The sequence below is a fragment of the Pseudomonas sp. NPDC047961 genome, from assembly GCF_050272435.1.
GTDB lineage: Bacteria > Pseudomonadota > Gammaproteobacteria > Pseudomonadales > Pseudomonadaceae > Stutzerimonas.
In genome coordinates, this window is the sequence record NZ_JBNNMD010000004.1 from 1 (window position 1) to 55,824 (window position 55,824).

Annotated in this window: 54 protein-coding genes (1 of these 54 only partly in view); 43 read left to right on the top strand and 11 right to left on the bottom strand. The window is 58.4% G+C overall.

Translation table 11 applies throughout. From position 1 onward, the window contains the following. The 8 genes from ACQKIK_RS14370 to ACQKIK_RS14405 form a co-directional block, all read left to right on the top strand. Positions 1-235 (top strand): hypothetical protein (locus tag ACQKIK_RS14370; RefSeq protein ID WP_499136441.1); only part of this gene is annotated, 235 nt, incomplete at its 5' end. Positions 236-304: 69 nt separating this feature from the next. Continuing rightward, positions 305-649 carry a hypothetical protein gene (locus tag ACQKIK_RS14375; RefSeq protein WP_499136442.1) on the top strand — a complete coding sequence of 115 codons (345 nt, stop codon included), beginning with the start codon at positions 305-307 and terminating at the stop codon, positions 647-649. Positions 650-655: 6 nt separating this feature from the next. Further along, the gene (locus ACQKIK_RS14380) at positions 656-1,186 is read left to right on the top strand and encodes a hypothetical protein (RefSeq protein ID WP_499136443.1); all 531 of its coding nucleotides are present in this window, start codon (positions 656-658) and stop codon (positions 1,184-1,186) included. Between the two features lie 2 nt (positions 1,187-1,188). Further along, entirely contained in the window at positions 1,189-1,392 is a 204-nt protein-coding gene (locus tag ACQKIK_RS14385; RefSeq protein WP_499136444.1) for a hypothetical protein, read from the top strand. Beyond that, on the top strand, positions 1,379-1,816 hold the full coding sequence (locus ACQKIK_RS14390) for a hypothetical protein (protein ID WP_499136446.1): 438 nt from the start codon (positions 1,379-1,381) through the stop codon (positions 1,814-1,816). Before ACQKIK_RS14385 ends, ACQKIK_RS14390 begins: the two co-directional genes overlap by 14 nt. 101 nt (positions 1,817-1,917) lie before the next feature. After that, entirely contained in the window at positions 1,918-2,205 is a 288-nt protein-coding gene (locus ACQKIK_RS14395) for a type II toxin-antitoxin system HigB family toxin (RefSeq protein WP_101152259.1), read from the top strand. Between the two features lie 2 nt (positions 2,206-2,207). Continuing rightward, on the top strand, positions 2,208-2,609 hold the full coding sequence (locus ACQKIK_RS14400; protein WP_101152257.1) for a helix-turn-helix domain-containing protein: 402 nt from the start codon (positions 2,208-2,210) through the stop codon (positions 2,607-2,609). Between the two features lie 125 nt (positions 2,610-2,734). Then, positions 2,735-3,820 carry a hypothetical protein gene (locus ACQKIK_RS14405; RefSeq protein WP_499136448.1) on the top strand — a complete coding sequence of 362 codons (1,086 nt, stop codon included), beginning with the start codon at positions 2,735-2,737 and terminating at the stop codon, positions 3,818-3,820. 1,174 nt (positions 3,821-4,994) lie between these two features. On the opposite strand, the gene gltA is transcribed toward ACQKIK_RS14405, so the two are convergent. Then, complete coding sequence (gene gltA / locus ACQKIK_RS14410) at positions 4,995-6,266, bottom strand: citrate synthase (RefSeq protein ID WP_045426299.1); 1,272 nt, start codon at positions 6,264-6,266, stop codon at positions 4,995-4,997. Between the two features lie 362 nt (positions 6,267-6,628). On the opposite strand from gltA, the gene sdhC reads away from it, so the two are divergent. From sdhC to sstT, 17 genes are all read left to right on the top strand, one after another. Continuing rightward, positions 6,629-7,003 (top strand): succinate dehydrogenase, cytochrome b556 subunit, encoded by a 375-nt coding sequence (gene sdhC, locus ACQKIK_RS14415; protein ID WP_045426302.1) that lies wholly within the window; start codon positions 6,629-6,631, stop codon positions 7,001-7,003. Beyond that, entirely contained in the window at positions 6,997-7,365 is a 369-nt protein-coding gene (sdhD, locus tag ACQKIK_RS14420) for a succinate dehydrogenase, hydrophobic membrane anchor protein (RefSeq protein WP_045426304.1), read from the top strand. Before sdhC ends, sdhD begins: the two co-directional genes overlap by 7 nt. Before the next feature lie 3 nt (positions 7,366-7,368). Next, complete coding sequence (gene sdhA, locus ACQKIK_RS14425; RefSeq protein WP_045426308.1) at positions 7,369-9,141, top strand: succinate dehydrogenase flavoprotein subunit; 1,773 nt, start codon at positions 7,369-7,371, stop codon at positions 9,139-9,141. A gap of 10 nt (positions 9,142-9,151) precedes the next feature. After that, a complete protein-coding gene (locus tag ACQKIK_RS14430; protein ID WP_045426311.1) occupies positions 9,152-9,856 on the top strand; it encodes a succinate dehydrogenase iron-sulfur subunit in 705 nt (234 codons plus the stop codon). A 292-nt stretch (positions 9,857-10,148) separates the two neighbouring features. Continuing rightward, positions 10,149-12,980, top strand: coding sequence for a 2-oxoglutarate dehydrogenase E1 component (locus tag ACQKIK_RS14435; RefSeq protein ID WP_499136449.1), 2,832 nt, complete (start codon positions 10,149-10,151; stop codon positions 12,978-12,980). Positions 12,981-13,048: 68 nt separating this feature from the next. After that, the gene (gene odhB, locus ACQKIK_RS14440) at positions 13,049-14,272 is read left to right on the top strand and encodes a 2-oxoglutarate dehydrogenase complex dihydrolipoyllysine-residue succinyltransferase (protein ID WP_499136451.1); all 1,224 of its coding nucleotides are present in this window, start codon (positions 13,049-13,051) and stop codon (positions 14,270-14,272) included. Positions 14,273-14,365: 93 nt separating this feature from the next. Beyond that, positions 14,366-15,802 (top strand): dihydrolipoyl dehydrogenase, encoded by a 1,437-nt coding sequence (lpdA, locus tag ACQKIK_RS14445; RefSeq protein ID WP_499136452.1) that lies wholly within the window; start codon positions 14,366-14,368, stop codon positions 15,800-15,802. A gap of 176 nt (positions 15,803-15,978) precedes the next feature. Then, the gene (gene sucC, locus ACQKIK_RS14450) at positions 15,979-17,145 is read left to right on the top strand and encodes an ADP-forming succinate--CoA ligase subunit beta (RefSeq protein WP_499136453.1); all 1,167 of its coding nucleotides are present in this window, start codon (positions 15,979-15,981) and stop codon (positions 17,143-17,145) included. Continuing rightward, positions 17,145-18,032, top strand: coding sequence for a succinate--CoA ligase subunit alpha (sucD, locus tag ACQKIK_RS14455; RefSeq protein WP_045426324.1), 888 nt, complete (start codon positions 17,145-17,147; stop codon positions 18,030-18,032). Before sucC ends, sucD begins: the two co-directional genes overlap by 1 nt. A 273-nt stretch (positions 18,033-18,305) precedes the next feature. After that, positions 18,306-19,616: a branched-chain amino acid transport system II carrier protein gene (gene brnQ, locus ACQKIK_RS14460; RefSeq protein WP_499136455.1), complete on the top strand. Its 1,311-nt coding sequence runs from the start codon at positions 18,306-18,308 to the stop codon at positions 19,614-19,616. A gap of 93 nt (positions 19,617-19,709) precedes the next feature. Continuing rightward, the gene (locus ACQKIK_RS14465; RefSeq protein WP_045426327.1) at positions 19,710-20,435 is read left to right on the top strand and encodes a DUF599 domain-containing protein; all 726 of its coding nucleotides are present in this window, start codon (positions 19,710-19,712) and stop codon (positions 20,433-20,435) included. A gap of 54 nt (positions 20,436-20,489) precedes the next feature. Next, the gene (locus ACQKIK_RS14470; RefSeq protein WP_045426329.1) at positions 20,490-20,948 is read left to right on the top strand and encodes a PaaI family thioesterase; all 459 of its coding nucleotides are present in this window, start codon (positions 20,490-20,492) and stop codon (positions 20,946-20,948) included. Then, positions 20,945-21,391: a PaaI family thioesterase gene (locus ACQKIK_RS14475; RefSeq protein ID WP_045426331.1), complete on the top strand. Its 447-nt coding sequence runs from the start codon at positions 20,945-20,947 to the stop codon at positions 21,389-21,391. The genes ACQKIK_RS14470 and ACQKIK_RS14475 overlap by 4 nt, the downstream gene beginning before the upstream one ends. 43 nt (positions 21,392-21,434) lie before the next feature. Next, complete coding sequence (locus ACQKIK_RS14480; protein ID WP_499136456.1) at positions 21,435-22,682, top strand: MFS transporter; 1,248 nt, start codon at positions 21,435-21,437, stop codon at positions 22,680-22,682. A 143-nt stretch (positions 22,683-22,825) separates the two neighbouring features. Then, on the top strand, positions 22,826-24,733 hold the full coding sequence (htpG, locus tag ACQKIK_RS14485; protein ID WP_499136457.1) for a molecular chaperone HtpG: 1,908 nt from the start codon (positions 22,826-22,828) through the stop codon (positions 24,731-24,733). Between the two features lie 168 nt (positions 24,734-24,901). Beyond that, on the top strand, positions 24,902-25,924 hold the full coding sequence (locus ACQKIK_RS14490) for an amidohydrolase family protein (RefSeq protein WP_045426340.1): 1,023 nt from the start codon (positions 24,902-24,904) through the stop codon (positions 25,922-25,924). 419 nt (positions 25,925-26,343) lie between these two features. Next, positions 26,344-27,582 (top strand): serine/threonine transporter SstT, encoded by a 1,239-nt coding sequence (sstT, locus tag ACQKIK_RS14495; RefSeq protein ID WP_045426343.1) that lies wholly within the window; start codon positions 26,344-26,346, stop codon positions 27,580-27,582. Between the two features lie 123 nt (positions 27,583-27,705). Here sstT and fabB read toward each other — a convergent pair whose 3' ends face one another. Beyond that, positions 27,706-28,923, bottom strand: coding sequence for a beta-ketoacyl-ACP synthase I (gene fabB / locus ACQKIK_RS14500; protein ID WP_045426346.1), 1,218 nt, complete (start codon positions 28,921-28,923; stop codon positions 27,706-27,708). A gap of 11 nt (positions 28,924-28,934) precedes the next feature. Beyond that, positions 28,935-29,450, bottom strand: coding sequence for a 3-hydroxyacyl-[acyl-carrier-protein] dehydratase FabA (fabA, locus tag ACQKIK_RS14505; protein WP_045426348.1), 516 nt, complete (start codon positions 29,448-29,450; stop codon positions 28,935-28,937). Between the two features lie 417 nt (positions 29,451-29,867). On the opposite strand from fabA, the gene ACQKIK_RS14510 reads away from it, so the two are divergent. The 8 genes from ACQKIK_RS14510 (at position 29,868) to ACQKIK_RS14545 (ending at position 36,162) form a co-directional block, all read left to right on the top strand. Then, on the top strand, positions 29,868-30,890 hold the full coding sequence (locus ACQKIK_RS14510; protein WP_499136458.1) for an NAD(P)H-dependent glycerol-3-phosphate dehydrogenase: 1,023 nt from the start codon (positions 29,868-29,870) through the stop codon (positions 30,888-30,890). A 19-nt stretch (positions 30,891-30,909) separates the two neighbouring features. Next, the gene (locus ACQKIK_RS14515) at positions 30,910-31,248 is read left to right on the top strand and encodes a DUF4389 domain-containing protein (RefSeq protein ID WP_499136459.1); all 339 of its coding nucleotides are present in this window, start codon (positions 30,910-30,912) and stop codon (positions 31,246-31,248) included. Continuing rightward, a complete protein-coding gene (sixA, locus tag ACQKIK_RS14520; RefSeq protein ID WP_499136461.1) occupies positions 31,245-31,703 on the top strand; it encodes a phosphohistidine phosphatase SixA in 459 nt (152 codons plus the stop codon). The genes ACQKIK_RS14515 and sixA overlap by 4 nt, the downstream gene beginning before the upstream one ends. Before the next feature lie 77 nt (positions 31,704-31,780). Then, positions 31,781-32,227: a hotdog fold thioesterase gene (locus ACQKIK_RS14525; RefSeq protein ID WP_499136462.1), complete on the top strand. Its 447-nt coding sequence runs from the start codon at positions 31,781-31,783 to the stop codon at positions 32,225-32,227. A 116-nt stretch (positions 32,228-32,343) separates the two neighbouring features. Beyond that, positions 32,344-33,150 (top strand): alpha/beta fold hydrolase, encoded by an 807-nt coding sequence (locus ACQKIK_RS14530; RefSeq protein ID WP_241528564.1) that lies wholly within the window; start codon positions 32,344-32,346, stop codon positions 33,148-33,150. Continuing rightward, on the top strand, positions 33,147-34,004 hold the full coding sequence (locus ACQKIK_RS14535; protein ID WP_045426362.1) for an alpha/beta hydrolase: 858 nt from the start codon (positions 33,147-33,149) through the stop codon (positions 34,002-34,004). The genes ACQKIK_RS14530 and ACQKIK_RS14535 overlap by 4 nt, the downstream gene beginning before the upstream one ends. A 178-nt stretch (positions 34,005-34,182) precedes the next feature. Then, positions 34,183-34,986 carry a DUF4892 domain-containing protein gene (locus tag ACQKIK_RS14540; protein WP_045426365.1) on the top strand — a complete coding sequence of 268 codons (804 nt, stop codon included), beginning with the start codon at positions 34,183-34,185 and terminating at the stop codon, positions 34,984-34,986. An 81-nt stretch (positions 34,987-35,067) separates the two neighbouring features. Beyond that, positions 35,068-36,162, top strand: a complete 1,095-nt coding sequence (locus ACQKIK_RS14545) for an AI-2E family transporter (RefSeq protein WP_045426368.1) — start codon at positions 35,068-35,070, stop codon at positions 36,160-36,162. Between the two features lie 29 nt (positions 36,163-36,191). Here ACQKIK_RS14545 and ACQKIK_RS14550 read toward each other — a convergent pair whose 3' ends face one another. Next, a complete protein-coding gene (locus ACQKIK_RS14550; RefSeq protein WP_045426371.1) occupies positions 36,192-37,178 on the bottom strand; it encodes a patatin-like phospholipase family protein in 987 nt (328 codons plus the stop codon). A 174-nt stretch (positions 37,179-37,352) separates the two neighbouring features. Between ACQKIK_RS14550 and selD the strand changes: the two genes are divergently transcribed. From selD to ACQKIK_RS14590, 8 genes are all read left to right on the top strand, one after another. Further along, positions 37,353-38,387, top strand: coding sequence for a selenide, water dikinase SelD (selD, locus tag ACQKIK_RS14555; RefSeq protein ID WP_046164023.1), 1,035 nt, complete (start codon positions 37,353-37,355; stop codon positions 38,385-38,387). After that, a complete protein-coding gene (mnmH, locus tag ACQKIK_RS14560; protein WP_064482504.1) occupies positions 38,387-39,493 on the top strand; it encodes a tRNA 2-selenouridine(34) synthase MnmH in 1,107 nt (368 codons plus the stop codon). The genes selD and mnmH overlap by 1 nt, the downstream gene beginning before the upstream one ends. Positions 39,494-39,520: 27 nt before the next feature. Continuing rightward, positions 39,521-39,799 carry a hypothetical protein gene (locus ACQKIK_RS14565; protein ID WP_045426380.1) on the top strand — a complete coding sequence of 93 codons (279 nt, stop codon included), beginning with the start codon at positions 39,521-39,523 and terminating at the stop codon, positions 39,797-39,799. An 89-nt stretch (positions 39,800-39,888) separates the two neighbouring features. Continuing rightward, positions 39,889-40,491, top strand: coding sequence for a flavin reductase family protein (locus ACQKIK_RS14570; RefSeq protein ID WP_064482503.1), 603 nt, complete (start codon positions 39,889-39,891; stop codon positions 40,489-40,491). Between the two features lie 149 nt (positions 40,492-40,640). Then, positions 40,641-41,558: an AAA family ATPase gene (locus tag ACQKIK_RS14575; protein WP_045426386.1), complete on the top strand. Its 918-nt coding sequence runs from the start codon at positions 40,641-40,643 to the stop codon at positions 41,556-41,558. A 32-nt stretch (positions 41,559-41,590) separates the two neighbouring features. After that, the gene (locus tag ACQKIK_RS14580; protein WP_045426389.1) at positions 41,591-42,553 is read left to right on the top strand and encodes a DUF58 domain-containing protein; all 963 of its coding nucleotides are present in this window, start codon (positions 41,591-41,593) and stop codon (positions 42,551-42,553) included. Beyond that, positions 42,550-44,571 (top strand): transglutaminase TgpA family protein, encoded by a 2,022-nt coding sequence (locus tag ACQKIK_RS14585; RefSeq protein ID WP_045426392.1) that lies wholly within the window; start codon positions 42,550-42,552, stop codon positions 44,569-44,571. The genes ACQKIK_RS14580 and ACQKIK_RS14585 overlap by 4 nt, the downstream gene beginning before the upstream one ends. A gap of 98 nt (positions 44,572-44,669) precedes the next feature. After that, positions 44,670-45,467, top strand: coding sequence for an acyl-CoA thioesterase (locus ACQKIK_RS14590; protein ID WP_046164028.1), 798 nt, complete (start codon positions 44,670-44,672; stop codon positions 45,465-45,467). Positions 45,468-45,532: 65 nt separating this feature from the next. On the opposite strand, the gene ACQKIK_RS14595 is transcribed toward ACQKIK_RS14590, so the two are convergent. Together ACQKIK_RS14595 and ACQKIK_RS14600 are read right to left on the bottom strand one after the other, a co-directional pair. Continuing rightward, positions 45,533-47,005, bottom strand: coding sequence for a methyl-accepting chemotaxis protein (locus tag ACQKIK_RS14595; RefSeq protein WP_499136463.1), 1,473 nt, complete (start codon positions 47,003-47,005; stop codon positions 45,533-45,535). A gap of 109 nt (positions 47,006-47,114) precedes the next feature. Further along, on the bottom strand, positions 47,115-47,927 hold the full coding sequence (locus ACQKIK_RS14600) for a TatD family hydrolase (RefSeq protein WP_045426400.1): 813 nt from the start codon (positions 47,925-47,927) through the stop codon (positions 47,115-47,117). Positions 47,928-48,101: 174 nt separating this feature from the next. Here ACQKIK_RS14600 and ACQKIK_RS14605 point away from each other — a divergent pair, with 174 nt between their 5' ends. After that, positions 48,102-49,514, top strand: a complete 1,413-nt coding sequence (locus ACQKIK_RS14605) for an MltF family protein (protein WP_499136465.1) — start codon at positions 48,102-48,104, stop codon at positions 49,512-49,514. Between the two features lie 4 nt (positions 49,515-49,518). Here ACQKIK_RS14605 and ACQKIK_RS14610 read toward each other — a convergent pair whose 3' ends face one another. The 5 genes from ACQKIK_RS14610 to ACQKIK_RS14630 form a co-directional block, all read right to left on the bottom strand. Then, the gene (locus ACQKIK_RS14610; RefSeq protein WP_499136467.1) at positions 49,519-50,541 is read right to left on the bottom strand and encodes a lipase secretion chaperone; all 1,023 of its coding nucleotides are present in this window, start codon (positions 50,539-50,541) and stop codon (positions 49,519-49,521) included. Positions 50,542-50,590: 49 nt separating this feature from the next. Then, the gene (locus ACQKIK_RS14615) at positions 50,591-51,532 is read right to left on the bottom strand and encodes a triacylglycerol lipase (protein ID WP_499136468.1); all 942 of its coding nucleotides are present in this window, start codon (positions 51,530-51,532) and stop codon (positions 50,591-50,593) included. A gap of 302 nt (positions 51,533-51,834) precedes the next feature. Then, positions 51,835-52,332, bottom strand: coding sequence for a transcription elongation factor GreB (gene greB, locus ACQKIK_RS14620; RefSeq protein WP_499136469.1), 498 nt, complete (start codon positions 52,330-52,332; stop codon positions 51,835-51,837). 64 nt (positions 52,333-52,396) lie between these two features. Further along, positions 52,397-54,898: an ABC transporter permease gene (locus tag ACQKIK_RS14625; protein ID WP_499136471.1), complete on the bottom strand. Its 2,502-nt coding sequence runs from the start codon at positions 54,896-54,898 to the stop codon at positions 52,397-52,399. Further along, complete coding sequence (locus tag ACQKIK_RS14630) at positions 54,895-55,581, bottom strand: ABC transporter ATP-binding protein (protein WP_045426413.1); 687 nt, start codon at positions 55,579-55,581, stop codon at positions 54,895-54,897. Before ACQKIK_RS14630 ends, ACQKIK_RS14625 begins: the two co-directional genes overlap by 4 nt. 10 nt (positions 55,582-55,591) lie before the next feature. Between ACQKIK_RS14630 and ACQKIK_RS14635 the strand changes: the two genes are divergently transcribed. Beyond that, a protein-coding gene (locus ACQKIK_RS14635; protein ID WP_045431732.1) for an arylesterase crosses the window boundary here: on the top strand, positions 55,592-55,824 show its 5' end (the start). The gene runs 373 nt beyond the window's last position; the window shows 233 of its 606 coding nt (coding positions 1-233); the start codon lies at positions 55,592-55,594; its stop codon lies off the right edge, out of view.

Consider the following 55,824-nt stretch of genomic DNA (forward strand, 5'->3'; position numbering starts at 1 on the left):
CTGCTCAAAAATTGAGCAGAAGCAGTTGAACACCTGGGTCAGTTTTCAGTCGGCAGAACAGCCTCTACTGGGTCAGTTTTCGGTCAGCGGCAACAGTGTTAGATGTATTCCTCTTCTGTTCATGTCTTTTTTCTTCATTTCTAGTGCGGTCTCTGGTTGTCGAGTCTTTTCGTCTCTTGTCTTGTTGATTCAGCTGTCGCCGATGCTTTTCAAATATTTATCGTTTTATAACTGAAATTAACTCGGCCGGTAGATTCCATTGCCCGCGGATTGCTGTAATGATTAATAAAAGTAAGGGGGAGTTATGGTTAAAGGGCAAGCAAGAATATCGCTTCATGTGCACAGGGATGCTCTAGTTAAGTTGCTCAAGGAGTATGTGACTCTAAGCGATATGGCTTTGGTTCTGAGAGGGGTTGGTGTGCAGGTATCTATTTCAAGTTTGTATAGATACATGCTTAGCGATTTATCTGAAGAGTATAAGGAATATCTTTGGCATACAGGGCGTGGGCTATTAAAGAGCAGGCAGGGCCAAATCCAGAGCAGAGGACAGGGAGCTTCAAGACTAAAGGCGACGGTTAGCAGGGAACCGGCTGATGGCAAAATATTTAACCAAAAAGATTTCAATAAATTTATGTTTAATAATAGGTGATTGTTTATGAAAATTATTGTAGCTGGTATAGGTGGTAATGTAGGGAAGTCAACATTGGCTGCGCATCTGCTTGTGCCTCGTATGAATAACGCCAAACTCCTAATTGTTGAGTCAATCAATCAAGACACCAAAGATCTGGTTGATGATTTTGAGACGGTACGTGGTGAGAAGTTTAGGAAAATATATTTAGAGCTGGTGGTGAATGATGATCTGGTTGTAGATGTGGGTGCGTCAAACGCTGAGGATTTTTTTGCAGGGCTAACGTCGTTGAATCAGGGATATGATGAGGTTGACTTTTTTCTTATACCTACCGTGCCTGGCTCGAAGGAGCAGGATGAGTCAATTTTAACTGCGCGTATGCTTGCAGCAATGGGAGTTGATAAAAGTAAGATTCAGATTGTATTTAATCGAGTGCGTCGGAGTGTTGAGGAAGAGTTCCCTGTCGTTTTGAATGCTGCTAAGGAGTTTGATTGTTTATTGCTAATCCGGATTGTATGGTTTTTGAGAATGATATCTATGCGGATTTGGCTGGCTTAAAAATGCCATTGAATGAGGCATGTGTTTTAGCTGAGAATAGTTTGCATAAACTAAAGGCTGATTTGAGAAAGGTGGCGAAATTCTCCGAGCAATATTTTCGCTATGCAAGGCTGCTTAATGTTGCTAAGAAGGCGGTAAATACATCGGGTCAGTTAGATGACGCTTTTAGCGCCTTGTTTGGCGAGGCCGAAGATGCACTCAATTAACGCCAGGCCTCTCACGAAACATGAAAATCTTTTAAGGCTTCTGTTTGAGCACGCAGATGAGATAATTGATAAGTTGGAGTTCTTGAATGAGTCGGCCCGGAAGCTGGATCGTATTGAGATTTTGATAAACGGATTCGATGGAACGCCTGGACTCATTGAGATTGTGGAGGCATTGACTTATGAGGTAAATCGAGTCGAGCGCAGGGCTGGTAGGCCATCAAATTCAGATGTGCAAAATATTATTATTCGATTGGCCAGAGTTGAGTCTATTTTAGATAAATCAACTGATGATGACCCGACCAGGCTGAGGAAGCAGCAAGATAATTCGATAGTATTGCGAAAGCTCACTGCATTTATTTGGCTGGTTTCTCTTCTAGGATTATTGAATCTGTCCCTCTTGGTATGGTGGAACATCGCTAGCTAAAGCTGATGATATTTTTATGATCGATGGATCAGATATCGCACCTTGCGATGCTATGGCGGGCGCGTTACCATGCCTCTATCGCAAGGTGCGATAGAGGGGCTATGCACGTCATTACACAGAAGCGTATCTGGGAGGCTCAGGCCAAATGGCCTCGCTCGGCGACTGCGCTTGAGGCTTGGTATCGTCTGGTGAAGGCAAGTGCGCCGCGAGATTTCGCTGAGATGAAGAGGCTCTTTCCGGCGACTGACAAGGTAGGGCCTCAGCATGTGTTCGACATCGGCGGCAACAAGCTGCGGCTGATTGCCATCGTTCATTACAGGGCACAGAAGGTGTTTATTCAGCATGTGCTGGATCATGCTGAATACGACAAAGGCAAGTGGAGGGAGTAATCATGTCCGCATTGATCAAGCAGGCTTGTGAGCACTGGCGTTACGTTGCACCGCTACTCACCAAGCCGACGAGCGAAGATGACTATGATGCTCTGGTTGAGGCGTTGGATGAGCTGCTGGCCGTGGTCGGCGATGATGAAGATCATCCGCTGGGCAGCCTGGCTTCTCAGCTGGGTGACATGATCGAAGCTTACGATGAGCTTCATAGGCCACTACCCAAAGTGGGCGGAGTGGAGGTACTTCGTTACCTCATGCAGGAGCATGGCCTGAGCCAAGGCGACTTGCCTGAGGTCGGTACTCAGTCAGTTATTTCTGAGGTTTTGGCAGGTAAACGCCAGCTAAATGTACGGCACATTCGTGCGCTCTCGGTTCGTTTTGGCGTCCCAGCGGATGTGTTTTTCTGAGAACGTTAGGCGTTCGCTAGGTTAGGGGCTATGAGGTGGTTGAGAAATTTTTTCTAGGTGCTCATATAAAGAGCTGCATAGCCTGACGCTGATACGTTGTTCAATTATCGAAGCATGGAGTGCTGATGTCAGACAACCATTTGACCCTCGCCAAACGATTCTGGGTCGATGACATGCCGGGTTCTTCTGTGTCTGGTTCTCGCCTGTCTAACCTTTTGGAGACCTTTGCCCGGGGTAATTCTTTGAGTGTCCTAGGGCAGCGTTTCCTGACTGAAAACGGGCTCAAGACCCTGGCGCAATTCGTTACCGGCGAGATTTCTGAATCACAGTTTCTCCAGCTTGCTCCAGTCGAACAGGTGTCCAGGGTTGCCGCTGCTTTAGTGCGACAGAAGGCAGCTGAACAACAGAAGCAGGTTGAACAGGAAGCTGCTGAGGCTCGCCACGCTGCCATGATGGCTCGCCTTCATGCCGAAAGGCTCCAGCGCGAAAGCGATCCGAAATTTATCGCTCGCCAAAAGAATCGCGAGCTACGAGAAAATTATGGTATTGACGGCTTCGTCGACGAGGTCGACTTCAAGCAAGTGATGACGATTTTGCGCAAGCTGGATAGCGCAAGGCGGCTTTCCGAGGAAGAAGCTGTTTGGCTGAAAAGCGAGGGCAGGGGATACGCTTCTGAGGAAATCCTGCGTGTCCATAATCGTCTTGAGGCCGACTACTACCTGGGTGAGTTTCGCAAGACGGGCGATGTCTGGCAGTTAGTGAATGCCAGTGGACACCTGCGCAAATGCGATGCCTCACGCGAAGCGCATGACCTCTTGGTAAAGATCCAGGATGGTGCTCTCAAGCAAACCAAGCTGAAGTCGGCAGTTCGCACTACGCATGGTGGGGTGCTGCGAGATCTAGGTCGCCACAACGAAGCACTTCAGTTGGCGGACGAAGCTTATCGACTTTTGCCGAATAGCTTTCGCCCGTGCACCCTTCTCGGGGCATTGAATATTGAGATGGGCAACATTGCTCTGGGTCACGAATGGTATACAAAGGCCGAGGAGCGGGGTGCGAAACCAGGCAGCATCGAGTCGGAGATTCGCTCACTTCTGGGGCGTATGCCTCCGGAGAAACGAGAGTCTGTGATGGGACAGCTGCTGAGTATTGACCCCGTCCAATACGCTTGGCTCCGCAAGAAGTCCGCCTTAAAAAGGCATCATCGTTGAGGTGTCGTGGCCAGTGGTGCGTATGCCGGGATTGCCCACGGGCATGGCTATAATCACCCTTTATGAGCTGCAAAACTCCTCTGGAAGCCGCAGTTTTGCGTTGTCAAAGACGCAGATTTTTGTCAATTTACACTAATCAAATTCGATAGACTGTACTGGTAAAACGTTTAAAATCAAATGGTTAGGCGTTTTCACTGTCTTTGGAAAGCTTGCATGGGGTGCAAGGGGTCGAGTGTTCGAATCACTCCGTCCCGACCAAAAGTCCCCAGAAAATCCAGTCACTTAACGGTGACTGGATTTTTTTATGTTTGAGGTTTTGCGATGCCTCAGAGTTTTCCCGCTTTCTGCTTGCCGCTGTGGTCTGCCGGGTTTGTGAGCGCTCGGGCTACAAATCTAGCAGCTCCTGCTGGGTGGCGATGCGTGGTAATGGTTTTGTCGCTTCGGTATGGCTCTCTGACGGCAAAATTGCGGTAGCTCGAGGCGCACCACTCTTCAGTGGTGTTGTGTCGTTTGCGGCTAGCGGCCTCATCATATCCCTCCTCGTTGTCCTGGTGCTGAGGAAGGCGCCCTGACTCCTTTAGTGTCAGCGAGTCGTGCTACTGCCCGGCTGTGCCTGGGAGCGCCCCAAGCTTCGCCGGCTTGGATTCATGCTTGTACTGGTGCAGCTTTTGGCAGCGTGCGGCCTTGGCTGGCTGTAGGACATAAAATGCAGCCGGTTCTGGGGCGCTAAGGTCTGGGGCGGCAAGCTGGACGTAGCGATGCGTCAGGAGGTGGCGCGGAGGGGAAAGCTGCTCGTCGATTTTTTGTGTCACTCACTCGTGCCCGCTATCGGACGCCTGCCTCGGCTCAGGCGTGCTATGTATTAATTCTCGCTCGGGACGCCAGTGCTGCAGCCGAGCTAAATCAGTGCATCCAGCGCGGCATGGATGATGAGGGTTGCGGCTACCAGCAGGGCGTTCTGAGGGAGTGAGTCAGCGAAAATGAGGTGCTGCCTCGGCAGCGTCACGGTCTCAATCGGCTGGTAAGCTAGGTGTGGAGTGATCGGCAATCACAATGGTGGGTGCGGACCGATTCGGTCCAGAAATAAAAAACGCCCAGTGCGCTGCACTGGGCGTTGAGGTAGCTAACCCTAAAAAGCTGTTGGTCTATTCAGGGTAAGGCGGTTCGCGCTGCCTTAGCGATTCAGGTCCCGTTGCGGGTGGCCGGTGTACAGCTGGCGTGGACGACCGATCTTCTGACCCATCGCAATCATTTCTTTCCAGTGCGAAATCCAGCCGACAGTACGTGCAAGCGCGAAGATCACGGTGAACATACTGGTTGGAATGCCGATCGCCTTGAGAATGATGCCGGAGTAGAAGTCAACGTTCGGGTAGAGGTTGCGTTCGGCGAAGTAGGGATCGTTCAGCGCGATCTCTTCAAGCTTCATTGCAAGTTCGAGCTGCGGGTCGTTGATGCCGAGTTCGCTGAGTACTTCGTCGCAGGTCTGCTTCATGACCTTGGCGCGTGGGTCGAAGTTTTTGTAGACGCGGTGGCCGAAGCCCATCAGTTTGAATGGGTCGTTCTTGTCCTTGGCCTTGGCAAGGAATTTTTCGATGTTCGAAACGTCGCCGATCTCGTCCAGCATGGTGAGTACGGCTTCGTTGGCGCCGCCATGTGCCGGGCCCCACAGCGCTGCAATACCAGCAGCAATGCAGGCGAACGGGTTGGCGCCGGTCGAGCCGGCCAGGCGTACGGTGGACGTCGAGGCGTTTTGCTCGTGGTCCGCATGCAGAATGAAGATGCGGTCCATGGCTTTTGCAAGAACCGGGCTGATCGGCTTCACTTCGCAAGGTGTGTTAAACATCATGTGAAGGAAGTTTTCAGCGTAATTCAGATCGTTACGCGGGTACATCATCGGCTGGCCCATGGAGTACTTGTAAACCATGGCGGCCAGTGTTGGCATCTTCGCGACCAGGCGAACCGCCGAAATTTCGCGGTGGTGCGGGTCGTTAATATCCAGAGAGTCGTGATAGAAGGCCGAGAGCGCGCCTACAACACCGCACATGATGGCCATCGGATGTGCATCACGACGGAAGCCGTTGAGGAAAGACTTGAGCTGTTCGTGAACCATCGTGTGGTTCTTGACGGTGCTGATGAACTTTGCTTTTTCCTCAGCAGTAGGCAGCTCGCCGTTCAGCAAGAGGTAGCAGGTTTCGAGGTAATCGGCTTTTTCGGCCAGCTGCTCGATCGGGTAGCCGCGATGAAGCAAAACTCCTTTGTCACCGTCGATATAGGTGATCTTGGATTCGCAAGAGGCGGTGGACATGAAGCCGGGGTCGAAGGTAAAGCGACCCGTGGAGGTCAAGCCTCGTACGTCGATTACGTCGGGCCCTACGGTGCCGGATAGAACGGGCAGTTCGATGGCGTCTGCGCCTTCGATGATCAACTGCGCTTTTTTGTCAGCCATGTATGGCCTCCTGTTTTATGCTTGGAATCATCATGGCCCCCCACGCAGGGCCCGCATCACTATAGTGAGATAAATCACAAAGTCAATTTGGGCGAGCGGCCAGTTGTAGAGGGGGTTAGGGGTGAATTCGCAACACAGAAAAAGCTATTTACGCGAATTACAAACCGAGGCGCCATCCGCCTTTAGTGGCACTTCACCACATTGTCATTAGCGACCTAACTGTTTATAATCGGCGACCGACCGGCAGGGGCCTTACAGGCAGTTTCCTGTGGGTTGTCACTCGTGGGTGGCGGGTACCGCTGCGTGCTCTTCCCAACAACTTTGCCCTGCGGTTTCGGGGCTCTCAAGTGTGAAAAAAAGCCGTGAAAAGCCAACGACCTGTAAACCTAGATCTTAGGACAATAAAACTCCCAATCACTGCTTACACCTCAATCCTTCACCGCATTTCTGGCGTGATCTTGTTTGTTGGTGTGGCCGTCCTGCTGCTTGCGCTTGATGTCTCTTTGTCTTCTGTCGAAGGCTTTGAAGAGGTGAAGGCGTATCTCGGTAGTCCGCTGGCGAAGCTGGTGGTCTGGGCTTTGCTCTCTGCGTTGCTGTATCACCTGGTGGCCGGTGTGCGCCATCTGGTCATGGATACCGGCCATGGCGAAACGCTGGAAGGCGGGAAGCTGGGCTCGAAAATCGTTTTGGCCGTATCGGCAGTGCTGATCGTTCTGGCGGGAGTTTGGATATGGTAACCAATGTCACCAACTTTTCCCGTTCGGGTCTGTATGACTGGATGGCCCAGCGCGTTTCAGCGGTGGTCCTGGCGGCTTATTTTCTCTTTCTGATCGGATACCTCATTGCGAATCCGGGATTGGATTACGCTCAGTGGCATGCGCTGTTCTCCGCTCAGTGGATGCGCATCTTCAGTCTCCTTGCACTCGTTGCCCTCAGTGTTCATGCATGGGTTGGTATGTGGACGATTTCCACCGACTACCTGACCAGCATGGCAATCGGTAAGTGGGCTACCGGCGTGCGTTTTCTCTTCCAGGCGGTGTGTGGCATAGCTATGTTCACCTTCTTCGTCTGGGGCGTGCAGATTCTTTGGGGTATCTGATCCATGGCTAGCATTCGTACTCTTTCTTATGACGCCATCATTATTGGTGGCGGTGGTGCGGGCATGCGCGCCGCACTGCAGTTGGCCCAAGGTGGTCACAAAACTGCTGTGGTAACCAAGGTTTTCCCGACCCGCTCGCATACCGTATCCGCACAAGGTGGCATCACCTGTGCGATCGCTTCGGCTGACCCGAACGATGATTGGCGCTGGCACATGTACGATACCGTTAAGGGCTCCGATTACATCGGCGACCAAGATGCTATCGAATATATGTGTTCCGTTGGTCCGGAGGCTGTTTTCGAGCTGGAACACATGGGCTTGCCGTTCTCCCGAACCGAGCAGGGTCGCATCTACCAGCGTCCGTTCGGTGGTCAGTCGAAGGACTATGGCAAAGGTGGGCAGGCTGCTCGCACTTGCGCGGCCGCTGACCGTACTGGTCATGCGCTGCTGCACACTCTGTATCAGGCCAACCTGAAGGCGGGCACGTCCTTCCTCAACGAATGGTATGGCGTGGATCTGGTGAAGAATCAGGATGGCGCCATCGTGGGCATCATCGCGATCTGCATCGAAAATGGCGAAACGGTCTATATCCGGTCCAAGGCTGTGGTCTTGGCTACCGGAGGTGCAGGGCGTATCTACGCATCGACCACTAACGCGCTGATTAACACCGGTGACGGTATTGGCATGGCGTTGCGCGCAGGTGTGCCGGTTCAGGATATTGAGATGTGGCAATTCCATCCGACCGGCATCGCTGGTGCCGGTGTGTTGGTAACCGAAGGTTGCCGTGGTGAAGGTGGATACCTGATCAATAAGCACGGCGAGCGCTTTATGGAGCGTTACGCGCCGAACGCGAAAGATCTGGCGGGTCGTGACGTAGTTGCTCGCTCCATGGTTAAAGAAATTCTGGCTGGCAACGGCTGTGGTCCAGATGGCGACCACGTGATGCTGAAGCTCGATCACCTGGGTGAGGAAGTACTGCATAGCCGTCTACCGGGCATCTGCGAGCTGTCGAAAACCTTTGCGCATGTCGATCCTGTCACTGCTCCGGTGCCTGTAGTTCCGACCTGTCATTACATGATGGGTGGCGTCGCCACTAACATCCACGGTCAAGCAATGACCCAGGATGCCAATGGAAATGACAAGATCATTGAAGGGCTATTCGCGGTAGGCGAAGTGGCGTGCGTATCGGTTCATGGCGCCAACCGTCTGGGTGGCAACTCTCTGCTTGACCTCGTTGTATTCGGTCGCGCCGCCGGTCTTCATCTAGAAAAAGCGCTGAAGGACGGTATCGAGCATCGCGGTGCGACTGAGGCCGATCTGGACGTTGCGCTGAGTCGTCTCGCCAGCTTGAACGAGCGGACCGAAGGCGAAGACGTCGCTTCGCTGCGTAAAGAGCTGCAAAGCTGCATGCAGAACTACTTCGGTGTATTCCGTACCGGCGAGTACATGCAGAAGGGCATTGCCCAGCTTGCTGATCTCCGCCAGCGCATCGCCAATGTGAAGATTTCTGACAAGAGCCAAGCCTTCAATACCGCCCGTATCGAAGCGCTGGAGCTACAGAATCTGCTGGAAGTGGCTGAAGCAACTGCCATCGCTGCAGAGAATCGCAAAGAATCGCGCGGCGCGCATGCCCGCGAGGATTTCGAAGAGCGTGATGACGAAAACTGGCTGTGCCATACCCTGTACTTCCCGGGTGAGAAGCGCGTAGCCAAGCGTGCCGTGAACTTCTCTCCGAAGACTGTTCCGACTTTCGAACCTAAGGTTCGGACTTACTGAGGTCGCTGATATGTTGCAAGTGAGCGTTTATCGCTATAACCCGGATAAAGACGCCAAGCCCTACATGCAGGACTTTCAGGTCAATACCGATGGTAAGGACCTGATGGTGCTGGACGTGCTCGCCCTCATCAAGGAACAGGACGAGGGCTTCTCTTATCGTCGTTCATGCCGTGAGGGGGTTTGTGGCTCTGACGGCATGAACCTGAACGGCAAGAATGGGCTGGCCTGCATCACACCACTCTCGTCTGTAGTCAAAGGCAACAAGCTTGTGGTTCGTCCGCTACCTGGTTTGCCAGTTATTCGTGACTTGGCGGTGGATATGGGCATCTTCTATAAGCAGTACGAGAAGGTTCGCCCTTATTTGATGAACGATACACCGGCTCCGGCTATCGAACGTCTGCAGAGTCCGGAAGATCGAGAGAAGCTCGACGGTCTGTACGAGTGCATCCTTTGCGCTTGTTGTTCGACGAGCTGCCCGTCCTTCTGGTGGAATCCAGATAAGTTCCTCGGGCCCGCTGCGCTGCTGCAGGCTTATCGCTTCCTGGCCGACAGCCGCGACACCGAAACCGAGAACCGTCTGTCTGCGCTAGACGATCCGTTCAGCGTGTTTCGCTGCCGGGGTATCATGAACTGCGTCAGCGTCTGTCCGAAAGGGTTGAATCCGACCAAGGCCATTGGCCATGTTCGAAACATGCTGCTGCAGAGCGCAACCTGATGCCCCCCGAGGTGTCTGCGGTTATTGATAGTAGTTGCAGATCCTTAATGCTTCACCGCGACACCTACGGCGCCAGAGTTCAAACTCGGCGCCGTAGTCTTAGTAGGAATCCCAGCTCACAAAGCCGGGGTTTCGCTCTGAAAATTTGATGACCAGCAGGGGCATCCGGGGTGGTTCTCGGAAACTATCTGCGCGGTCCGTAGTGGCTTTACCTGGGTCGCTGCTTCAGAACTTGGGAAGTCATGCTGCGGTCTCCACGCTGGTGGTGTCTCCTTATCGAAGGTGACCAGACATGCAAGAAAGCGTAATGCAGCGCATGTGGGACAGTGCCCACCTATCCGGTGGTAACGCTGCCTATGTGGAAGAGCTCTACGAGCTCTACCTGCACGATCCCAACGCTGTGCCCGAAGAGTGGCGCACCTATTTCCAGAAGCTGCCGGTCAGCGGTGGCGCTGCGGCCGATGTATCGCATTCGACAATCCGCGATCACTTCGTACTGTTGGCAAAGAACCAACGTCGTGCTCAGCCTGCTTCAGCCGCCAGCGTCAGTAGCGAGCATGAGAAGAAACAGGTCGAAGTCCTGCGTCTGATCCAAGCTTATCGGATGCGTGGCCATCAGACTGCCCAGCTCGACCCGCTTGGCTTGCAACAGCGCCCGGCTCCAGCTGATCTGGCGATCAATAACTATGGCTTGACCGACGCAGATCTGGATACGGTGTTCCGTACCGGCGACCTTGCCATGGGCAAAGATCAGGCCACTTTGCGCGAGATTCACCAGGCGCTGCAAGAGACTTATTGCCGCACTATCGGGGCTGAATTTACCCACATCGTCGATTCAGACCAGCGCACCTGGTTTATCCAGCGGCTCGAGAGCGTTCGTGGACGTCCGTCCTTTTCGCCTGAAATCAAGAGCCACCTGCTTGAGCGCCTTACAGCTGCTGAAGGTCTCGAAAAGTACTTGGGTACCAAGTATCCGGGTACCAAGCGTTTTGGTCTGGAAGGTGGTGAGAGCCTTATTCCGTTGCTGGACGAAATTATCCAGCGGTCAGGCTCCTACGGCACTAAGGAAATCGTCATTGGCATGGCCCACCGCGGCCGTCTCAACGTACTGGTCAATACCTTCGGTAAAAACCCACGCGACCTGTTCGACGAGTTTGAAGGCAAGAAGGTCGAAGGGCTCAGCTCCGGTGATGTTAAGTATCACCAGGGTTTCTCCTCCAACGTCATGACTCCGGGTGGCGAAATACACCTGGCGATGGCGTTTAACCCTTCGCACCTGGAAATTGTGTCGCCAGTGGTTGAAGGCTCAGTTCGCGCTCGTCAAGATCGTCGTTGCGATGCGGTGGGTGACAAGGTACTGCCAGTCACCATCCACGGTGACGCCGCCGTTGCGGGGCAGGGCGTCGTTATGGAAACCTTCCAGATGTCCCAAACTCGTGCATACCGCACGGGCGGCACCATCCGGATCGTGATTAATAACCAGGTTGGCTTCACCACCAACAAGCAGGAGGACGCGCGCTCCACCGAGTACGCGACCGACGTCGCAAAGATGATTCAGGCGCCGATCTTCCACGTGAACGCGGATGATCCTGAAGCGGTTCTGTTTGTCACCCAGCTTGCTGTTGACTACCGGATGCAGTTCAAGCGCGATATCGTCATCGACCTGATCTGCTATCGGCGTCGCGGTCACAACGAAGCGGACGAGCCCAGCGGCACTCAGCCGCTCATGTATCAGAAAATCGCCAAACAGCGCACCACGCGTGAGCTGTATGCCGATGCTCTAACGCAATCGAGCGTGCTCGACAATGATCAGGTCCAGGCCAAGGTCGACGAATACCGCGCCGCGCTTGATAACGGTCTTCACGTGGTCAAGAGCTTGGTCAAGGAGCCGAACAAGGAGCTGTTCGTCGATTGGCGGCCGTACTTGGGCCATACCTGGACTGCTCGATACGACACGCGTTTCGAGCTAAAAGCGCTGCAGGAATTGTCCAGCAAGATGCTGGCGGTGCCGGAAGGCTTCGTCGTTCAACGTCAAGTGTCGAAGATTCTCGAAGACCGCCAGAAGATGGGTGCCGGCGCGCTTGCTATCAACTGGGGCTATGCCGAGACACTGGCTTACGCGACCCTGCTGTTCGAAGGTCATCCAGTTCGCATCAGTGGCCAGGACGTTGGCCGCGGGACCTTCTCGCACCGCCACGCGGCGTTGCACAACCAGAAGGATGGTGGCACCTACATCCCACTACAGCATCTCTACGAAGGGCAGCCTCGCTTCGACCTGTACGACTCCTTCCTGTCGGAAGAGGCGGTGCTGGCGTTCGAGTACGGCTATGCAACTACCATGCCTAATGCACTGGTGGTGTGGGAGGCGCAGTTCGGTGACTTTGCCAACGGTGCTCAGGTCGTCATCGACCAATTCATCACCAGTGGCGAGCACAAGTGGGGCCGTCTTTGCGGATTGACGATGCTGCTGCCGCACGGTTACGAAGGCCAGGGGCCGGAGCATTCGTCCGCGCGGCTGGAGCGTTACCTGCAGCTGTGCGCCGAGCACAACATTCAGGTATGCGTGCCGACAACGCCCGCTCAGGTCTATCACATGTTGCGCCGCCAGGCGATCCGCCCGCTGCGCAAGCCTCTGGTAGCGCTGACGCCGAAGTCGTTGCTGCGTCACAAGCTGGCAACGTCGACCCTGGAAGACTTGACCCAAGGTTCGTTCCTGACCGTGATTCCGGAAATCGATCAGATCGATCCGAGCAAGGTCGAACGCGTTGTCATGTGCAGCGGCAAGGTCTATTACGATCTGCTGGATAAGCGTCGCAACGAAGGCCGCGAAGACATCGCCATTGTTCGCCTGGAGCAGCTATATCCGTTCCCGGAAGATGATCTGGCTGAGGTGCTAGCGCCTTACCAGAACGTCAAGAGCATCGTCTGGTGCCAGGAAGAGCCGATGAACCAGGGGGCCTGGTATTGCAGCCAACATCATATGCGTCGCGTTGCCGTCGCGCATAAGAAGGAGCTGTTCCTGCAATACGCGGGTCGTGAAGCCTCTGCAGCACCTGCAGTCGGTTATGCCTCCATGCACGCCGAACAGCAGGAAAAACTGCTGCAGGACGCCTTCACCATTTAATCATTCTTGCAAGAGGCCGCGGACACCGCGGCCTCGATGTAAAAACCGAATCAAATAGGACCCAGCTAATGGCTATCGAGATCAAAGCCCCTCAATTTCCGGAATCGGTTGCTGACGGCACCGTTGCGACCTGGCACAAGCAACCGGGCGATGCGGTAAAGCGTGACGAACTGATTGTCGACATCGAGACCGACAAGGTTGTTATGGAAGTGCTAGCCGAAGCGGATGGCGTGCTGACCGAAATCGCCAAAAACGAAGGCGACACCGTGCTCAGCGGTGAGCTGCTTGGCAAGCTGGACGCTGGCGCTACGGCTTCAGCTCCAGCTGCTGCGCCTGCAGAAGCCGCCGCTCCGGCAGCCGCTCCAGCATCGGCACCTGCAGCGGGTGAAGAAGACGCGATCCTCGCGCCTGCCGCGCGCAAGCTGGCCGAAGAAAACGGCATCGATCCGAACAGCGTAAAGGGCACTGGCAAGGATGGGCGGGTAACCAAAGAAGATCTGGTTGCTGCCATCGATGCCAAAAAATCGGCTCCGGCAGCCGCCAAGCCCGCCACTAGTGCAGCATCGGCCCCTGTTTCTGCTGCTGGTGACCGCACCGAGAAGCGCGTGCCGATGACGCGCCTTCGCGCCAAGGTTGCCGAGCGCCTGGTTGAAGCACAGTCGAACATGGCGATGCTGACCACCTTCAACGAAGTCGACATGACCGAGGTCATGGCGCTGCGCTCGAAGTACAAGGATCTGTTCGAAAAGACCCACAACGGCGTGCGTCTGGGCTTCATGTCCTTTTTCGTCAAGGCTTCCGTCGAGGCGCTGAAGCGCTTCCCCGCGGTCAACGCGTCGATCGACGGTACCGACATCGTTTACCACGGCTATCAGGACATCGGCGTCGCTGTCTCCAGCGATCGTGGTCTGGTCGTTCCGGTGCTGCGCAATGCCGAGCTGATGAACCTGGCCGAAGTTGAAAGCGGCATCGCCACTTTTGGCAAGAAAGCGCGTGATGGCAAACTGTCGATTGATGAGATGACTGGCGGCACCTTTACCATCACCAACGGCGGCACCTTCGGTTCGATGATGTCGACCCCGATTGTCAACCCGCCGCAAGCCGCTATCCTGGGCATGCACAACATTCTGCAGCGTCCGATGGCCGTTAACGGCCAGGTGGTCATCCGACCGATGATGTATCTGGCGTTGTCCTACGACCATCGCCTTATCGATGGCAAGGAAGCGGTCAGCTTCCTGGTGACCATCAAAAACCTGCTGGAAGATCCGGCCCGTTTGCTGCTGGACATCTAACAAGCGTCACGGGCTGCAGTTAGCAGGCTAGGCAAGTGCCGGGCCTGCTGTCTGCGGCCTTTGATTTTTTAGCTGCACTCAAGAGGATTCGTAATGAGCCAGAAATTCGACGTCGTCGTGATCGGTGCCGGCCCCGGTGGTTATGTTGCAGCCATTCGCGCAGCGCAACTGGGTCTGAAGACCGCCTGTATCGAAAAATATCAGGGCAAGGAAGGCAAGACCGCGCTTGGCGGAACCTGTCTGAACGTCGGTTGCATTCCGTCCAAGGCGCTGCTGGACAGCTCCTACAAGTTCCATGAAGCCCACGAGAGCTTCAAGGTTCACGGCATCAGCACTGGCGAAGTGGCCATGGACGTTCCGACCATGGTGGCCCGTAAGGATCAGATCGTTAAAAACCTGACTGGCGGTGTTGCCGGCCTTATGAAGGCGAACGGTGTAACCGTGTTCGAGGGTCACGGCAAGCTTCTCAGTGGCAAGCAGGTCGAGGTCACTGGCCTGGATGGCAGCACACAGGTGCTCGGTGCCGAGAATGTGATCCTCGCCTCCGGTTCCAAGCCCGTCGATATCCCGCCGGCGCCGGTCGATCAGAGGATCATTGTCGACTCGACGGGCGCTCTGGACTTCCAGAGCGTGCCGAAGAAGCTTGGCGTTATCGGTGCCGGTGTCATCGGTCTCGAGCTGGGATCGGTCTGGGCTCGCCTGGGTGCAGAAGTCACCGTACTCGAAGCCATGGACAAGTTCCTGCCGGCCGCCGACGAACAAATTTCCAAGGAAGCCTTCAAGGTCCTGAGCAAACAGGGCCTGAATATTCTGCTGGGCGCCCGTGTGACCGGTTCGGAGGTGAAGGGTGACGAGGTTATCGTCAACTTCACCAACGCTGAGGGAGAGCAGCAGCAGACCTTCGACAAACTGATCGTTGCAGTTGGTCGCCGTCCTGTGACCACCGATCTGCTGGCCGCTGACGCAGGCGTCGACATGGATGAGCGTGGCTTCATCTTTGTCGACGATCAGTGCGCGACCAGTGTTCCAGGCGTTTATGCCATTGGTGACGTGGTCCGTGGTGCGATGCTCGCGCATAAGGCATCGGAAGAGGGTGTGATGGTTGCCGAGCGGATCGCGGGCCACAAATCGCAAATGAACTACGACCTGGTTCCGTCGGTCATCTATACCCATCCGGAAATCGCATGGGTCGGTAAGACTGAGCAGGCGCTGAAAAGCGAAGGCGTTGAAATCAACGTGGGCACCTTCCCGTTCGCTGCCAGTGGCCGTGCCATGGCTGCCAACGATACGGCGGGCTTGGTCAAGGTCATCGCTGACGCCAAAACCGACCGTGTACTGGGTGTGCATGTCATGGGGCCGGCTGCAGCCGAGCTGGTTCAGCAGGGCGCCATTGGCATGGAGTTCGGTACCAGCGCCGAAGATCTGGGCATGATGGTCTTCTCTCACCCGACCATGTCCGAAGCGCTGCACGAAGCTGCGCTGGCGGTGAATGGTCACGCGATTCACATCGCCAACCGCAAGAAGCGCTAATAGCGCAGCAACAAGCGGCGGCTCGCGCTGGGCTTTATAGGCCTGACGCGGCCGTCGAATACCTTCAAGCAAGGTATGACAGGTCCCTGAAAGGTATCTTCGATAGTTTTCAGCGACTTGAGGTGACGCCGCTGCAATGTGGCGTCTGATGCACATCAAACCGAACGGTAGCTAAGATGAATCTTCACGAATATCAGGGTAAGCAACTGTTTGCCGAGTACGGATTGCCGGTTTCCAAAGGTTATGCGATCGACAGCCCCAAAGAAGCGGCTGAAGCCTGTGATCAGATTGGCGGTACCGAGTGGGTAGTTAAGGCTCAGGTACATGCTGGCGGTCGTGGCAAGGCGGGTGGCGTCAAGCTCGTGCGTAGCAAGGACGAAGCCCGCGCATTCGCCGAGCAGTGGCTAGACAAGCGCCTGGTGACCTATCAAACCGACGCCAACGGACAACCGGTCAGCAAGATTCTCGTTGAAGCCTGCACCGACATCGACAAAGAACTGTATTTGGGCGCCGTGGTCGATCGCGCCACACGCCGGGTGGTCTTCATGGCCTCCACCGAAGGCGGCGTCGACATCGAGAAGGTCGCTCACGACACGCCGGAAAAAATCCTCAAGGCGACCATCGATCCGCTCGTCGGCGCTCAGCCGTTTCAGGGCCGCGAATTGGCATTCCAGCTCGGCCTGAAGGGTGATCAAGTCAAGCAGTTCGTCCACATCTTTGTAGGGCTGGCCAAGCTGTTCGTCGACTACGATCTGGCTCTGCTCGAAGTCAATCCGCTGGTCGTCAAGAAAGACGGCAATCTGCACTGCCTTGATGCCAAGTTGAATATCGATAGCAACGCGATCTATCGTCAGCCCAAACTGCGCGGTATGCAGGACCCGTCCCAGGATGACCCACGCGAAGCTCACGCAGCGAAGTGGGAGCTCAACTACGTTGCACTGGAAGGCAACATCGGCTGCATGGTCAATGGTGCCGGTCTGGCCATGGGCACCATGGATATCGTCAATCTGCACGGCGGCAAGCCGGCGAACTTCCTCGACGTCGGCGGCGGCGCTACAGAAGAGCGCGTGACTGAAGCGTTCAAAATCATCCTGTCCGATGAAAACGTCGCGGCTGTCCTGGTTAACATCTTTGGCGGCATCGTCCGTTGCGACATGATTGCTGAAGGCATTATCGGTGCGGTCAAGGAAGTCGGCGTCAAGGTTCCTGTGGTCGTCCGTCTCGAAGGCAACAATGCTGAACTCGGCGCCAAGATGCTGGGTGAAAGTGGTCTGAATATCATCGGTGCAACCAGCCTGACCGATGCGGCCATTCAAGTCGTCAAAGCCGCGGAGGGCAAGTAATGAGCGTCCTGATCAATAAAGACACCAAGGTAATCTGCCAGGGCTTCACCGGCTCGCAAGGTACCTTCCACTCCGAGCAGGCCATCGAATACGGCACCAAAATGGTCGGTGGCGTGACTCCTGGCAAGGGCGGCACAACTCATCTGGGCCTGCCGGTATTCAACACGGTTAAAGAAGCAGTCGAAGCGACTGGCGCGGATGCATCAGTGATCTATGTTCCGGCACCGTTTTGCAAGGACTCCATTCTTGAAGCAGTGTTCGGCGGTATCAAGCTGATCGTCTGCATCACCGAAGGCATCCCAACTCTCGACATGCTCGAAGTGAAGATCAAGTGTGACGAAATGGGTGTTCGCCTGATTGGCCCGAACTGCCCAGGTGTGATCACTCCCGGCGAGTGCAAGATCGGTATCCAGCCGGGTCACATCCACATGCCGGGTAAGGTTGGCATCGTGTCTCGCTCGGGCACTCTGACCTACGAAGCGGTCAAGCAGACCACCGACGCTGGTTTCGGTCAGTCCACCTGTGTGGGTATCGGCGGCGATCCTATTCCAGGATCGACCTTCATCGACATCCTCAAGTTGTTCCAGGAAGACCCGCAGACCGAAGCGATCGTCATGATCGGTGAAATCGGCGGTTCCGCCGAAGAAGAGGCAGCTGCCTATATCAAGGCCAATGTTACCAAGCCGGTAGTCTCCTACATTGCTGGTGTGACGGCTCCGGCGGGCAAGCGCATGGGGCATGCCGGTGCGATCATTTCCGGCGGCAAGGGCACCGCGGACGAGAAGTTCGCAGCGCTGCAAGACGCTGGCGTGAAGACTGTTCGTTCGCTCGCCGATATCGGCAAGGCGCTGGCGGAAGTCACTGGCTGGGACGCCAAGCAGGCCTGATCCCCTCCTAGGGGCACCCGATGCCAGTCAGCTCGTCTGACTGGCATCTTCGTTTCTGCACGACGATAAACGGCGTTCTGGCTTGGTCCGAGCGAGTATGCCTAGGGTGTCCATCTTCTCGCGCCATCTCGTTTTGGGGAGTACGACTCCTCGCCCTCGCTAGTCATTTCGATTAAGGTGCGTGCTTTTTTTCGTGCGGCGCAGCATGAGCCGTATCCGGGAGTTCACGCTTGGTGCGTGTCGTGCCAGAACCTTCTGTAGTGGGATAGTTCAATGATTCGACTGAAAGGCCTTGATCTGCTGGCCCTAGGCTTCATGACGTTCGCGCTGTTTCTCGGCGCAGGCAATATTATCTTTCCACCCAGTGCCGGGCTGGCTGCAGGGCACTCGCTCTGGTTTGCAGCACTGGGGTTTCTGTTGACTGGCGTCGGGTTGCCTTTGTTGACTGTGGTCGCGCTGGCACGGGTCGGCGGCGGCATGGATCGCTTGACCGCCCCGTTAGGGCGTGGCGCCGGCACGCTGCTGGCGGTAGCGGTGTACCTGGCCATTGGCCCGCTGTTCGCTACGCCTCGGACGGCAGTGGTGTCGTTTGAAATGGGCGTTGCGCCCTTTACCGGCAACGCAGCTATCCCCCTTTTCGTTTATACGGTTCTGTTTTTTTCGGCGACATTGTTCCTGGCGATAAATCCAGGTCAGTTGGTGAACCGGGTCGGCAAGTTCATCACGCCTGTATTACTGGCTGCGTTGCTGGTGCTGGGCGGCGCTGCGGTGTTCGCGCCGGCTGGCGACATCGGGACCACAGCCGAGAGCTACCGTAACGGTCCCCTGCTGAAAGGATTTCTAGAAGGCTATCTGACCATGGATACCTTGGGCGCGCTGGTATTCGGCATTGTGATCGCGACCGCCATCCGTGATCGAGGCGTATCCGAGCCGGCGCTGGTGACCCGTTACTCGATGATTGCTGGCGCCATAGCCGCGCTTGGTCTGTCGCTGGTGTACCTCGCGCTGTTCTACCTGGGCGCAACTAGTCAGGGCATTGCCGGTGAGGCGCAAAACGGCGTGCAGATCCTCACGACTTACGTGCAACACACCTTTGGTACTACGGGCAGTCTGCTGCTTGCAGTCGTGATTACGCTGGCCTGCCTGACAACCGCAGTCGGTTTGACGACCGCCTGTGGCGAATTCTTCAGCGGCTTGATGCCCGTCGGCTATCGCACTGTCGCCGTGGTATTCACGCTTTTCAGCCTGTTGGTGGCCAATCAGGGCCTGACCCAGCTGATCAGTGTGTCAGTGCCCGTGCTGGTCGGGCTCTACCCGCTGGCGATCATGTTGGTCGCATTGAGTCTGCTGGATCGCTGCTGGGTTTCGCCCAGTCGGGTGTTCATCCCGGTAATGGCCGTCACGCTGGTGTTCGGTGTTGCCGATGGGATGTCGGCGGCGGGCTTCACCGACCTGGTTCCCGTGTTGTTTACCAGGCTCCCCTTGGCCGCGCAGAGCATGGGTTGGCTGGTTCCAGTGCTGGTGACTCTGGCGATCGCTTTCGCCGTGGATCGGCTGCTTGGTCAACGCCGACTCGCATCATAATGCCGGTTGACTCGGCCGCACGATTGGTTCGCGAGACGCCTAGCAAGCGGTTTCGCTGGCTATAATCAGGCGCATGCGTCCAGAGGGGTTTACATGCTCATTCCCAATCATTTGCTGCCTCATCTGATTGCTGTCGTGTGGTTCGTACTGTGCTGGGCCGGCTACACCCGCTACGCAAGCTGGCGGGGCAGGGACACCGCGTGCCTGGCCAGTGTCCTGCATTTGTATCGGCAGGACTGGATGCGGCGCATGCTGCTGCGCGATAACCGCATCGCCGATGCCAACGTGATCGGCAACCTCGAGCGCAACGCGGCATTTTTCGCATCCAGCACTTTGATCATTCTGGCTGGCATACTGACCGCGCTGGGCGCGTCCGAACGTGCTGTTTCGTTGTTGGCGGATCTGCCGTTCGCGCAACCGGTCAGCCGTGGGCTTTCGGAAATCAAGCTGTTGGCGTTGGCGGTGGTGTTCGTTTATGCGTTTTTCACCTTCAGCTGGTGCATGCGGCAGTACAACTTCGCTGCTGTGCTGGTTGCCTCGGCGCCGATGGCGGGTGAGCGCAACGTGAGTGACCTTGAGCGCAAGTCATTCGCCGAGCGGGCTGCAAGGGTCATCTCGATGGCGGCAAACCAGTTCAACTTCGGCCTGAGGGCTTATTACTTCGGAATGGCTACCTTATCCTGGTTCATTCATCCCTGGTTCTTCATGACGGTAACGACCGGGGTGGTACTGGTCTTGTATCGCCGAGAGTTTCATTCCGATGTGCTTGAAGTCATGGTGTTCACGCCAACCTTGCCTATCGAGCCGCCCAAGGAGTGAGGGGCTAGCCAGTAGAGCCGGTAAACTCTGTGGTTTGGACTTTTGAGAGTTCGCATGAGCGATAGTTTGATATTGGAGCGCACCCAGCGCTTTCTTTCCCTGTTACGCCACTGTCAGGTCCTGGGCATGCGTGTCGAGCATGCGAGCGCCAAGGGGCTCACGTTGTGCCTTCCTTATAGTGAAAAGATCGTCAGCAATCCTGAGACCGGACGCGTCCACGGCGGGGCGATCACGACATTGATGGACACCACTTGCGGTATCTCCACGGCGTGCGCACTCCCTGAGCTCGAGATCTGTCCCACGCTTGATCTACGCATTGATTACATGCATCCCGCCGAACCAAATCATGATGTGTTTGGCTTTGCTGAGTGCTACCGCGTAACACCGACAGTCATTTTCACCCGTGGAGTCGCTTATCAGCGTGATATCAACGAGCCGATTGCACACGTTGTGGGTGCTTTCATGCGCATGGGCAAGAACAGCCTAATGAAAGCACCGGAGGCACCGCAATGAGTGTTCCGGACCTGGACGCGCTGGTCCGTGAGGCTCACGCCAGCAATGATTACGATGTGCTTCTGAATATGGTGCCGTACGCCAGGCTCATCGGTATCGAGTGCTTGCGGCTGGGCGATGAGATGGTGTTTCGGCTGCCAAAGAACCAGGACAATATCGGCAATCCTACGCTTCCAGCCATCCACGGCGGCGTGATTGCTGGCTTCATGGAGCATGCGGCAATGCTCCATCTGCTGATGTTCATGGGCGCGCCACATTTGCCCAAAATCATCGACTTCTCGATAGATTATCTTCGAGCGGGTCACTATCGTGACACCTTCGCCGCCTGCCAGGTCTGGCGCCAGGGACGCCGTGTGGCCAATGTTGCCGTGACGGCCTGGCAAACCAATCAGGCCGAACCGATCGCTACTGCACGTTGCCACTTCAAGGTCAACGAGCCCTGATAGGCCTGGCCGGTGTCTCTTGTAGTTGTCTCGAAGGTGTTGAATGGATGCGTTGCTGATATTGGGTGGGCTGCTGCTGATCGTAGTCGGTCTGATCTGGTTGATCGTTCTGGCGTTCGGTACGGGCTTGTTGTGGGGCGTCGGCTGTCTGCTACCCCCGGTGACTCTGCTCTATATCGCGCGCCACTGGAATAACGCCCGGAAGGCGGTGGGGCTGTCCGCTTTGGGCTTCATCCCTCTTGTAGTTGGGTTTACATTGCTCGCCAGCCACGATCCGGAGCGAATCGCAGCCATCACCAGCCTTGAGTGGCTCGAGCAGGATGAAGTGCAGGGCCAGCAGCTAAGTTTTCGCTTGCACGGGCAGCTCGATGGCCGACCCTTCGAGCCTAGGGTTGGCAGTCTCACGGATGGCGTACTAATATTGCGTGATGGGGATCAGCTGTTTGCCCAGCAGGAAGTGAGCATTCGCCTTGGCGAAAATCCGCCTGGAGCAGTGCAGGTCGATGTGCTTCCCGAGGACACCGGTGCTGTCCCGGAAATCGAAATCAACTGGATGCGTCCAGAACAACAGCTACCTGAGGCGCGCCGAGTTCGAAGCGGCTACACCTTACATCTGGATCTGCAGCCGGTGCCGCCGAACAAGCTGGCCGGTGACTTCCATCTGGTCTTGCCGGCCCATTACCACACGAGCCTCAGTGGACACATCGAACTGTTCACCGACAACCTGCGTTATCGTTCGGGCCAGGTGGATCTGACGCATGACTCGGCTGACACGCTCGCTTATGTGGCCAAGGATCATCTGCAGCGACGCTTCGAGACGCGGGCAGTGACCATCGGGGCGCTGCCTGGTGTTTCCTTCCCTGCGTCGAGCATGATCCTCTCGGTGCAAGCCGAAGTTGAAGGTTCGCCGAGTCTTTTCGAACTCAATATGCACAAGGGTGACCAAGGCTGGGCGGTCGTCGACGATACCTATCCGCCGCTGAAGGCTACAGTCGAAACCCAGCCAAAGGTTGCTACGACCCAAGCAGCACCACTGCCCGATAGCGCCGCTTCGGCCCGAATCGATCGCCGCCAGCGGTTCTCTCTGGCGCGGTTGCTGCGCAATCCGGAACGCTACGAACATCGGCAAATACGCGCCCATACCAAGCGCGGTGGCGTTGCGGAAGGGCGCTTCAAAGGGCTTGATCGGGACGGCAACCTGTCTATCAGGCAACGCCTGAAAGGGCCGGGGGAGGCAGTGTTCAATCTCAGCCCCGACGATATCGTTCGGCTTGAGCTACTCGAGCCTTAGTGGGCCTAGCAGGAAGTCGCTGTACAAGGTCTGCAATGGCACCCAGGCATGCATTGCACTTGAATTTTAGCGCCAAGCCCCCATCTGCTTGTCATCGCCGCAGTCGCGGTCCGTGCCATTGACGATGTGGAGTTTGCAAGACGATGAGTGTGGAGACTCAAAACAAAGAAACCCTGGGCTTCCAGACCGAAGTGAAGCAGCTGCTTCACCTGATGATCCATTCCTTGTATTCAAATAAGGAGATCTTCCTTCGCGAGCTGATTTCCAACGCCTCGGATGCTGCTGATAAGCTGCGCTTCGAAGCGCTGGCCAAGCCTGAGCTGCTTGAGGGCGGAGCCGATCTGAAGATTCGTGTCAGCTTCGATAAAGATGCCAAGACCGTCACTCTCGAAGACAACGGCATCGGCATGAACCGTGAAGACGTCATCACCCATCTGGGCACTATCGCCAAATCGGGTACGGCTGATTTTATGAAGCACCTGACCGGTGACCAGAAGAAGGATTCACACCTGATCGGTCAGTTCGGCGTTGGCTTCTATTCCGCCTTCATCGTCGCGGAGCAGGTTGAGGTGTTCAGCCGCCGCGCCGGTACATCTGCAGAAGAAGGCGTGTATTGGTCCTCGAAAGGCGAGGGCGATTTCGAGGTTGCGAACATCGAAAAGCCGGAACGTGGCACTCGCATCGTTCTGCACCTCAAGTCTGGCGAAGAAGAGTTTGCCGACGGTTGGCGCCTTCGCAACATCATCAAGAAATACTCCGACCACATCGCGCTGCCGATCGAATTGCCGAAAGAGTTTCATGGTGAGGAGAAAGACAAGCCGGCCGAGACCGAGTGGGAAACCGTCAACCGAGCGAGTGCGCTTTGGACCCGTCCACGCACCGAGGTGAAAGACGAGGAATACCAGGAGTTCTATAAGCACGTCGGGCACGACTTCGAGAATCCGTTGGCCTGGAGTCATAACAAAGTTGAGGGTAAGCTCGAATACACGTCGTTGTTGTTCGTTCCTGGCCGTGCGCCGTTCGACCTGTATCAGCGAGAAGCACCCAAAGGACTGAAACTCTACGTCCAGCGGGTCTTCATCATGGATCAGGCCGATGAGTTCCTGCCGTTGTACCTGCGCTTCATTAAAGGCGTAGTCGATTCCAACGACCTATCGTTGAACGTGTCCCGCGAGATTCTGCAGAAGGATCCGGTGATTGATTCGATGAAGTCGGCGCTGACCAAGCGCGTGCTGGACATGCTGGACAAGCTGGCCAAGGACAAGCCGGAGGACTACAAGAACTTCTGGAAGCAGTTCGGTCAGGTATTGAAAGAAGGCCCGGCGGAAGATTTCGCGAACAAGGAGAAGATAGCCAGTCTGCTGCGTTTCGCTTCCACCCACGATGGTTCCGGCGAGCAAAGCGTGTCGCTGGCTGAGTATCTGGCTCGCGTCAAGGATGGGCAGGACAAGGTCTACTACCTCACCGGCGAGTCGTATGCGCAGGTCAAGAACAGCCCGCATCTGGAAGTCTTCCGCAAGAAGGGTATCGAGGTATTGCTGCTGACCGATCGTATCGACGAGTGGCTGATGAGCTACCTGACCGAATTCGATGGCAAGCAGTTCGTGGATGTCGCCCGCGGTGATCTGGACCTCGGCAAGCTGGACTCCGAAGAGGACAAGAAGGCTCAGGAAGAGATCGCCAAAACAAAGGAAGGCCTGGTAGAGCGTCTCAAGACAGCGCTTGGCGATGAGGTTGCTGAAGTGCGCGTATCGCACCGCCTGACTGATTCGCCGGCAATACTGGCGATTGGTGAGCAAGACCTGGGCTTGCAGATGCGCCAGATCCTCGAGGCCAGCGGACAGAAGGTGCCGGAATCGAAGCCGATCTTCGAGATCAACCCGGCACACCCGCTGATTGAAAAGCTCGACGCCGAGCCGGATGAAGATCGCTTCGCCGATCTTTCGCACATCCTCTTCGATCAGGCAGCCTTGGCGGCAGGGGACAGCTTGAAGGACCCTGCAGCTTATGTGCAGCGCCTCAACAAGCTGTTGGTTGAGTTATCCGCTTAACCTGATCTGCCGCAAAAAAGGCCCGTCACTGACGGGCCTTTTTCGTTCAGCTGCGTTTGCTGAAAGAACCAGGGTAAATCAGGCATTAAGCGCGGCTCGCTTGTAACAGCGTTATGAACCGCCAAGCGACTGGACGGTCTATCTGCGTGCTCATCAGGAGGACATCGGTTGCTTAACATACGAAACTGTCTCGCCGCGTTTTGCCTGGTTGTCTCGGCCGCACCGGTACAGGCACGGGACTACCACTACAGCGACGCCCATCTGCATTTCGTCGACTTTTTCCAGGAAAGCGATGGCATGGACCGGCTGCTCAAGGCCATGGACAAGGGCGACATCGATCACGTGATGATCAGCGGTATACCGGTCGCTAAGAAATGGCACGAGAATGAGCCCAAACGCCCTCGCTACTACGCGGGCGATGACGCGGCCGTCTACTGGTACAGTGCGACCGATGTGGTGGTCGCTGCGGCGCTCAAGGAGTTAGACGAAGAGCAGCGCAAGCGCTTCCATCCGTTTCTATCGGGCTTCAATCCGAATGACAAGAACGCCGACGCGCATATCCGTCGGATGCTCGATATGGACCCAGGACTGTGGCAGGGACTTGGTGAGATATTCACGCGGCATGATGATGTGACGGCTTTGACTCAGGGCGATACGCCCCGTGCCAACAACGAAGCGTTGACGCGGGTCTACCACCTGGCAGCCGAGTTCGATTTGCCGGTCATGCTGCACTCAAACATCACCTCCAAGCGCGAGCGCAATCCGCTCTATCTGGCTGAACTGGAAGAGCCGCTGCGTAACCACCCGCATACACGCTTTATCTGGGCGCATGCTGGTACCAGCAAGGAGCTTCATCGTCACCAGAAGAAGCTGGACTTCCTGCTACCTACCGTCAAACGCCTGCTCGATGACTATCCGAATCTATACGTCGATTTGTCATGGACTATGCTTCGTCCGTATCTGCTGGACAGCGCAGGCGCACCCGATCCCGACTGGGTGGCCTTGGTCGCGCGGCATCCTACGCGCTTCATGATTGGTTCAGATGTTGTGGGGCGCTTCGAAGGTTTGGGAGAGGCGATGCGCGCATTTGATCCTTTCCTCGATGCGTTGCCCGAGGCCGTGGCACGCAAAGTGGCGCGTGACAATTTTCTCGCTGTACTTCCGCGTAAGCGGCAGGCGGAGGTGCGGTAAACGGGTGTAGCGTCGGCTGGCTCCATGGCTGCTCGTCCGGCTTCACCCCTAATTAGCCCCTTCTTGACGCCAGGATTTAGAGGTGTCCGTTCCTGCTTATTGATCAAGATTCGTGACCTGTCTCTTTAGCTATTTGCGGGTGCTAACCAGGCCTGCGCGGCGAGCCAGGAGCGGGCATCGCTGGGATTAATCTAAACGAGCTGGTAGTACGATTTACCATGACCCGGTTTGTTTCGGCGACGCCCCGCAAAGGGCTTCGTGTTCTGCACTGTGCTACAAGGTCAGTCCATCCGGTTTGCCCCAAAGCTGGGCAGAACGGGCGGAGATGCGTACCATCCGGCGTTTTTCGCAGGGCTTCGGCTGTCGCTTCCAGGGCGATGGGCCTCGCCTGATCCAGCCGTCTACGCCGAGACTTCGCTATGTCCAATGCCTCATCTCCTCTAATTCGAGCTTATAACCGTATCGGTCTGGTCACGCAGATTGTGGTCGGCCTTGTTGCGGGCTGTCTTCTGGCCTGGCTGTGGCCCGAGGCCGCAGCGTCAGTCAGCTTGCTGGGAAGTCTGTTCGTCGCAGGATTGAAGGCGGTTGCGCCGGTATTGGTGTTCGTTCTGGTCACTGCGTCGCTGGCCAATCACAAGCGCGGACAGCCGACGCACATTCGTCCGATTCTGGTGCTCTATGCGTTGGGCACGGTCAGTGCGGCAGCCGTTGCCGTTATCGCCAGCTTCATGTTTCCGACCAGCCTGACGTTGGTCAGCCAAGCCAATGACGTCGTACCGCCAGCAGGTGTCGCGGCTGTTTTGAAAACGTTACTGTTCAACGTCGTGGATAACCCGATCCATGCGCTGATCGAAGGTAATTTCATCGGCATCCTGGCGTGGGCGATTGGACTTGGGTTTGCGTTTAGGCACGCGCGTCAGAGCACTCGCGATCTGATCGCCGATGTCTCGGAAGGCGTTACCTTGATCGTCAAGGTCGTCATCGGGTTTGCTCCGCTGGGTATCTTTGGTCTGGTAGCGGGGACCTTAGCCGAGTCCGGCTTTGCCGCGCTGGCCGGTTACCTGCAGCTCCTGATGGTGCTGGTGGGCAGCATGCTGTTCATGGCGCTGGTGGTTAACCCCTTGATCGTGTTCTGGCAGATTCGCCGCAACCCTTACCCGTTGGTGTTCACCTGCTTGCGGGAGAGCGGTATCACTGCGTTCTTTACCCGCAGCTCGGCAGCCAACATCCCGGTGAACATGCAATTGTGCGAGCGCCTCGGGCTGCATAAGGACACCTACTCGGTTTCGATCCCGCTTGGTGCGACCATCAATATGGCTGGGGCGGCTATTACCATTACGGTGCTGACATTGGCAGCCGTGAACACGCTGGGCATCGTTGTGGATATCCCGACGGCGATCTTGCTCAGCCTGCTCGCGGCGGTTTGTGCCTGCGGTGCCTCTGGTGTCGCTGGCGGTTCGCTGTTGCTGATCCCACTGGCCTGCAGCCTATTTGGGATTTCCAACGATTTGGCGATGCAAGTCGTCGCAGTCGGCTTCATCATCGGAGTAATTCAGGATTCGGCCGAGACCGCGCTGAACTCCTCGACGGATGCGCTGTTCACAGCAGCATCATGCATAGCGCATGGAGATGTGGAAGGACAGGTGCAGGCTTCCTGATCTACTGCTTTCGTCCAGGTCGCGTTCCGGTCCGGTTACGCGATCTGGAGATGACGGCATATAAAACATCCACAAACAACAACGGCGCCCTGAGGCGCCGTTGTCGTTTACTAGCTGTGCTGATCAGCCTTTCCAGCGCTTCAGTACCAACGTTGCGTTGGTGCCACCGAAGCCAAAGCTGTTACTCATGACGGTGTCAATCTTGGCATCTTCGCGGGTTTCGCGAACGATTGGCAGGTCAGCGACTTCTGCATCGAGCTCTTCGATGTTGGCCGAGCCGGCAATGAAGTTGCCCTGCATCATCAGCATGCAATAGATCGCCTCGTGAACACCTGCGGCGCCCAGTGAGTGGCCTGACAGACTCTTGGTCGAGCTGATGGCTGGGATCTTGTCACCGAACATGTTGCGTACGGCCTTGCTCTCAGCGACGTCGCCCACCGGAGTGGAGGTGCCATGGGTGTTCAGGTAATCGACATCACCTTCAACCGTGGCCATCGCCTGCTGCATGCAGCGCAGCGCGCCTTCGCCGCTCGGTGCGACCATGTCGTAGCCATCGGAGGTCGCGCCGTAGCCGACAATTTCCGCGTAGATTTTAGCGCCGCGCTTTAGCGCATGCTCCAGCTCTTCAACCACCACCATGCCGCCACCACCCGCAATGACGAAGCCGTCACGCTTGGCATCATAGGCGCGCGAGGCCTTTTCCGGCGTCTCGTTGTACTGGCTGGAGAGGGCGCCCATGGCGTCGAACAGGCAGCTCTGGCTCCAGTGCTCTTCCTCTCCGCCGCCGGCAAAGACGACGTCCTGCTTGCCCATTTGGATCTGTTCCATCGCATGGCCGATGCAGTGCGCGCTGGTGGCGCAGGCCGATGCGATGGAGTAGTTGATGCCCTTGATCCGGAACGGCGTCGCCAGGCAAGCGGAAACTGTGCTGCTCATGGTGCGCGGTACACGGTATGGCCCGATGCGCTTGACGCCCTTCTCGCGAAGGATGTCGATGGCTTCCATCTGATTGATGGTAGAAGCGCCACCGGATCCTGCAATGAGGCCGATGCGCGGGTTGGAAATATCCTCAGCGCTGAGGCCTGAGTCTTCCAGAGCCTGTTGCATCGCCAGATAGGCATAAGCTGCCGCATCGCCCATGAAGCGCAGAACCTTGCGGTCGATCAGCTCTTCGAGGTTCAGATCAACCGAGCCGGAGACCTGGCTACGCAGGCCCATATCGGCATAGGCCTGATTGAAGCGAATACCGGGGCGGCTGGCCCGTAGGTTGGCGGAAACGGTGTCTTTGTCATTGCCGAGGCAGGAAACGATACCCAGGCCGGTGATTACGACGCGACGCATGCGGAAGTCCTTCAGAAGCTATCAGTAGAGGTAAACAGGCCGACACGCAAACCTTCGGCACTGTAAATCTCGCGACCATCCACGCTAACGGTGCCATCGGCGATACCGAGGACAAGAGAGCGGCTGATGGTGCGTTTGATATGGATGTTATAGGTAACCTTCTTGGCGGTCGGCAGGACCTGACCGAAGAATTTGACCTCGCCAGAACCCAGCGCACGACCACGGCCCGGGTTGCCCTGCCAGCCCAGATAGAAGCCGACCAGCTGCCACATGGCATCGAGGCCCAGGCAGCCAGGCATGACCGGGTCACCTTCGAAGTGGCAGGCAAAGAACCAGAGATCAGGGTTGATATCCAGCTCTGCAACCAGCTCGCCCTTGCCGTACTTGCCGCCGACTTCGCTGATATGAACGATGCGGTCAACCATTAGCATGTTCGGCGCGGGCAGTTGCGCATTACCGGGGCCGAACAGCTCGCCGCGGCTGCAACGGAGCAGATCTTCCCGAGTAAAGGCCTGTTGTTTGGTCATGCGTATTCCTCAATGGTCCCTTTATGGAGGGCTTGCTGCGTTCATCCGACTCGAATAAGCGAGTCCGGCCATAAGACTAGTCATAGACTGCCGCCTTGCGCTGAAAGTCACAGCACAGGGACATGGGTACCGCTCGTTTCGACCAACCAAGAGACCACCACGGTAGAAACGGGCCGATACTTTAACACTCCTGATCCGTGACAACGACCATGTGACGTTCTGCCTCTTATAGACCATTGGGGAATGCCGCCCCAGGATGCTGACAACGCAAGCCTGGCCACACGGTCTTTCGCTGTCGCTCGGCGCGACCGGAAATTGTAATCGGATGATTCTGCTGGCATCAGGGTTTGCACTGGTTGCGTGCGGAGCGCTACGTATAATGCTGACCATTGCACCCTGTGCCTAAACGGATCCCCCATGACTGAACAGCAACCCATAGCGGTGCTTGGCGGCGGCAGCTTCGGAACCGCTATAGCAAACCTGCTTGCCGAGAACGGCCACAGCGTCCGATTGTGGATGCGCGATGCCGAGCAGGCCGAGAGCATTCGCACGCACCGCCAGAATCCGCGCTATCTGAAAGGTGTGACGCTGCTGCCAGGCGTCTGCCCTGTCACCGACCTTGGGCAGACGCTGGCTGACTGTCAGCTGATCTTCGTAGCATTGCCTTCCAGCGCCTTGCGGCAGGCCTTGTCCCCTTTCGCTGATCATCTATCGGGGAAGATGTTGGTTAGCACTACGAAAGGCATCGAGGCCCAGGGCTTCATGCTGATGAGCCAGATCCTGGAAGAAATCGCGCCACAAGCCCGAATCGGGGTGATTTCAGGACCTAACCTGGCGCGAGAAGTAGCCGAGCATGCACTGACCGCGACGGTTGTCGCCAGCGACGATGAGGCGCTTTGCCGTTGCGTGCAGCAGGCGCTGCATGGGCGCACGTTTCGTGTCTATGCCAGTTCTGACCGGTTTGGCGTCGAGCTTGGCGGAGCATTGAAAAACGTTTACGCGATCATGGCTGGTATGGCTGCGGCCCTCGGTATGGGCGAAAACACCCGCAGTATGCTGATCACGCGCGCCCTGGCTGAAATGACTCGCTTTGCTGTTAGGCTCGGCGCAAATCCGATGACGTTTCTCGGGCTGGCAGGGGTGGGAGACCTGATCGTCACGTGCACCTCGACGAAGAGTCGTAACTTTCAGGTGGGCCATGCTCTTGGTGCGGGGTTGAGTCTCGATGAGGCGGTGTCGCGGCTGGGGGAAGTGGCCGAAGGCGTCAATACCATCAAGGTATTGAAGACCAAGGCCGAGGAGCTACAGGTCTACATGCCACTGGTCGCGGGTCTGCATGCCATTCTGTTTGAGGGGCGTACGCTGGATCAGGTGATAGCGCTGCTGATGCGCGGTGAACCGAAGACCGACGTGGATTTCATTTCCACTGACGGTTTCTGATACGACAACGGAGCTACCAATGAACACATCACAACGCAGCGCAGAGCGCGAGTCGCTGATTCTGCGCGCACTCTGGATGCTGATTTTCTTTTTTGTCTGGCAGCTGGCCGAACTGGCCCTGCTGGTTGTAGTCGTGGCGCAGCTGGTGCTGCAGGCTGTGAATGGCAAAGCCAATGACAGCTTGCTGGAGTTCGGTGACAGCCTCAGCCAGTACGTGGCGCAGATAGGCCGTTTCGGCACGTTCAATACCGATCGCAAGCCTTGGCCGATGTCCGATTGGCCGAAACCGCGTCCGGCCGATAGGGAATCGGTGCCCCCTGTGCAGCCGGCCCCGCCAAAACAGGAGCCGCAGCCATGATGTTGTGGCTGTTGCGCCACGGCGAAGCCGAGCCACGCGACCGGACCGATGCCGAGCGTAACCTCACCGCTGCGGGCCGAGTCGAAGTGGAGCGCGCCGCCGCGCATCTACAAGGGCAACCGCTGCAGGCCATTCTGGCAAGTCCCTATCAGCGAGCCCAACAGACCGCTGAGATCGTCCGGCAGGCGCTTGGTTTTAGCGGATCGGTGGAAACCGTACCCTGGTTGACGCCGGAATCTGATCCGGCCGATGCGCTGCTTTATCTCGATCGTCGTAGCGAACAGCACGTGTTGCTGGTCACCCATCAGCCCTTTGTCGGTGTGTTCGGCGGGTGGCTGGTCAGTGGTCACCGCGACGCGCCCATTCCGATGGCAACCGCTAGCCTGGCTGAGTTGGAAGGGGAGCACGTTGCGGCGGGGTTGATGCGCCTGGTTGCGCTGCGGCATCCAGTCTAATTGCACTAGCTACTATCGATGCTGCGCTTGCAACTGCAAGTGACTTGCTGCAGACAAAACAAAAACAGGAGCGAAACGTGAGCATTTGGCAACGACCACCGAGCCTCGAACAACTCAACGCCAACCGTCAGAACACCATTGTCGAGCTGCTCGATATTCGTTTCGAAGCAGTCGAGGAGGATTGCCTAACGGCCAGCATGGTCGTGGACTCCCGTACTCACCAGCCCTATGGGTTGCTGCACGGCGGTGCTTCGGTAGTGCTCGCTGAGACCGTTGGGTCCATGGCCAGCTACCAATGCATCGACCCGAGCCGATTTTATTGTGTCGGCCTCGAAGTGAACGCCAACCATATCCGCGCGGTACGCAGCGGTCGTGTCACCGCGGTCTGTCGTCCGGTTCATCTGGGACGGTCCAGCCACGTCTGGGACATACGGCTGCACGGGGATGACGGCAAGCTGAGCTGTATCTCGCGTTTGACTGTTGCGGTCGTGCCGATTGGCGAAAACAGTCCGCAGCCTATGTAGGCGTCGTAGGCGCTCTATTTGGCAGGACTGCCTTTGCTTCTGCCGCTTCGGCCGATTGCCGTTAAGGGAAGGGGCGCCAGACAATGGCCGTCGTCTCCATCCAGCGCCTATAACTCATGACGCAACGCATTTTTTTCGCTCACGCCAACGGTTTTCCATCTGCCACCTATCGCAAGCTGTTTGAAGACCTGACGCCCGAGTACGCAGTTACCCACCTCGATCAGCACGGTCATGACCCGCGCTTCCCGGTCGATGACAACTGGCAGAATCTGGTGCAGGAGCTGGTTGAACAGCTAGCGGCGTTGCAGGAGCCGGTCTGGGGAGTCGGGCATTCGCTTGGTGGAATGCTGCACTATCACGCCGCCTTGCAACGCCCGGAGTTTTATCGCGGGGTGGTCATGCTCGATTCGCCTATGCCGACCTGGCTGGATCAAACCTTGATCTGGGCGGGTAAACGCTTTGGTTTCATTGATCGTCTGACGCCCGCGGGGCGTACCCTTGGTCGTCGCGAACAGTTCAGTTGCGTCGACGAAGCGCGGCGTTACTTCGCCAGCAAAGCACTGTTTCGCGCTTTCGATCCTGCCTGCCTAGATGCGTATGTCGAGCATGGGCTCGAGCCGACTGCTCAAGGGGTGCGTTTGCGCTTCGACCCGGAGACTGAAATTCGTATCTATCGCAGCGTGCCGCATGTGACGCCCGGCTGGCCCCATGCGCTGAAGATGCCACTGGCTGTCGTGCGGGGACGTGAAAGCCGAGTTGTGCTGCCCCATCATCTTTATCTGCTACGGCTGGTTGCCCACGGCGAGGCGCATACCTTGCCCGGCGGGCATATGTTTCCGCTCGAGCGACCGCGTGAAACCGCGGCCCTGCTCAGGCAGTTGTTCGGTCGCTGGACCGAACTGGACAGGCGGGGTGCCGCATGAGTGTCACGTTCGAAGAGATCCGCCTGAGCCTGCCACATATCGAGGTAGCGGCTCACCTGTATGGTCCGGAGGACGGTCAGCCGGTCATTGCTTTGCACGGCTGGCTAGACAATGCGGCCACCTTTTCGCGTTTGGCGCCGTTGCTTGAGGGCGTCCGGATCGTTGCGCTAGACCTGCCAGGGCACGGGCATTCCGATCATCGACCGCTCGGGGCGGCTTACAACATCTGGGACTACGCGCACGACGTCTTGCAGACGGCCGAACAGTTTGGCTGGAAGCGGTTTTCTTTATTGGGGCACTCGATGGGCGCCATCGTGTCGGTGTTGCTGGCCGGTGCCATGCCTGATCGGGTCGAGCGACTGGCCCTGATCGATGGGGTGATTCCCTATACCGGCGAAGCCGAAACGGCGCCGCAAAAGCTTGGGGAATCGCTGCAAAAGTTGCTTGTCGTCGACGACAAGCGAAAGCCGGTCTACGCCAGCTTCGAGCAGGCTGTCGCGGCGCGCATGAAAGGCGTGGGGGCGGTCAGCCACGAGGCGGCCGAGCGGCTCGCGCAGCGAGGGCTGATGCCGGTTCCCGGCGGTTATACCTGGCGCACTGATGCGCGTTTGATGCTGCCATCGTCGATGCGCCTGACTCGTGCCCACGCGTTGGCATTCGTGCATGGCGTGGCCTGTCCGGCGAGCCTGGTGCTGGCAGAACAAGGTTTGCTGACCCAGCCGGCCATGCTCGAACTGACCCAGGCCTTGCCATTCGTGCTGCATCGGTTGCCCGGCGGCCATCACCTGCACTTGGATGATCAAGTCGGGGCCGAAGCGGTGGCGGCAGTTTTCAACCCGTTCTTCGCAGGGTGAATCGAGCTAGCACGGGATTACGCAAGAATCTGTCGCAAAGCCCCGCTTGACTTGCATTTGCCAACTGGTGACGCTGGGCTATCGCCTCAGCAGGGAACACCGCAATGACCAACCTCCATACCACTGCCACCTCCAAGGGTCGGACCCTGCCGTCGGTGGTGACCCATTGAGGTGTCGTATGCGAGTTAGATGGGTAACAGCGCTGATCTTGGCTATCAGCACCGCTGATGCGGCGGATCTGCCGGGCAGCAGAGACTTCGACTTGCTTCCGCGATACCCGCAATCTGAAATCGTGGGCTTCAAAGAGCGGGACGTGCTGGACCGAACCTATCCGCTGGATTCGATACGGCGTATCAGCGGGCGGCTACGCATGAGCGACCAGATCGCCGCCAGCGGCCACCTGACGGCGGTTACCTATCTTCTGCCCGATGTCCATACCGGCATCGAAGCATTCGAGCGTGGACGAAATCGTCTGTTGAACGAGGGCGCTGAACTGCTCTTCTGGTGTGAGGGGCGTGAGTGCGGATCGAGCAGTCTATGGGCTAACGAGGTGTTTCATCGCTCGACGCTGTACGGCCCAGAGGCGAGGCAAGCCTATCTGCTGGCGCGCCTGCCAGGCGATTCGGATCGGCTGATGGCGCTATACGGTGTAACCCGTGGCAACGGTCGTCCTTATCTGCACGTGGAGCAGTTTGTGCCTGATCAGCCGCTCGGTATCATCCTGCCAAATCCGGGCACCCTGTTGCGTCAGTTGAAAAGCACCGGCGAACTCTGGCTGCCTCGATTGCCGCAAGAGCCCACGGCGGAGTGGGGCGCGCTGCTGGCCAATGTCCTGCGGCTCGACAGCACGATACGGGTCTCGCTGAAAGGCAAAGGCGCTGCGGCTTGGTACGAAGCGCTTACCCAGGAGCGAATCAAGGCGCGGCGCATGGAGGCGGAGGCCTCCGACGAGGGTGGGCTGCGTATGACGCTGTTGCGTTGAGGGTATATTTCAGACTGCAATAGCCACTGCTTCTGGTGCACTTTGCTCCAAAGTGCTCCGCCTTCTTCCATAGGTAACACCATGCTTAACAACGATCGTCTGCTGGTGCAGATTCTGCTCCTGGTGCTGCTCGGTGCCTGTGTGTGGGTGCTGGCCCCGTTTGCCTCGGCGCTATTCTGGGCGGCGGTGCTGGCATTCGCCAGCTGGCCGATCATGCGCGTGCTGACCCGTTGGATGAAGGGCAATTCCACGCTCGCCGCAACCCTGTTGACCGGCGGTTGGATGGTGCTGGTAGCCGTGCCGCTGGTCTGGCTCGGATTCAACATTGCCGACCAGATCCGCGAGTTCAACGTGCTAGTGCACAACCTGCAAGTGCAGGGGCTGCCAGCACCGCCGGCGTGGCTCGCTGAGCTTCCACTGATCGGCGACAACCTGTTGAATATCTGGAACACGCTGGACGAGCAAGGGACGGCCTTTTTCGCGACGATCCGGCCCTATGTCGGTCAGGTCGGCAACTGGTTGCTGGTGCGCAGCGCGCGCGTAGGCGGGGGGATGCTGGAACTCGCGCTCAGCCTGGTACTCGTGTTCTTTTTCTATCGCGACGGGCCAAAACTGGCTGCATTCGTCCATAGCCTGCTGCACCGATTGATCGGCGATCGCGCTGATCATTATCTCGAGCTGGTGGCTGGGACAGTTCAGCGTGTGGTCAACGGTGTGATCGGCACTGCTGCCGCCCAGGCGATTCTGGCGTACGTCGGCTTCAGCATTGCAGGCGTACCCGGTGCACTGATCCTCGGTCTGCTGACGTTCGCTTTCAGTTTCCTGATGGTCCCACCCTTGGTCTGGGGCCCCGCCACACTCTGGCTCGCCTGGCAGGGGCAGTACGGCATGGCGATATTCCTGGGTATCTGGGGAATGTTCATCATCAGTGGGGTGGACAACGTGCTGAAACCCTACCTGATCAGTCGCGGAGGCAACCTGCCATTGGTTGTGGTGCTGCTTGGCGTGTTTGGTGGCGTGCTGGCGTTCGGTTTCATGGGGCTGTTCCTCGGCCCGACGCTGCTGGCAGTTGCCTACAGCCTGCTGGAAGACTGGCTGGTCAAGGAAGTGCCTGGGGTCGTCACGCCAGCAAAACTACCGGGCAATCAATCCAACGATGCAGCAGTTCGCGACTAGCCGGTTGTTGCTGATTGCAGGCGCCCTGTTTAGAGCTGTTCGCGCTCGTACTTATCAAGCGCGTCGCTGGCAATTATCTGCCCCAGCTTGATCAGCTCCGGTGCTTTGTAAAACTCGTAGAAACGGCAGGCGCGCTTGGGAATGTTGACCAGCACGTTGGGTGGGTAACCGGCAATCTTGTATTGCGTCAGTGAGGATTGCATCACCTCGAAGCTCTGGTTGATGAGTTCCAGCAAGGATGCCGGGCCACCCACGTCGATCACCATCGAACCCTCGGCCGACTTCGGCGCGCTTTGCCCAGACGGGGCGCCCGGGGGCTGGCTCGCGCCAGGCCCATCGACAGCAGTGAGTTCGGCTATATGCTCTTCAAGCCCCTTGCTGCGCCAGAACGGAAGGTGCGAGCTGATCGAGCTGACCATGGCATCGAAGCGTCCTGGTCGGATCACTTCCGGCAGGGGGTATTGTCGATGGTTATTGGCGTTGAGGTTGACGGCGATGATGATGTCGCTGTGGCTTGAGACCACCGGCACGATTGGTAATGGGTTGAGTATCCCGCCGTCGACCAGCATTCGGTTGCCTTGCATGACCGGCGTGAACAGGCTTGGGATGGCTGCCGAGGCACGCATGGCCAGTTCCAAGTTACCCTCTTGGAACCAGATCTCCTGCTGGTTCGTCAGATCGGTCGCAACGGCCGTGAACGGAATCGGCAAATCCTCGATGTTGACCGATCCGAGCATCTCTCGGATCCGTCCGAAGATCTTCTCGCCGCGTATCGCCCCGAGGCTGAAACTCGGATCAACCAATCGCAGCATGTCGAAGTAATCCAGGCTTTCGATCCATTCGCGGTACTCTTCCAACTTGCCTGCTGCGTAAATACCGCCTACGACTGCACCCATCGAACAACCTGCGACGCAGGTGATCTCGTACCCCCGTGTTTCAAGCTCTTCGATCACGCCGATATGCGCATAACCGCGTGCGCCTCCCGAACCCAATACCAGTGCGACCTTGTTGCCCATGTGATTCTCCCTTTGGCATGGGGCTGTAGCTTCAAGCTTCGGGCTGCAAGCTTCAAGCTAAAGCCGAGGAGCCGGCCGCTTCATTGCAACCCGATTGGCCATGGCGCAGCGATGCGGTGACCAGCCTTGCTACAATCGTCACCCGTTTTGCCAGCATCACGAGACCTTTCCCAGATGAGCGAACCCATCCGCCTCACCCAATACAGCCACGGTGCCGGCTGCGGCTGCAAGATTTCACCCAAGGTGCTGGACGTGATCCTCGCCGGCAGCGGGGCACAGAATCTCGATCCGCGTTTGTGGGTCGGAAACGCCTCGCGTGATGATGCTGCGGTGTATGGCATCGATGAAGAGCGCGGGGTTGTATCGACTACGGATTTCTTCATGCCGATCGTCGATGATCCCTTCGATTTCGGCCGCATCGCCGCGACCAATGCCATCAGTGATATCTACGCCATGGGCGGGGACCCGCTGATGGCGATCGCCATCCTTGGCTGGCCCGTCAATGTGCTGCCGCCGGAAATAGCCCGAGAAGTCATCGCAGGCGGCCGCGCCGTGTGTGAAGCCGCAGGCATTCCGTTGGCGGGTGGGCATTCAATCGACGCGCCCGAGCCGATCTTTGGTCTAGCGGTCACCGGCCTGGTCAACAAGAGCCAGATGAAGCGCAACGACACGGCCACGGTTGGATGCAAACTCTATCTGACCAAGCCATTGGGAATCGGCATCCTCACCACTGCGGAGAAAAAGGCCAAGTTGCGGCCCGAGGATGTCGGCAGGGCGCGAGACTGGATGTGCACGCTCAACACGCCCGGCAGCCGCTTCGGCAAACTCGACGGCGTGCGGGCGATGACCGATGTGACTGGCTTCGGGCTACTTGGCCATTTGGTTGAAATGGCCGATGGCAGCGCTGTGACCGCGCGCATTGACTACGCCTGTGTGCCGCGTCTGGACGGCGTCGAGTACTACCTCGAGCAAGGCTGTGTGCCCGGTGGCACCGGCCGTAACTTCGACAGTTATGGCGACCGCATCGCCGCCATTGACGAGGTGCAGAAACAGCTGCTTTGCGACCCGCAGACCAGTGGCGGATTGCTGGTTGCGGTCGCGCCGGAAGGCGAGGCGGAGTTCCTCGCGGTCGCCGCCGAACTTGGCCTGACGCTCAAGCCCATCGGCGAAGTGATCGAAGCTGGCGCCTATGCCGTTGAGGTACGTTGATGCGTGGTGATACCGATAACTTTGCTGAGCTGTTCCTTAACGATGTACCGATGATGGACGCGCGAGCGCCTGTGGAATTTGCCAAAGGCGCATTCCCGGGCGTGGTCAACCTGCCGCTGATGAACGATCTCGAGCGGCAGAAGGTTGGCACCTGTTACAAGCAGCATGGGCAACAAGCGGCGATTGAACTGGGCCACCGGTTGGTGAGTGGTCAAGTCAAGGCCGAGCGCATTCAAGGTTGGGCCGACTTCGCGCGCAATAACCCTCAGGGCTACATCTATTGTTTCCGCGGTGGGTTGCGTTCACAGCTGGTGCAGCAGTGGCTCAAAACCGAGGCGGGGATCGACTATCCGCGCGTGACCGGTGGCTATAAGGCGATGCGGCACTTTTTGCTTGAAACCATTGAGCATGCCGCCGCGCATGACAATTTCGTGTTGGTCGGCGGTATGACTGGGACGGGTAAAACCGAGGTGCTGGCACGCCTGGACGACGGAGTCGATCTGGAAGGCATTGCCAATCATCGCGGCTCAAGCTTCGGCAAGCGCGCCACACCGCAGCCGGTGCAGATCGACTTCGAGAACGCCCTGGCGATTCGCTTGTTGAAGATGCAGAAAGCGGGTGCAAGGCAATTCGTTTTGGAGGATGAAGCGCGGCTGGTCGGTCGTTGTTCGATTCCGCTGCCCTTATTTCAGGGGATGCAGCACTATCCGCTGGTCTGGCTCGAAGACAGTTTCGATGGACGTGTGGACCGGATCCTCAAGGATTATGTAATCGACCTCTGTGCAGAGTTCACCGTTGAGTTCGGCGCAGAAGGATTCACCGCATTTGCCGAGCGTTTGCAGCAAAGTCTGGTCAATATCAGCAGGCGGCTTGGCGGCGAATGCTATACCCGGCTGGCGGCAATCATGGATCAGGCGCTTGCCGAGCAAGCGAGTACCGGCTCGGTTGATCTCCACCGCGAGTGGATCGAGACGTTGTTAAGGCAGTACTACGATCCGATGTACGCCTACCAGCGTGAAAGCAAGGCCGCCCGGATCGAATTCGCAGGTGAACAGGACGCGGTCGTGGAATTCTTGCGCGAGCGCGCCGCGGTTCAACAAAACTGAGCAGGTCTCGGAAAAGAGGATGTATCGATGAAGAACATTATCTGTCTATCACTGTTGGCACTTGCCCTTACCGGTTGCGCCGCCAAGACGGCCTATCGAGACAGCTGCGCATCTCAGCTGAACGCCGCTTGGGAAGAGCAGAGCCTGGCCGAGGCGGAAGGGTTCGCCGGCACGGTTAGCTATTCCAAGGCGATGGCACTGCTGACTGGCGCCAAGACCCAGCAACAATTCGAGGCTTACCAGGGCTGCGTGGAGAAGGCCAAGAAGGCGCGCTTCTATCTGCGTGAATCGCGCGCAGGCCGCTAATACCGCTGCGATTCTGTGGCAGCCGTCCGGCTGCCACTTCTTATCCATCGGTTCTGGCCGAGTGCCAGACCGACTCAGTAGGAATCCGCATGCTGCTCGATTTTTCCAACCTGGCGCCGGTCGAGGCCTACCGCTGGCTGGCGTCCACCATCACACCCCGACCGATTGCCTGGGTCTCGACGTGTTCGTCCGCAGGCGTCAGCAATCTTGCGCCTTTCAGTTTTTTCCAGGTGATCAGCAGCAACCCGCCAACGCTGCTGATCAACGTCGGACTCAAGGACGGCTTGCCGAAAGATACCGCCCGCAACGCGCACGAAACGGGGGAGCTCGTTGTGCAGCTCGTCAGTGCAGAGCAAGCCGAAGCGATGAACGCCTCTGCGGCTGCATTGCCTCATGGCATCAGCGAATTTGAACACTGCGGGATTGCCAGCGAATCCGCGAGCCTTGTGAAGGTGCAGCGGGTCTCTGGCGCACCCGTTGCCTTCGAATGCCGTGTCGCGCAGATCCTGCCGTATCCTTCCGAGTCGCCCAATTGTCAGCTCATCTTCGCTGAGGTGTTGTTGGCGCATATCGATGACCGCGTGCTAGATGAGCGCGGTCGTGTTGATTCCGCGCGGCTCGATCTAGTCGGCAGGCTCGGCGGTGCAGCATATAGCTATACGCGCGAGCGTTTCGAGATGCAGCGACCCTAGTGGGCGCGTACGTTTCCGACCGCTTGGGTGATGGCGCGCGTTTCCGGCTCTGATGAGGCACAACGTCAGCGCACGCAGGGTCAAGCGTCATATCACAAGTTCGCTAGGCCGGGTCAGTAGGATCGACGGATAAAACAAAGGAGAGTTGCATGCGCACCCGATTGGATGTCTGTCTGAGGGCGGTCAATGAAGTGCTGCTCGGCAAGCAATCGCAGGTGCGATTGGCCATGGCTTGCCTGCTGGCGAGGGGGCATCTGCTGGTGGAAGACTTGCCCGGCATGGGCAAGACGACGTTGAGCCATGCGCTTGCAAAGGTCATGGGGCTGGACTTCCAGCGCATCCAGTTCACTTCCGACCTGCTGCCCGGCGATATCCTCGGTACCTCTGTTTTCGACAAGGATAGCGGTCAGTTCGTATTCCACCCTGGACCGATCTTCGCCGAGTTGGTGCTGGCTGACGAAATCAACCGGGCCACACCGAAAAGCCAGAGCGCGCTGCTTGAAGCCATGGAAGAAGGGCAGGTAACGATCGAGGGCGCGACGCGACCTTTGCCGGAGCCCTTCTTCGTGGTCGCCACGCAGAACCCGGTCAGCTCTGGCGGCACCTTCGCGTTACCCGAATCCCAGCTGGATCGCTTCCTCATGCGCCTTTCGCTGGGCTACCCGGCCAAAGCGGCGGAGAAAGCGTTGCTGCTCGGTGATTCGCGTCGTGATTTGCTCACTCGGTTACAACCCCAGCTGGATCGCGCCGAGCTAGCTGCTATCCAGCAGACGGTGAGCGCTGTTCGCGTCAGTGATGCTCTGGTCGATTACGTCCTGCGCTTGGTCGAGGCCACGCGCACCCAGCCGCAATTCGCCTGGGGCCTGTCACCTCGCGCCAGCCTGGCGCTGCTGGCGGCAGCCCGTGCCTGGGCCTTTCTCGACGGCCGAGATTACGTGATTCCGGAAGACGTCCAGGCGGTACTGCCCTCGGTGGTCGGCCATCGGTTGCGCGAACGCGCCGATGCCACCGGGCATGGCGGCGGCGCGCTGGTGCAATGGCTGTTGCGCGAAGTGCCGGCGCTGTGATGCCGCCGCTGCTGGGCTGACGGGGAGCGGCTATGCGAGTGCTACCACGGATACGAGACCGCTGGCTGCTCAAACGCATCCCTCCGGGTCCTAGCGTACGCCTCAACCAGCGGCGTATCTTCATCATGCCCACAGCGGTCGGGATGAGCTTCCTGGTCGCGCTGCTGTTGATGCTGCTTGCCGCGATCAACTACGAGAACAGTCTGGCTTATGCCCTGACGTTTTTGCTGGGCTCGGTATTTGTCGTGGCGATTCTGCATACCTGGCGCAACCTGGCGGGTCTCGAGTTGCAGGCAGGGGGGGCTGAGGCGGTTTTTCTTGGCGAGCAGGCGTGTTTGCGGGTGCGCTTGGAGAGTCGCGGACGCCTTTACCAAGCCGTCTCGGTCGGATGGCCCAAAAGCGGTCTGCAGTTGGTTGACGTGCCGGCCGCAGGCACCTGCGAACTGCAGCTTAGCCTGCCCACCGAGCGCCGTGGCTGGCTACGACCAGGACGGTTGCGCGTTGAGAGTAGATTTCCCTTGGGCATTCTCGTGGCGTGGAGCTGGGTGGATTTGCAGCTCGCCGCGCTGGTGTACCCACGCCCACTCGCGGGTGATCTGCCCCAGGCCGTCGGGCTGGACGAAGAGAGCGGTGAAGGTTCGCGGGCGCTGGGCAGCGGCATCGACGATTACCAGGGCTTGCGTCCCTGGCAACCAGGCGACTCGAAAAGACGATTGCACTGGAAAGCCTATTCCCGCGGTCAAGGCTTGCTGGTGAAGGATTTCGCTGCGCTGTCCGGTGAGGACCCGCTACTGGATTTCGATGAACTCGCCGGTGATATCGAATCCCGGTTGTCGTTGCTCTGTCATTGGGTCGTGGAACTGTCGTCGCGCCAGCAACCCTTCGCCCTCCGAATAGCGGATACCACTATCGAGGCCGCTGTGGGCGTGGAGCACCGTAACCGTTGTCTGCGAGCACTGGCGCTATTCGGCCAAGAATCGGCGGTGCCGCAATGAGCAGCTTGCAGCCTATCCCACGCAACGGCCTGGTTTGGCTGTTGGTCGCGCAGGTGCTGGTCATCCTGCCGCATCTGGCTCATCTGCCACTGTGGATCATCGGCCTCTGGCTGGGTTGCGCGATCTGGCGGGTGCAGATCTTCCGCATGCGCGCTCCATACCCACGGAGCTGGATGAAGGCACTGATGATGCTGGGCGCTGCATTTGGCGTTTATTTCTCACGCGGCGGGCTGATCGGGCTCGATGCAGGCGTGGTGCTGCTGATCGCGGCGTTTATTCTCAAACTGGTGGAAATGCGCAGTCGTCGCGATGCGTTGGTACTGGTCTTTCTTGGTTTCTTTGCCGTGGTCACCAGCTATCTGTTCAATGACGGCCTGCTCGCCGGGATCTACAGCCTGGCGCCGATCATCGCGCTGCTAGCCGCGATGATCGGCTTACAGCAGAGTCCTGCGGGCACTCATCCCTGGCCGACGTTGCGACTGGCCGGTTCGTTGCTCCTGCAGGCGATCCCACTGATGCTGGTGCTGTTCGTCCTGTTTCCGCGCCTAGGGCCGCTTTGGTCATTGCCTCAGCCGAAGGATCGCGGCGTTACCGGCCTGGCTGACAGCATGTCGCCAGGCGATATGGCCGAGCTGAGTCGCTCGAGTGCCCTGGCATTTCGCGCCAGCTTCGAGGGGCCGATCCCTGATAGGGATCAGCTGTACTGGCGAGCAGTAACCTTTGAGCGTTTCGATGGAAGGCGATGGTCGCAATCTTTCAAATCGCAGCTTCCGCAGACCCCAGAATGGTCACCGCGGGGCGCACCGGTTGCATATAGCATTGTCATGCAGCCCAGTGGGCGGCCGTGGTTGTATGGATTGGACGTAGCGCAGGTCGACGCGGGCGATGTGCGACTGATGAGTGATTTCCACCTGGCGCGCCCTCGGCCAGTCGACAAACCGCTGTTGTACCAGGCGACTTCCTGGCCGGAGGCACTGCGCGAGCCAAATGCTGGACCTGCTGTTCTGGGAAGGGCTTTGGAACTGCCGGCCACTGGGAACTTACGCAGTAGGGCCTGGGCGGCGGAGCTGCGACGCGCGCATCAGACGCCTAAGGCAACGGTGCAAGCGCTGCTCAGCCATTTCAACCAGCAGCCGTACAGCTATACCTTGCGACCTTCGCCGGTGGGCGAGGACATCGTCGACGGTTTTCTCTTCGATACGCTGAACGGATTTTGCATTCATTACGCAGGCGCGATGACCTTCGTGCTGCGCGCGGCCGGTATCCCTGCGCGGGTGGTCGCTGGCTATCAGGGTGGGGAGGTCAACCCTTCGGGCAACTACCTGTCGGTGCGTCAACTCGATGCCCATGCCTGGGTTGAATATTGGGAGGCGGGCAGCGGGTGGGTCAGCGTGGATCCGACATTCCAGGTCGCACCGGAACGGATCGAGCGCGGGCTGGAGGAGGCGCTTGACGCTGAGCAGGATCTGATCGAAGGCGCCATCATGGACCTCCGGCGCTACCGCGACATTGGTTGGCTGAACGACCTGCGTTTCGGCTGGGACAGCCTCAATTACGGCTGGCAGCGCTGGGTCCTTAATTACCAGGGCGAACGGCAGCTGGAAATACTGCAAGGATTGTTCGGCAAAGTCGACTCCCGCAAGCTCGGTCTACTGATGGTCGCCACGGGGGCGTTGCTGGTTGTCCTGCTGGCGCTTCTGCTCCTGAAACCTTGGCGCCGGGAACAAGATGCGCAACTGCGCCAGTTTCAGGGCTTCGAACAATTGCTGGCGCGGCATGGCGTGGCGCGGCACGCAGGCGAGGGTGCGCGCGACTTCGCCCAACGTGCAGCAGCGCGGCTGCCAGGTGCTGCCGCCCAGATTCAAGCGTTCGCTGGACTGTACGAACAGGCCCGTTATGCGGGTCAGCCGACCGACCTGGCCGAGATGAAGACTGCACTCCGAAGCTTGCGACGCCAGCTGCCTTGGCGTGCCACTGTGAGCAAGCCTCGGGGTGGTATCGACGGCGACAACCTATAGCTGCTCGAGATGGCATGACATCACCAACTGTTCGGCGATGCCTCCGCTGGTCCGCGCAGCGATAAGATGAACCGCAATAACAACGAGTCGAGGTAGGAATGACCCTGTCCGAACTGCTACAAGCCGTGCGTGAAACCCCTCAAGATGTCGTCGTGCCTGCCAGTTGGGGGCAAGGCCGGGCCGGTTTTGGAGGGTTGGCCGCGGCGCTGGTATTTGAGGCCATGCAGGCGAAAGTGCCGAGTGATCGTCCGGTGCGGTCGCTGTCGATCACCTTTGTTGGGCCGCTTGCGGTTGATGTGCCCGTCAGCTTCGAGGCTGAAGTGCTGCGTGAAGGCAAGGCGGTCAGTCAGGTACTTGGCCGTGCCATCCAGAACGGCCAGGTGGTGACGCTGGTGCAAGGCAGCTTCGGCGCAGCGCGTGTCTCCGCCGTCAGGGTGGAGGCTGAGCCGGCCCCAGAACTTCCGCCGGTGGAGGCCTGCCAGGAGCTGCCCTACATCAGCGGTGCGACACCTGAGTTCACCCGCCATCTGGTCATGCGCTGGGGCATTGGCGGTCTGCCTTTCTCAGGTAATACATCGCGAGAAATGGGCGGATGGGTTCGTCAGCGTGGCGAGGTCGACCGGGAGCCAGTAACCGTCTCGCATCTGCTTGCGCTCGTTGACGCATGGCCACCGGCCGTGCTGCCACACCTGAACAGTTTCGCGCCGGGCAGTTCGCTGACCTGGACCATCGAATTTGTCCAGCCACTGCCAATACTCGATACCCACGAATGGTGCCGGTACCGAGCGGTGATCGAGCACGCTCAGGACGGCTACGGTCATTGCGCGGCCGCGTTATGGACCGGCAGCGGTCAACTGGTTGCACTGAGTCGACAGACGGTAACCGTCTTCGGATAAGCAGAGCGCCGCCCGCTGGCTCTTACGCCAGCGGGCTAATAGGTCATCCGTACGTGCTGAGGCGGTCAAAGCTTGAGCTGGTGAATCGCTTTGCTGAGTTCGCCGGAGAGCGCCGCGAGTTCTGCGCTGGTGTTTGCCGATTCGACGGTTTGCTGGACAGTTCGCTCGGTGACGTCGCGAATGCCGGTGACTGAGCGGTTCAGCTCCTCGGCAACTTCGCTCTGTTGTTCAGCGGCCACGGCAATTTGCGTGTTGCTTTCGCGCATCTGTGCGACTGCAGCAGTAATGGCTTCTAGCGCGAGTCCTGCCTCGCGCGCTTCGCGCACGCAGTCGTCTGCCTTGAGTGAGCTTTCCTGCATGAATTCGACGGCGTCGCGGGTCATGGTTTGCAGGCCGGTGATCATCTGGGTGATTTCGTCAGTCGATACCTGAACGCGTTTGGCCAGGCTGCGCACTTCATCTGCAACCACAGCGAAGCCGCGGCCCATTTCACCGGCACGTGCGGCTTCAATCGCCGCGTTCAGTGCTAGCAGGTTGGTTTGTTCGGCGATGCTGTGGATAACGCTGACCACGCCGTTGATTTTCTGGCTGTCGGCCGCCAGCTGGCCGATTGTTTCGGCCGTTTGCTGGACGCCCTGCGACAGGCTGGATATAGAGCGCTCGACCCGTCCCACGACATTTTGCCCGTTGCCCGCGAGGCGGTCGGCACTCTGAGACTGGTCGCGCGTTTCCCTGGCGTGTTCGGCGATGTGGTGGACAGTGGCGGTCATCTCGTTGATTGCAGTTGCTGCCTGGTCGGTTTCGCTCTGCTGGCCGAGCATGCCCTGGCGGACCTCGCTCATGCTTGATGCCAGCCGAGCGGCTCCGTCATCGAGCCGGGTCGCCGCCTGGGCAACGGTGCTAACAATGCGTTGGTAACCGGCTTGCATTGCGTTGAATGCCGCAGCCATCTCGCCGACCTCATCACCGCTGGCCAAAGGTACTCGCATCGACAGGTCGCCGCTGCGCTCGACATGCACCATTACGTTCTTGAGCGTGTTGAGATGGCTTAGCAGGAAGTGGATCAACAACTGTGATGCGGCCAGCAGCACCAACATCAGCACAGCAACAGCAATGGCATAGCTGAAGAAATGTTCACCCAGCAGCTGCATGGTGCTGGGCACACGAGCCAGCACGGCCAGGGTGTCCCCGTCCGGTCGGGCTACCAGTTGGGTGCCCACGATCGGTGTCTTGCCGAACAGCCGGTCATGCTCGATTGCAACCCACCCTTGGCGCGCGGTTACAGGTTGCCCCTCGATCGCAACTGCCTGACCAGCCGGAAATACCTGAATGTCGGCGTCCCTGGGTATTGCGGAGCCTTCTGGCCAGGCCTGTAGTAGAGCCCCCAATTGCTGCGCATTGTTCTGAGCGTCGTGGCTTCGCGACTGCTGTTCGAGTTGCAGGGCAAAGAGCACCAGTAGCAGCGTCGTAGCAAACGACACCAGGTTCAGCGCCCAGAACTTGTACTTCAGTGAGAGATCGCGAATCCATAAAGCCATTGCATGCTCTTCTTATGTCGATGACCGGAACGTTCGTCGCGCAGTGGCATCTCCGCCTTTTTGCGAACCCGTTCTGTTAACGGCCGAAAGTGGTTGGGCTTGAGCCAGTTCAGTGTTCGTTCAGCGGCGCGATGCGGAAGAATTCCTGAGCACAGCGCGTCGTGCTCTGCGCCAGCTGTTCCTCGCTGACACCTCGATGCTGCGCGACTTCACGGAGTACTTCAGGAAGAAATGCCGGCTCGTTCTGGCCACCTTTAGGTTTCGGCCGCAGCGTGCGTGGCAGCAGGTAGGGTGCATCGCTTTCGAGCATCAAGCGAGCTTCAGGGATTTCGCGCACCAGTGGATGCAGGTGAGTGCCGCGGCGCTCATCACATATCCAGCCAGTGATGCCGATGTGGAGGTCGAGATCGAGGTAGGCATAGAGCGCGCGTTTCTCGCCGGTAAAGCAGTGCACGACCGCAGCGCTGAGCTTGTCACGGAACGGCCGAAGTATTTGTACCAGACGCTGGTCGGCGTCGCGCTCGTGAAGAAACACCGGCAGGCCGGTTTCTACTGCCAGCTGCAGGTGTTCTTCCAGGACCCGCTCCTGCTGTGCGCGAGGGGACAGATCCCGGTTGAAATCCAGTCCGCACTCGCCGACCGCGCGCGTCTCGGGCTCGGCGAGTAGGGCTTTGAGCTGTGCGCTAGTACTGGACGTCCATTGGCTCGAGTCATGAGGGTGGATACCTGCGGTACAGAACAACCGTTGCCGGCCTTCATCCAGCTCCCGGCAGAGGGCCAGTGCTGCTTCGCTTTCAGCAAGGCTAGTGCCGGTCAAAACCAATTGTGTGACGCCCGCTGTGTAGGCGCGCTCCACAACCGCACGGGGGTCACGGGCAAACGTTGGGTGGGTGAGGTTGACGCCGATGTCGACAAGTTGCATGAAGCGTCTCGCTTATAAGATCAAAATATATAGATAAAAATCAGGTGGTTGCAGAAGTTAATTAAAGTCTATTGAAAGGTGCAGCTGGCGGCCAAGCAAAGGCTATGAGAATCTTCGCCACCTTGCGGCGGGGTGCCGCTGTGCATTTTGTCTCATTCGAGCCGATACCCGGAAATGACCCGATTATTTTCCCTGCTGCTGTGTCTGCTGGTGCTTGCACCCTGGCCGGCGGTTGCTCGGGTGATGGGGCCTCCAGCCTGGCAGTCGGCGGATACCGTACGCGATCTCGCTGATATTCGCCGCAGTGGCGTTCTTCGGGTTCTGGTCAATCAAAGCCGCAACAGTTCCGGCGAGGTCAAAGGCGAGCCCATCGGTGTGGAATACGTGCGCCTGCGCGCCTTCGAGCAGTATCTCAATCGTGGTTCGAAGGGCACGCCGATCAGCTTGAAGATCATTCCCAAGGCCAAGGACCAGTTGCTCGGTGCGCTGCAACGCGGTGAGGGTGATCTGGTTGCCCCTGGAGAGATCTTGCCGCAAGGCGCGGCGCGCCGGATAAGTCGTAGCCGTGCTGTGATCGCTCAGGTGCCAATGGTGTTGGTGAGTCGACAGGGTGGCCCTCGTTACAAGAGCTTCGAGCAACTATCAGGTCGTAGCCTGGCGCTGTCGGCCGGCAGTGCGGCGGGTCCCGCGCTGGAGAAGCTCAATCGGAGCCTGATGCAAGCTGGACGGGCACCGATCGCCGTCGAGTGGGTTGATCCCACATTGGCGGTGGAGGACGTACTGGAGATGGTACAGGCTGGCGTCTATCCGGCTACCGTGGTGGAGCAGCCCATTGCAGAGCGCTGGGCAAAAGTATTGCCTAAGCTGCGCATCGAATCGCAGCTGACACTGGGCGACCCCGCCGATATGCACTGGTTTGTGCAAAAGGATGCGGGAATGCTAAGTGCGAGCGTCGACCGTTTCCTCCAAACCTACAGCGCGCCTGATAACCAGGATGCAGCATTCGTTCGCGTCTATCGCAGGCTCTATCGGGTGCAGTATCCACTGGATCGTGTCGGCAGACAGCGCCTGGAAAAAGTCCGTCCGACCTTGCAGCGGCATGCCCAGCAGCAACAGATCGATTGGCTCAACCTGGCTGCGCTAGCCTTCAAAGAGTCGACGCTCGATCCGTCGGCGCGCGGTGCGGGCGGAGCCACCGGGCTGATGCAAGTGACGCCGTCGACCGCTCGTAGCATGGGTGTGAAGGATATCGGTCAACTGGATAACAACGTGCTTGCCAGCGCGAAGTATCTGGCAAATATCCGCCAAACCTTCTTTTCCAGTCCCAGGCTGAATGAGCGCGAGCGCATGGCGTTTGTGCTGGCGGCCTACAACCTCGGACCGCAGCGGGTCCAGAGCCTGCGTTCCGAGGCCCGCCGTCGAGGCCTTAACCCGGACCAGTGGTTTTTCCAGGTTGAGCGCGTTGCCATGTCGAGCATGGGTATGGGTGTGGTCAGCTATGTCAATGCCGTGAACAAGTACTACCTGGCCTACACCCGGGAGCGGTACCTACTCGAAGGCGGGCCGCAGAGCGCTTCCAGTAACTGAATCCTTAGCCGCGCTTGGCGGCGAGCAGCTGCTCAGCAGCTTGCAGTCGTTGGCGCTCGTTCTCATTGAATTGCTCGGCCGCCAAACGGGCGATGGCGGCACGTTTATCCGCCTCGCCGAGTCCCTGGCTGCGTTCAATCCGGCGTTTCGCCTGGTTATAAGCGGTGAGCCGGCTTTGCCATGCCTGGCGCCGACGGTCGAGTTCCTCCAGGCGGGCTGCGGCTGCGTTGCCGACCAGCTGCTGGCGTAGCTGCCGCAGATCTGCCGGGTTGCCACCGTTGGCTGCCAGCGCACGTGTCTGCTCGCTCAGTTGTCTTTGCATCTGTACCGCCACTGTATCCTGCAGTTCCGCTGGCAGGCTGTCTTGCAACCTGTCCAATGCCGCGCCTTTGCCTGACGCGTCGAGCGTTGCGTCGTGCCGAATGGCCAGGCGTTCTAGCGTGAAGCGGTCAGTCGCTTCGTCTAGCGCGAAGAATGCCTGGTGGACCCGATCATCGAAGATTCCCGCACGCAGCTGCTGAACCGCGCGAAGGCGATCGCGCATGGCGTCTATGTCGGCCCGTTGCGTATGGTGCTGCTCCAGCAACAGCAGCTGCCTTTTGTAATCCAGGTACTGGCTCAGCAGCTGGATGGCATGGTCCGCTGCAGGCTTGGGGAGCTGCGTTTCGATGTAGCGACGTAGCCTGGCGACGCTGGTTTCGAGCGGTTCCTCACCAATCGAGGCCAGGAAGTAATCGAAAACACGGCGTATCTCCGCATCGATGATCAGGCTTCCGCCCGCGTCAGCCCGTAGTCGGCCGTCCACCCGTGTACCTGCAAAAGAGTCCGGTAGACGGGCAATCGCGTCAGCCCGCGGCAGCTTCCGGGTGGGTGTTGGGCTTTGTTGCGGACTGACCTCGCTAGTGTTGATCTGAACGGGCTGAGGGCGGCCAAGGACTTGAGCAGGCGTAGGGTCGGGCGGGACACCTCCGTACATCGCGACGCCGAGGATAAGTGTCAATACGAACAGGACGGCAAGCATTTTCATCAGGATGCCTTGTGGTCAGGAGGTGGGGCCGAGCGGCCCCACCGGAGCCTCAGAGGCCTGCGTTCTTCAGGCGGTTGGCGTGCTGGCGGTAAATGGTCACAGGATCGGTTTCGAACAGGCTGGTCAGTCCAAGCACCTGGTTGACCTCATCCAGGTGGTTCATCCGATAGTTATCACGGATAACCATGCCCAAATGCGAGCTGCAGCGGCCAACCAGGCCGTCATTGGCTTCGTCAAAGGCCAGCGAGCCGGCGCCCAGCATGGCGTCACTCACATCCAGCGGGTTGGTCAGCGGGCTGGTGCCGCTCCAGGAGTAATAGCGCACCCCATTGACCTTGTACGCGCCTTCGCCGCAGGCGCTGGTCGGAACCCCTTGCGGATATTTCGCGTTGAAACGGGCGGCGCCTTCGCTGTTGAGTGATTCAAGTGAGCCGAGCGAATTCTGTGGTTCGGTACTGGGGCTTCCCGAAAGAAAATGGATCAATGCCCCCATGCCGTTGATGAGCCCGGCGAGTATGGCTTCGCCACCCGAGCCCTCGGGAATCTTGCGCAACAGGTCGGCAACGTCGGAGCCCTTGTGCGGCGCGCCTACGCTGGTGACCGACGCGACCAGGTCGGGACGAACGGCGGCAACATAGCGCACGGTTGGCCCACCGTGGCTGTGGCCGACCAGATTCACTTTCGGTTTGCCACTGATCGCAACGATCTCCTCGACTTGTTGAAGAAGTTCCTCTCCACGCAGCTCCGAGGTGTTGAGTTGGCTGACTTCGGTAACGTAAACCTGTGCGCCATCACGTCGAAGCGCCTGGGGAATGCCGTACCAATAGTCGATGCCAAGCAGGCTGTCGAAGCCGAGCATGCCATGCGCCAGCACGATCGGGTAACGCGTCTGGGTGTAGCCGCTGGAGCTGAATAGGCCGGCCTGGGCTTGGCTTGAAATTGCCACGAAGGTTCCGAGGCATAGAGCGAACACAGTCTTGTTCTTATTCATGATTGCACTCAATCAAGGGTGACTGGACATTGGGCAATCCCTCGCCATTCACCGCGCGTAGCGCGTACTGCAGTGGCTACAGGCGCAGCATTCGTGCCAGTTTGCCAGGCGATATAGATAGGAGGCTCTAGCGCAGGCGTTCCGCCTGCGGGATGGTCGCCGGGCTTGGTGGCGGCCACCGAGGCGTCTGTTACCAGATGGAACATCTGGCTGGGTAGGAAAGTGACGATTTATAAATTAGCCGAAATTAGGCGCTAGATCGAAGAAATACGTGACTGATTGGTCTCAAGATAACTGGTTGGTCATGGGTAGGCGATCGCGACGATGTACCAGAGTTTTGGTCCGGTGGGCGTTTGCACCTGGGCTTCAGCATCCAGCGTTTTTCCAACCAAGGCGCGCGCCAACGGCGAATCGATGCTGATCAGCCCCTGGCGCAGGTCCAGCTCATCTGGCCCGACAATACGGTAGCGGGCCTGCTCGCCATCTTCGTCCTCGACTGTCACCCAGGCGCCAAAATAAACCTTGCCGGGGTCGCTGGGTCGTTCACCGACGACCTTGAGTTTTTCCAGTCGTTTGGTCAAAAAACCTACGCGGCTGTCGATTTCGCGCAGCATCTTCTTACCGTAGGTGTATTCGGCGTTTTCCGAACGGTCACCTTGCGCCGCCGCCTCGCTGACCGACTGGGTAACCTGTGGTCGCTTCACATGCCACAGTTCGTGCAGCTCGGCGCGCAGCCGCGCCTCGCCTTCAGGGGTGATTAGAGGGGTGCCGGCAGGGCGAGGCGGACGATAACGGCTCATGGTATTTCCAGTTCAGGCACAGGCTGGTCATTCTACAGGCTGAAAAACGCACCGCCTGCTCTGGTCAGCTTTCACGCAGCACGTCTAGCGGGCTGGCGTTAAGGGCTCGACGCGTTCCCAGCACGCCGGCCCCACCGACCAGCAGCGCGCCGATCAGCGGTAGCAGTAGCAGCCATGGATGCGGCTGCCAGCGAAGATCGAAGACGAAGTGATAGAGCAGGGCGCTGACCAGTTCACAACCCAATGCGGCAAGTACACCGCTGGCGGCACCCAATACCCCAAATTCGGTACGTCTGGCTCTGATCAATAACGTTCGCTCCGCTCCGAGTGCTCGGAGCAGTGCACCTTGACGAATCCGTTCGTCCAGCGTCGCTTGTAGACCGGCGAACAATACCGCTAGGCCTGCCGCCAACACGAACATCAGCACATATTCGACCGCTAGCGAAACCTGCGACAGGATGCTGCGCAACTGGCTGAGCAAGGCTTCCACCTGCAATATCGTTGCGGACGGAAAATCCCTGGCTAGCTGTACCAGCTCGCGATCCTTTCCTTCGGCCAGATGAAAGCTGGTCATGTAGGTGGCGGGTATATCCTCCAAGGTCTGTGGCTCGAAGATCATGTAGAAGTTGGGTTGGAAGCTGTCCCAGTTGACCTCCCGCAGGCTGGTCACGCTGACGTCGCGGGTGAGGCCACCAACTGTGAAGCTGAGTCGGTCACCCAGCTGTACCTGAAGACTCTCGGCCAGCTCGGCTTCCACCGACACGCCAGGCAGTTCGCCTCGCGCTGAGGGCCACCATTGGCCGGCGGTTAGGCGATTGTCGGCAGGCAATTCCTGGGCCCAGGTCAGGCTCAGGTCCCGACGAATCGCGCGTTCGCCCTGGCTTTCCTTGCTGACCAGCTGGCGCACCGGCTCGCCGTTGATGGCAACCAAGCGACCCGGTACCACCGGATACAAAGGCGCGACGTGATCGGAGAGTGCCTCGATGCGTGCGGCGAATGCGTCCCGGTCGGCGGGCAGGACATTCAGAACAAAATGGTTGGGGGCGTCATCCGGCAATTGGTTCTGCCAGGTGTCGAGCAATTCGCCGCGCAGCAGCCCTATTAGCGCCATGGCGAGCAGGATCAGGCCGAAAGCCAGCGACTGACCAGCCGCCGCCAGCGGGTGTCGGAGCAGTTGCCCGAGCCCTAAACGCCATGTCAGCGACGCCCCGGAAAGCGCTCGACGCAGCCCTTTCAGTGCCAGCAAAAGCAATCCGCCAAGGATCGCGGTGGCGAGCAGACCACCCCCCAGCAGCGCGAGGGTAATCTTCAGGTCCAGACTGAGCCGCCACATGATCACGCCAAGGGCGATGACGGCGGCGCCATACACCAGCCAGGAGCTTGGCGGGATCGGCAGCATGTCGCGGCGCAGTACCCGCAGCGGTGGCACACGACCGAGCGCTGCCAGGGGCGGTAGTGCGAAACCGGCCAGTGCAACCAGGCCGGTTGCAATTCCCGCCAGGGCCGGCCAGAGCGTGGCCGGTGGCACTTCGCTGACCACAAGTTCGCGCAGGAGGAAGAACAACCCATGTTGCGCTGCCCAGCCCAGCAGTGCGCCAACCGTGCTGGCAAACAGGCCGAGGTAGGCGAGTTGCAGGGAATAGAGCATTAGTGCTTCGCGGCGTGACAGACCGAGGCAGCGCAACAGCGCGCTGGCATCGAAGCGGCGCGCCGCGAAACGCGCCGCCGATAAGGCCACTGCGACACCCGCGAGCAGCACGGCGGCCAGGCTGGCCAGGTTCAGGTAGCGCTCGGCGCGCCCCAGCGCACCCCCGATTTGGCGGTTGCCGTCTTTGGCTGTCTCGATGCGTTGATGTGGTTGGAGCTCGGCTTTAATGCGCTCTTCATAAGCTCCCAGCTGTTCGGGCGAGCCGCGCCAGAGTTCGCGATAGCTTACACGGCTACCGGGCTGGACCACGCCGGTGGCCTCGAGATCGTCGAGATGCATCAGCACGCGTGGCGTCAAGCTGTAGAAATCGCCGACGCGATCAGGTTCGTAAGTCAGTACGCGGGTCAGCCGCAGCGGCTTGTTACCCACCTCTATTTGATCGCCGATCTGCAGGTCCAGGGCGGCGAACAGGCGCGCTTCGGCCCAGGCTTCGCCTGGCTGCGGGCCAGGACCTGGTTGTTCTGGCTGGTAGGGCGCTGCTGCACTGCGAAGCTCTCCGCGTAACGGATAGCTATCGTCAGCGGCTTTGACGCTGGTCAGCTGCAGGTTGTCATCCGTTGCGACGACGCTGGAGAACTCAACCACCCGAGCGTGCTGGAGTTGTAGTTGCTCGCCTGCCTTGACCTGTTCGGGTTCGGCCGGCGCGCTGCCGCGCAGCACGAGATCGGCGCCCAGAAACTCGGTTGCACGCAGCAGCATGGCGTCGTTCAGGCGAGCGCCGAAATAGCCAATAGCCGTGCTGGCTGCGACCGCGATCAACAGCGCGAAGAACAATACGCGTAACTCACCGGCGCGCGCATCGCGCAACAGCTGACGCAGCGCTAGCGTTGCCAAGCGGCTGGCGGGTACATTTTTCATCGGCTCAACTCGTCGAGGAGTTGGCGACCGCCTTCCAGGCGGAGCAGATGCTGACAGCGCTGTGCCAAGCGTTCGTCATGAGTCACCAGCACTAACGTCGTGCCGCGTTCGCGGTTGAGCTCGAACAACAGTTCGGTGATGGTTGCGCCCGTATGACTGTCGAGGTTGCCGGTCGGCTCATCAGCGAACAGCACCGCCGGTTCCGCGGCGAATGCGCGGGCCACGGCGACACGCTGTTGTTCGCCACCTGACAGTTGCCTCGGGTAATGGTGCAAACGCGCGCCTAGGCCAACCCGGTCGAGCAGTTCGGTAGCTTTCGCCTGTGCGTCACGGCGGCCATGCAGTTCCAGCGGCAGCATGACGTTCTCCAGGGCGTTGAGACTGTCGAGCAGCTGAAACGATTGAAAGACGAAACCGACGTGTTCCGCTCGCACACGTGCCCGCTGGTCTTCGTCGAGTGCGCCAAGCAGGTGGCCGGCCAGGTGGACCTCGCCAGAGCTGGGCAGGTCCAGGCCAGCCAACAAGCCGAGCAGTGTCGATTTACCAGAACCGGAAGTGCCGACTATCGCAAGGCTGTCGCCCTTGTCGAGACTCAACGACACATCGTCTAGTATCGCCAGCTCGCCTTCCGCGCTGGGTACCGCTTTGCTAAGGTTCCGGGCGTAAAGAATGCTGGCGCTCATGGAGATTCCGATGCGAAATTGGTTGAAAGGTGGGGTCCTGGTTTTGCTGTGCTGGGCTCACGGCGCCTTGGCGGGAACGGTGCTGGTGGTCGGGGATAGTATCAGCGCCGCTTTCGGGCTGGAAACCAGCCAGGGCTGGGTACAGCTGCTTCAGCAACGCCTTGATACAGAGAATCTCGATCATCGCGTCGTGAACGCTTCGATCAGCGGTGACACCAGCGCTGGAGGGCTGGCGAGGTTGCC

Excerpts from the sequence above, each read along its gene's own strand:
- ACQKIK_RS14630 (WP_045426413.1), bottom strand. The coding sequence starts at position 55,581 with ATGAGCGCCAGCATTCTTTACGCCCGGAACCTTAGCAAAGCGGTACCC.
- ACQKIK_RS14585 (WP_045426392.1), top strand. The coding sequence starts at position 42,550 with ATGAGCAGCTTGCAGCCTATCCCACGCAACGGCCTGGTTTGGCTGTTG.
- odhB (WP_499136451.1), top strand. The coding sequence starts at position 13,049 with ATGGCTATCGAGATCAAAGCCCCTCAATTTCCGGAATCGGTTGCTGAC.
- fabA (WP_045426348.1), bottom strand. The coding sequence starts at position 29,450 with ATGACCAAACAACAGGCCTTTACTCGGGAAGATCTGCTCCGTTGCAGC.
- sdhD (WP_045426304.1), top strand. The coding sequence starts at position 6,997 with ATGGTAACCAATGTCACCAACTTTTCCCGTTCGGGTCTGTATGACTGG.
- ACQKIK_RS14600 (WP_045426400.1), bottom strand. The coding sequence starts at position 47,927 with ATGCAACTTGTCGACATCGGCGTCAACCTCACCCACCCAACGTTTGCC.
- ACQKIK_RS14610 (WP_499136467.1), bottom strand. The coding sequence starts at position 50,541 with ATGAAAATGCTTGCCGTCCTGTTCGTATTGACACTTATCCTCGGCGTC.
- ACQKIK_RS14595 (WP_499136463.1), bottom strand. The coding sequence starts at position 47,005 with ATGGCTTTATGGATTCGCGATCTCTCACTGAAGTACAAGTTCTGGGCG.
- ACQKIK_RS14385 (WP_499136444.1), top strand. The coding sequence starts at position 1,189 with ATGCCATTGAATGAGGCATGTGTTTTAGCTGAGAATAGTTTGCATAAA.
- sstT (WP_045426343.1), top strand. The coding sequence starts at position 26,344 with ATGTCCAATGCCTCATCTCCTCTAATTCGAGCTTATAACCGTATCGGT.
- ACQKIK_RS14465 (WP_045426327.1), top strand. The coding sequence starts at position 19,710 with ATGCTCATTCCCAATCATTTGCTGCCTCATCTGATTGCTGTCGTGTGG.
- lpdA (WP_499136452.1), top strand. The coding sequence starts at position 14,366 with ATGAGCCAGAAATTCGACGTCGTCGTGATCGGTGCCGGCCCCGGTGGT.
- sucD (WP_045426324.1), top strand. The coding sequence starts at position 17,145 with ATGAGCGTCCTGATCAATAAAGACACCAAGGTAATCTGCCAGGGCTTC.
- ACQKIK_RS14615 (WP_499136468.1), bottom strand. The coding sequence starts at position 51,532 with ATGAATAAGAACAAGACTGTGTTCGCTCTATGCCTCGGAACCTTCGTG.
- ACQKIK_RS14535 (WP_045426362.1), top strand. The coding sequence starts at position 33,147 with ATGAGTGTCACGTTCGAAGAGATCCGCCTGAGCCTGCCACATATCGAG.
- ACQKIK_RS14400 (WP_101152257.1), top strand. The coding sequence starts at position 2,208 with ATGTCCGCATTGATCAAGCAGGCTTGTGAGCACTGGCGTTACGTTGCA.
- ACQKIK_RS14515 (WP_499136459.1), top strand. The coding sequence starts at position 30,910 with ATGAACACATCACAACGCAGCGCAGAGCGCGAGTCGCTGATTCTGCGC.
- selD (WP_046164023.1), top strand. The coding sequence starts at position 37,353 with ATGAGCGAACCCATCCGCCTCACCCAATACAGCCACGGTGCCGGCTGC.
- ACQKIK_RS14530 (WP_241528564.1), top strand. The coding sequence starts at position 32,344 with ATGACGCAACGCATTTTTTTCGCTCACGCCAACGGTTTTCCATCTGCC.
- ACQKIK_RS14550 (WP_045426371.1), bottom strand. The coding sequence starts at position 37,178 with ATGGGCAACAAGGTCGCACTGGTATTGGGTTCGGGAGGCGCACGCGGT.
- ACQKIK_RS14575 (WP_045426386.1), top strand. The coding sequence starts at position 40,641 with ATGCGCACCCGATTGGATGTCTGTCTGAGGGCGGTCAATGAAGTGCTG.
- ACQKIK_RS14565 (WP_045426380.1), top strand. The coding sequence starts at position 39,521 with ATGAAGAACATTATCTGTCTATCACTGTTGGCACTTGCCCTTACCGGT.
- htpG (WP_499136457.1), top strand. The coding sequence starts at position 22,826 with ATGAGTGTGGAGACTCAAAACAAAGAAACCCTGGGCTTCCAGACCGAA.
- brnQ (WP_499136455.1), top strand. The coding sequence starts at position 18,306 with ATGATTCGACTGAAAGGCCTTGATCTGCTGGCCCTAGGCTTCATGACG.
- sixA (WP_499136461.1), top strand. The coding sequence starts at position 31,245 with ATGATGTTGTGGCTGTTGCGCCACGGCGAAGCCGAGCCACGCGACCGG.
- ACQKIK_RS14405 (WP_499136448.1), top strand. The coding sequence starts at position 2,735 with ATGTCAGACAACCATTTGACCCTCGCCAAACGATTCTGGGTCGATGAC.
- ACQKIK_RS14435 (WP_499136449.1), top strand. The coding sequence starts at position 10,149 with ATGCAAGAAAGCGTAATGCAGCGCATGTGGGACAGTGCCCACCTATCC.
- ACQKIK_RS14430 (WP_045426311.1), top strand. The coding sequence starts at position 9,152 with ATGTTGCAAGTGAGCGTTTATCGCTATAACCCGGATAAAGACGCCAAG.
- sdhA (WP_045426308.1), top strand. The coding sequence starts at position 7,369 with ATGGCTAGCATTCGTACTCTTTCTTATGACGCCATCATTATTGGTGGC.
- ACQKIK_RS14545 (WP_045426368.1), top strand. The coding sequence starts at position 35,068 with ATGCTTAACAACGATCGTCTGCTGGTGCAGATTCTGCTCCTGGTGCTG.
- ACQKIK_RS14510 (WP_499136458.1), top strand. The coding sequence starts at position 29,868 with ATGACTGAACAGCAACCCATAGCGGTGCTTGGCGGCGGCAGCTTCGGA.
- ACQKIK_RS14540 (WP_045426365.1), top strand. The coding sequence starts at position 34,183 with ATGCGAGTTAGATGGGTAACAGCGCTGATCTTGGCTATCAGCACCGCT.
- ACQKIK_RS14480 (WP_499136456.1), top strand. The coding sequence starts at position 21,435 with ATGGATGCGTTGCTGATATTGGGTGGGCTGCTGCTGATCGTAGTCGGT.
- mnmH (WP_064482504.1), top strand. The coding sequence starts at position 38,387 with ATGCGTGGTGATACCGATAACTTTGCTGAGCTGTTCCTTAACGATGTA.
- ACQKIK_RS14470 (WP_045426329.1), top strand. The coding sequence starts at position 20,490 with ATGAGCGATAGTTTGATATTGGAGCGCACCCAGCGCTTTCTTTCCCTG.
- ACQKIK_RS14375 (WP_499136442.1), top strand. The coding sequence starts at position 305 with ATGGTTAAAGGGCAAGCAAGAATATCGCTTCATGTGCACAGGGATGCT.
- ACQKIK_RS14580 (WP_045426389.1), top strand. The coding sequence starts at position 41,591 with ATGCGAGTGCTACCACGGATACGAGACCGCTGGCTGCTCAAACGCATC.
- ACQKIK_RS14390 (WP_499136446.1), top strand. The coding sequence starts at position 1,379 with ATGCACTCAATTAACGCCAGGCCTCTCACGAAACATGAAAATCTTTTA.
- gltA (WP_045426299.1), bottom strand. The coding sequence starts at position 6,266 with ATGGCTGACAAAAAAGCGCAGTTGATCATCGAAGGCGCAGACGCCATC.
- ACQKIK_RS14380 (WP_499136443.1), top strand. The coding sequence starts at position 656 with ATGAAAATTATTGTAGCTGGTATAGGTGGTAATGTAGGGAAGTCAACA.
- ACQKIK_RS14590 (WP_046164028.1), top strand. The coding sequence starts at position 44,670 with ATGACCCTGTCCGAACTGCTACAAGCCGTGCGTGAAACCCCTCAAGAT.
- greB (WP_499136469.1), bottom strand. The coding sequence starts at position 52,332 with ATGAGCCGTTATCGTCCGCCTCGCCCTGCCGGCACCCCTCTAATCACC.
- ACQKIK_RS14605 (WP_499136465.1), top strand. The coding sequence starts at position 48,102 with ATGACCCGATTATTTTCCCTGCTGCTGTGTCTGCTGGTGCTTGCACCC.
- ACQKIK_RS14475 (WP_045426331.1), top strand. The coding sequence starts at position 20,945 with ATGAGTGTTCCGGACCTGGACGCGCTGGTCCGTGAGGCTCACGCCAGC.
- sucC (WP_499136453.1), top strand. The coding sequence starts at position 15,979 with ATGAATCTTCACGAATATCAGGGTAAGCAACTGTTTGCCGAGTACGGA.
- ACQKIK_RS14395 (WP_101152259.1), top strand. The coding sequence starts at position 1,918 with ATGCACGTCATTACACAGAAGCGTATCTGGGAGGCTCAGGCCAAATGG.
- fabB (WP_045426346.1), bottom strand. The coding sequence starts at position 28,923 with ATGCGTCGCGTCGTAATCACCGGCCTGGGTATCGTTTCCTGCCTCGGC.
- ACQKIK_RS14570 (WP_064482503.1), top strand. The coding sequence starts at position 39,889 with ATGCTGCTCGATTTTTCCAACCTGGCGCCGGTCGAGGCCTACCGCTGG.
- ACQKIK_RS14625 (WP_499136471.1), bottom strand. The coding sequence starts at position 54,898 with ATGAAAAATGTACCCGCCAGCCGCTTGGCAACGCTAGCGCTGCGTCAG.